This window comes from Streptomyces sp. NPDC019531, from assembly GCF_044903305.1.
Classification (GTDB): Bacteria; Actinomycetota; Actinomycetes; order Streptomycetales; family Streptomycetaceae; genus Streptomyces.
Window position 1 is genome coordinate 175,099 of record NZ_JBJDQL010000001.1, and the last position, 57,671, is coordinate 232,769.

Here is a 57,671-nt window from a genome sequence, read left to right on the forward strand (position 1 = left end):
AACTGGGACATGGCCAAGCAGATCGCCCGCCAGACCGTCTCCCAGGGCACCTCGGACGGCACCAAGGACTCGAGCGTCGGCCCGGCCGAGCGCAGCGCGGTCGAGGAGGCCGTACGCCTGGCCGATCTGTGGCTCGACGACGCGACGTCCCTGCCCTCCGGCGCGGGCTCCGCGGTGGCGTGGTCGCGCGCGGAGTGGGTCGAGGCGACCCTGCCCGCGTGGAAGGAGCTCGTCGACCCGGTCGCCGAGCGCGTCGGCGCCGCGATGGGCGATGTCCTGCCGGAGGAGATGCAGGCCATGGCGGGCCCGCTGATCGGCATGATGCGCTCGATGGGCGGCGCCATGTTCGGCACCCAGATCGGGCAGGCCGTCGGGGTGCTCGCGGGCGAGGTCGTCGGTTCCACCGACATCGGCCTGCCGCTGGGTCCGGCCGGCAAGGCCGCGCTGCTGCCGGTGAACATCGAGGCGTTCGGCAAGGACCTGGGGGTGCCCAAGGACGAGGTGCGGCTGTATCTCGCCCTGCGCGAGGCCGCCCACCAGCGCCTCTTCGCGCACGTGCCCTGGCTGCGCTCGCACCTGTACGGCGCGGTCGACGGCTACGCGCGCGGGATCAAGGTCGACACCGCCAAGCTGGAGGACGTGGTCGGCCAGTTCGACCCGCAGAACCCCGAGCAGCTGCAGGACGCACTCCAGCAGGGCATGTTCCAGCCGGAGGACACCCCGGAGCAGAAGGCGGCTCTGGCCCGTCTGGAGACGGCTCTGGCGCTCGTGGAGGGCTGGGTGGACGCGGTGGTCCACGCGGCCGCGAAGCCGCGTCTCACCTCCGCGGACGCGCTGCGCGAGACCCTGCGTCGCCGGCGCGCCTCGGGTGGCCCGGCCGAGCAGACGTTCGCCACGCTGATCGGCCTGGAGCTGCGCCCGCGCCGCCTGCGCGACGCCTCCCGCCTGTGGGCCTCGCTCACGGACGCGCGCGGTGTCGACGGCCGGGACGGTCTGTGGGCCCACCCGGACATGCTGCCGACCGCCTCCGACCTGGACGACCCGGACGGCTTCGTGCACCGCGAGCAGCTGGACTTCTCCGAGCTGGACAAGATGCTCGGCGAGGCGGCGGACAAGCCCGACCTGAAGAAGAAGGACGACTCCGAGAGCGACGACACCGAGTGAGCCTGTACGACGATGCCGTCCTGGTTCTCAAGGGCTACGAGGACCAGGCGGACCTCCGCCAGGCTTACCTGGACCACCTCGCGGCTCATCCGGACGGCATGTGGAAGTCGTGCGCGGAGGGGCACATCACGGCAAGTGCCCTGGTGATCGACCCCTCGCGCGAACGGGTCCTGCTCACCCTCCACAAGAAGCTGCGCATGTGGCTCCAGATGGGGGGCCACTGCGAACCGGGTGACGCGACCCTCCCCGGGTCCGCCCTGCGCGAGGGGACCGAGGAGTCCGGCATCGCGGGGCTCCACCTGCTCCCCGGAGGCCCGGTGCGTCTGGACCGCCACCACACCCCCTGCGCCTGGCATCTGGACGTCCAGTACGCGGCACTGGCTCCCGAGGGCGCGGTGGAGGCGATCAGCGACGAGTCCCTGGACCTGCGCTGGTTCGCCTACGACGAGGTCCCGACCGTCGCGGACGAATCCGTCGTACGACTGCTGGACGCGACCCGCGCGAGGCTCTGAGCCCATGTGTAAGGGGCGACCGCCCATGGTGGTCGCCCCTTACAGGTACTAGCTGTTGCTGCCGCCGAGGGAGTTGCCGCGCATGCCGAACTGGCCGAGCACTCCGCCGTTGCGCATGCCCTGCGGCGGCAGGAGCTCGCTGGGCTGGACCAGGACGTGGCCGGTGCCGCCGAAATGCATCTCCCAGCCCTCGCCGGTGGTGCCCCTGCGACGCCACACCCCGGAGGTGGAGGTGGGGGCCTGGAGCTGGGTGCGCAGGGACGTGGACCAGGCGATGACGGCGTCGGAGTCGACACAGACGTTCTTGTCCGGTCCCACCTCCAGCACCAGCGGCTCGCCCGAGGTCATCAGGACGACCTGTCCGGAGCCGGACAGCTCCAGGTTGTAGGCGCCCGCGGCTGCCACCTCGACGGCGCTGTCCACCGCGACGATGCCGACGCCGAGGGAGCCGTCGAAGGCGAGCACGTAGGAGCTGTCGACGGTGATGCCGGAGCCGACCTCCATGATGTGCAGGTGCTGGGCGAGGTTGGCCAGATAGACGATGCCGTTGCCCTTGCAGCGCATGAGTTCGAGGCGCTCGCCCGTCATCCGCTCGACGTTGCGCCAACTGCGGTTGCGGTACTGGCTGTCGAACTCGACCTGGCCCTCGAAGGCCACCATGGCGCCCTGCCGGGCGAGGACGGGGCTGCTGCCCTGAGTGACGTCGGTCTTCAGGAGCTGCGGATTCTGCAGGGTGTAGCGCCCGGTCGACTCGACCGGGACGTGTGCGAAGAGTGTGCTGTGCATGATGTGCCTGGTGCTCCCCTCAGCCCCGGATCTTGAATCGGTCGCCGGTGTCCTCGCTCGGCTGGACGACGACGAAGCCCTGTCCCTTGAAGCCGATCTGGAAGGCCTCGCCGCTGCCCCGGCCGATGAGGGCGCTCGCCTTGATGGTGCGGCGGGCCTTCATCTCCATGCCGGTCGTCCAGGCGACGAGCGCGTCCGGGTCGACGTACGTCTCGCGTTCGGCGCAGTCCAGGGCCATGGGGATGCCCCGGCTGACCAGGGCGACCCAGCCGGTGCCCTTGATGACGAGGTTGGTCAGTCCTGAGCCGGACAGCTTGGCGAGGCCCTTGACCGGTTCGATGGCCAGTTCCAGCGAGGCGTCGCAGGCGAGGAGCGTGGCGCCGTTGACCGACAGGGCCTCGCCGTTGAGGTGAAGGACGAGGATGTCGCCGCCGTAGTCGGCCAGATAGAGGTCGCCGTCACCGCGGGCCAGCATCAGCCGGCCGCCCTCCCCGGTGACCATCTCCTCCGCCGAACGACGCACGCTGGCGGGCGCCCCGTCGAACTGCACATAGCCGTCGTAGGCGATCATCGAGCCGGCCTTGGCGATCAGGTCCTGGCCGGTGACCATGGTGACCTTGAGCGTCTTGGAGCTGTGCACACTCATACGGAGGCCGGTCGGGGCGGCCCGGTGCGCAGTCAGAGTCTGGGAGTCCATGGCCTCACACCTCGAAGGGCTGTACGACGACGAAGTTGCCGGGGGCGCCGCGGAACTGGAGGTTCACGGCCTCGGTGGTCTGCCGGGCGTACCCGGAGCGGCGCAGCCTGAGCGAGGTCGTGGTGACCGCCTGCGCACCGGCGGACCACGCGATGACGGCGTTGCCGTCGACATAGGTGGCCGGGCCGACGGGGAGGACGACGGGCACACCGCGTGTCTTGACGACGACCGCTCCGGTGCCGGAGAAGAGCATGCTGAAGAAGCCTCCGCCGGGCAGTCCCGCGCCCTCGATGCGGCGGACCTCGGTCTCCAGGGACTCGTCGAAGGCGAGCACGCCCTGTGCGCTGGTGTAGAGCTGCTCGCCCTGGAGGCGGATCACGAAGACCCGGCTGGCCTCGTCGGCGAGGAACACCTCGCCGTTGCCCGTGCAGCGCATCAGGGACATGCCCTGACCGGTGAGCGCCCCGGTGAGTTTGCCGAGCAGTCCCGAGCCCTTGTGGGCGAAGTCGATGTCGCCCTGGTAGGCGACCATGCTGCCCTGTTTGGCGAGGATGGGCGCGTCCTTGGTGAGGGTGGCCCGCACCAGGTTGGCGTTCTGCTCCGTCCAGCGGTCGCCGACGGGGGCTTCCGCGTACTTCGTCAGGACGACGCGGACGTTCGCCTCCGGCGGCACGGGAGCGAGCTGCGCACCTCCGCCGAAGGGCTGCGCCTGACCGGGGAAGGCTCCGGGAGCGCCGGGGGGCGCGAACTGACCGGCGACCGCGCCCGGGGGCGCGAACTGACCGGCGGGTGCTCCGGGAGGGGCGAACTGGCCCGCCGGAGGTGCTCCGGGAGGTGCGAACTGACCTGCCGGAGGTGCTCCGGGCGGCGTGAACGTCTGCCCCGGAGGGGTGAATGTCTGCGGGCTCGTCGGCGCTGCGGGCGGGGTGGTCCCCGCGGCCGTCGGAGCGGTGTGGGCCGTCGGGGCGGGCCCGGGGGCCGGCGGCGCTCCGAAGGAAGGCGCGGGCGCGGGCGGCGCGGCGGCCTGCGGGGGCGGGGCGAAGGCCGGTGCCTGGGACTGGGCCGGTACGGCGGGCTGGGGCGCGGGCTCGGGCTCCTCCTCGGCGACCTCGCCACCGAAGTTCTTCAGCAGCGCGTCAAGGCCGCCGTCGAAGCCCTGGCCGACCGCGGCGAACCGCCAGACGTCCTTCAGGTACAGGTCCCCCACCATCACTGCACGCTCGGTGGAGAACTCGCTGCCGTCGAACGAGTACCGGGCCACTTCCTCGCCACCGGCGACGATGCGGAGATAACCGGGGGCGATCTGCGACATCTGGCCGTCGCCATCGATCGTCGCCGTGAACGACAACTTCTGGATCTGCGACGGGATCTGATCGAGTGTGACCCGGAAAGACTCCGTGTCTCCCGACTGGGCGCCCAGGAGCTGGACGGAGTCCTCGGGTGACTTCGGCTGGTTGAAGAAGATGAAGTACCGGTCGTCCGACAGCCGTTCGTCGGCGTCGAGGCCGAAGCAGCTGATGTCGAAGGTCAGTCCGGGGGCGGAGATCTGTACGCCTACGTACAGGTCCGTGCCCGCGGTCAGGTCACTGATCTTGGCCTTGTGGCCGCGTTGGAATTCCCTGGCCATGCGTAACGACCGTCCCCCATCCCGAATGCGAGTGCGTCGCGACAGGCTAACGGCAAACTCGGACACCGGTGGAGGTCGGTACAGATCCGGTACAAAAACCCGTTCGAGTCGACGGTCACTCTCCGCGCGTGGGCGGCAGATGCGGCAACCGGTCCGCGGCGACCACGCCTTCGAGATAGCCCTTGGCCCGCTCGGTGCGCGGATAGTCCTCCAGCAACCGCCAGAATCGGGGCCCGTGCCCGGGCACGAGCAGATGCGCAAGCTCGTGGAGGAGGACGTAGTCGACGACGTACTCCGGCATGCCCTGCAGTCGGTGCGAGAGCCTGATGCTGCCCTCGGACGGGGTACACGAACCCCAGCGGGTGTTCTGGTTGGTCACCCAGCGGACCGAGGCGGGCCGCGCCCGCCCGTCGAAGTACTGGGCGGACAGGCGCTGGGCGCGCTCGGAGAGCTCGGCGTCCCCGAGGACCCGTTTGCTCTCCTGGGCGGCCAGCTTGTCGAGCATGACGGTCACCCAGCGCTGCTCCTCTGCCTCGGACATCCGGGCAGGGATGAGCACGACGGTGCGATCGCCCTCGCGGTACGCGGAGACCGTCCGGCGGCGACGGTTGCTCCTGCGCACCTCGATCGCGCTCGCCCCCGAGCCGCTCGGCGGCTGGCTCGTCGTGCTGCGCTGTGGCGTTCCGGCGCTGTGCAGTGGGTCGGCGGGCACGCCCTGACGTTACCCGCTGCACACGGGGGAAGTCCCGACTCCGGGACGGTTCGGTTCCGATCGCCCACCATGCGTCTGATTTGTACGACGAATAGCCCTCACCTGTGGACTACTTTCAGCACGTGACGGCCGGGTCCGGGCATGCTGGCATCGCCGCCGGAACCGCGACCGACCATCGCCCGGTTCCTGGGGCGGACGGGGACGTTCTACGAGGGCTACGGGGGCCTGTCATGCAAACATCGGTTCCGCTCGCGCGGACCATGGTTCCGCTGGTGAAACCCGCGCTTCGGCGTGGCTGGCGCGATCTCAACACCGTGCAGTTCGGGATGACCCCGGCGCACGCGATGACGCTGGGTCCGATGGACACGGCGACGGGCAGCTTCCTCGACCTGATCAACGGCACGCGCGGTCTCGCGCTGCTGCGGGAGGAGGGACACCGGATGGATCTGCCGGAGGGCCACGTCGACACGCTGGTGGGGCGGCTGGCACGGGCCGGGCTCGTCGATGACTCGAGAGGCGGCGGACCGGCCGCGGACGCGCTGCGAGGGAAGAAAGAGGTCCTCGACCGGTTGGCGCCCGACCTGGCGTCCCTCTCCCTGACCACCTCCGAACCGGGCGACGCGATCAGGCTCCTGGCCGCCCGCCGCTCACTGCGCGTGCAGGTCAGGGGCGCGGGCCGGGTGGGCTCGACGCTGGCCGCGCTGCTTTCGGGTGCCGGGGTCGGGGAGGTCGAGGTGCGGGACTGCGGCAGGGTCGAGCCGGGGGACGTGGCCCCGGGCGGGCTGCCCGCGGCCTCCGTGGGCGACCGCAGGGACGCGGCAGCGCACCGGGCGGTGTCCGCGGCGGCTCCGGATCGTCTGCCGCGCCGTACCCCCAGGGCCTCGGCCGGGGCGGACGAACCCGGGTTCTCCCTGGTGATCCTCGCCCCGAGGGACGACGTCGACGTGCACGCGCCCGCCCCGGCCCACGCGGAACCGCTCGTCCGGTCCGGCACGCCTCATCTGTACGCGGGCGTGGTCGAGGCGACGGGAGTGGTCGGCCCCTTCGTCCTGCCGGGCGAGACGGGCTGCGCGGGCTGTCTGCACGAGACGCGGACCGACCGGGACCAGGCCTGGCCCCGACTCGTCGCCCAGTGGCGCTCGGGGAACAGACCGCGTCAGGCGCGGCCCTGTGACCTGGCCCTGGCCACTACGGTCGCGGGACTGGCGGCCGCACACGCGCTCGCCTTCCTGGACGGCCGCGTCCCGTCGAGCGCGGGCGCCCGCTGGGAGGTCTCGCTGCCCGGCCTGAGCTGGCACGCGCGGCCGGTCTGGCCCCATCCCGCATGCCTGTGCGGGGCCGCGGAGAAAGGTAAGGGAGAACACACCTCCAAGGACGAGGATCCGCACGAGACAATGACGGAGCAACGGTCGTCGGAGGAGTTGTGCCGTAAGGCAACCGCGCCGCGACCGGCTGGGACCTGGAGGGCGCATGTCTGATCTTCCCCGGAAAGCGGTCACCCGTACCGCCAAGCTCGCCGCGCTCCCGCTCGGCTTCGCCGGGCGGGCCACGTGGGGGCTCGGCAAGCGGATCGTGGGCGAGTCCGCGGAGATCGTCGGCCGCGAGCTGCAACAGCGCACCGCCGACCAGCTGTTCAAGGTGCTCGGGGAGCTCAAGGGCGGCGCCATGAAGTTCGGCCAGGCCCTGTCCGTCTTCGAGTCGGCGCTCCCCGAGGAGGTCGCCGGCCCCTACCGCGCGGCCCTGACCAAACTGCAGGAGGCCGCGCCTCCGATGCCGACCCGCACCGTGCACACGGTGCTCGTGGAGCGCCTGGGCGAGGACTGGCAGGAGCTGTTCGCCGAGTTCGACGACAAGCCCTCCGCGGCGGCGTCGATCGGCCAGGTGCACCGGGCCGTGTGGCACGACGGTCGCGAGGTGGCCGTCAAGGTTCAGTATCCCGGGGCCGGCGAGGCATTGCTGTCCGACCTCAACCAACTGGGCCGCTTCGCCCGTCTGTTGGGGCCCCTCGTACCCGGCATCGACATCAAGCCCCTCATCGCGGAACTGCGCGACCGGGTCTCGGAGGAACTCGACTACGGCCTGGAGGCGCAGGCCCAGCAGGCCCACGCCGAGGAGTTCGCGGACGATCCGGACGTCGTGGTGCCGGGGGTGGTCCACCAGAGCGACCAGGTCCTGATCACGGAGTGGATCGACGGCGTCCCCCTGTCGGAGGTGATCTCCGAGGGCACGCAGGAGCAGCGCGACCGCGCCGGGCAGCTCCTGGCCCGGTTCCTCTTCTCCGGCCCGGCCCGCACCAGCCTCCTGCACGCGGACCCGCACCCCGGTAACTTCCGTCTCCTGCCCGGCGGTCCCGACGGCGACGAGGACTGGCGCCTGGGCGTCCTGGACTTCGGCACGGTCGACCGGCTCCCGGGCGGGCTGCCGGACACCATCGGCACCTCCCTGCGCATGACGCTGGACGGCGAGGCGGAGGCCGTCTACGAACTCCTCTGCGCGGAGGGTTTCGTCAAGGAGTCCATCGAGCTGGACCCCGACGCCGTCCTCGACTACCTTCTGCCGATCATCGAACCGGCCGAGGTCGACGCGTTCACCTTCACCCGCGGCTGGATGCGCAGCCAGGCCGCCCGGATAGCCGATCCCCGCTCCCCCGCCCACCAGCTGGGCAAGCAGCTCAACCTGCCCCCGGCGTACCTCCTGATACACCGGGTGACCCTGAGCACAATCGGGGTGCTGTGCCAGTTGGGTGCGACGGTCCGGCTGCGTGAGGAACTGGAGGAGTGGCTGCCGGGGTTCGTGCCGGAGGAGGACCTGGAGGCGGAGTGGGACGAGGAGCTCGACGAGGAGGTGCCGGCCGCGGAGGCCTGACCCGGCTGCGTCAGTTCTCGTGGAAGTAGCCGGTCCCCGACCGCCACGGGCCGTGCTCGGTCATCTCCGACTCCGGGCCTACCACCAGGCCGAGTCGAGACGACCCTCGATCGCCCTGAGGTTCTCCCGGGAACAGGTGCCGCAGAAGTACTGGTGGACGCCGCTCTCCACGGAGTAGGTCCAGGTGAGTTGCGGCCCCTCGGACCGCGCGCCGCAGCGGGCGCACACGAGCGGCTGCGGCTCCGTCGTGGAGTCACCGCTGTCATCGTCTCCGGGAAGACTCGTCACCCTGCGGACGATAGCGCCGCACACGGTGGAACACCGCGCACAACGCACCGCGGGGGCCGGTCCGTTCGGACGGACCGGCCCCCGCGAGGAGAGCTGCTGCCTCCCGGTCCGGTCCAGTTCTGCCCGGTTCGGAAGGCCACCGCTTCAGGTGTTTCGGTTACTGCATGACGGCCATGGCGAGCGCGCGGCGGGCGCGCATGGAGGCGCGCTCGGCCCGGCGCTGCATCCGGCGAGCGGTCGCCAAGCGGATGGCCCGGCGTTCCTGCTCGGCCTCATGCAGCCGGTCGCGCATATGCGCGCGAGCCAGGGCTTCTGGGATGAGTTGCATCTCGCGGGTCCTGTTCTGACGCGAGTCGGTCGCGCCGGTGGTGGTGAAGTCTGGGATCGCGGAGCCTGCGGGCTCGCTGGTGGACGGCTTCATCGGGGCCTGCTTCTTGGGGTCGTGCGTGAGGGGGCGGTCGATCGTTCCTGCGATGGTGTTCATGCCGTGACCGGGTTCTTGCGCGGGCGACCACGCGGCCGCTTCCGGGCGACGACAACACCCTGGACGAACAGCTCGCCACCCCAGACGCCCCAGGGCTCACGCCGCTCCTTGGCGCCGGCGAGGCAGGCCTCCATCAGCGGGCAGGTACGGCAGAGGGACTTGGCGTACTCGACGTCGGCCGGCGACTCGGCGAAGAAGACCTCCGGGTCGTAGGAACGGCAGGGGACGGGTACGCCGAGGTTCTCGATGGCGTCGTCGAGCGCGGTGAGCGCGGTGAGCGGGATCAAGGCGGAGTCCTCCGTGGGGCCGGGCGGGGGGATCGTTTCGGAAGGCGGTACGGACGGGGCGTGCGCTTCGAGTTGCACGGTTCGTCTTCCTCGTCTGGTCGGTCCGGCCCTGTTGGACCGGTAGTCGGCTTGGTACCGGGTTCTTTTCTTGTCCCGAGGCCCCTTCGCTCCGCTCTCCCCGTTCGGGGAAAACAGAAGGGCCGCGGATCCCGGATGGGGTTCCGCGGCCCTGAAGGCGCCGGCCTGAGTCGATCAGGCTGGATCACTCCAGGGTTCTGGCCCACGGAAGGCCCACATCAGGTGGTGCTGCGTCGTCTGCTTCCGGAATCCGGCACCGGCCGCCGCAAAGGCATAGGCATGCGCCTGCGCCACTACTGCTTCCAGTGCCTTGGTCGGTCGCTCATTGCGCTCCCGGACGGGAAGACCCGCCAGAGACACGGAGGACGCCGGACGCGCGGCAGGAATGCCGGACACACCGGTGCCCAGGTTCGAAACGCCGAGCATGCACGCGGAGACGACCGAGGGATCGGTCATTTTGGCGGTGCTGACGGCCGTGCTGCTGTTGATGCTGATCACTTCAATCGCCTCCTCTCGGCGTCTCTGGGGACTGCGGCGCGAGCCGCTGTCCGACGGATATGCAAGTAGAACACGGAATCGGGGCCTCCGAGAAGGCCTCCGTACCCCGTGGCTAAGAACCTATGGGGATTGCTGGGGCATGCGCAAACTATTTTTCCGACGAGTTGGAATCAGTCCTTGTCTTCTTCTTCCGCAACCTCCTGGCCTGCGCAGATGGCCAACACTTCGGCCCCGTAGCGGTTGAACTTGCGCATGCCGACGCCCGGGATGCGCGCCAGCTCGTGCTCGTCGTCGGGGACGGCCTCCGCGATCGCCATCAGGGTCTTGTCGGTGAAGACGCAGAAGGCGGGCTGTCCGCTGCGCTGCGCCTGCACCGCACGCCAGTCGCGCAGCCGCTCGTAGAGCCCCTCGTCCATGTCTGAGGGGCAGTCCTCGCAACGCATGAGCTTCATCTCGCCCGCGTCGGTGAGCGTGCGCCCGCAGACCCGGCAGCGCGCCGGGGTGCGCCGGGTGCGTCTGGGTGCGGCGCCCGCGGGGGTCGAGAAGCCGCGCTCGACGCCGCCGGGGCCGCCCCCCGCGGCTCGCCCCACGGTGGCGGTGGAGCCGGGGCGCAGTCCGTCGAGGAAGCGGCTGGGACGGCGGTTGGGACGGCCGCCGGGCGCTCGGGAGAGCGACCAGGAGACATGGAGGCGCTCCCGGGCGCGGGTGACGCCGACATAGAGGAGCCTGCGCTCCTCCTCGATCTGTTCGTCGGTCTTGGCGTAGGAGATCGGCATCATGCCCTCGGCGACACCGACCAGGAAGACGGCGTCCCACTCCAGGCCCTTGGCGGAGTGCAGGGAGGCGAGGGTGACTCCCTCGACGGTCGGGGCGTGCTGGGCACTGGCCCGCTCGTCGAGTTCGGCCACGAGGTCGTTCAGGGTGGCGCCGGGGCGCGCTGCGGCGAAGTCCTGCGCGAGGTTCACCAGGGCGGCCAGCGACTCCCAGCGCTCTCTGACGGCCCCGGACCCGGCCGGCGGCTCGGTGGTCCAGCCCTCGCCCGACAGCACGGCCCGCACCTGGGAGGGCAGGTCCACGACGTCGTCCAGCCGCGAGTCGTTGCCGCCGAAGCGGGCCGCGGCCCGGAGGTTGGCAATGGCCCTGCGGACCTCGGGCCGGTCGAAGAACCGCTCGGCGCCGCGCAGTTGGTAAGGCACTCCGGCGTCGGCGAGGGCCTGTTCGTAGGTCTCGGACTGGGAGTTGGTGCGGAACAGGACGGCGATCTCGCTGGCCCGGACGCCCGCGTCGATGAGGTCACGGATGCGGCGGGCGGCGCCCTCGGCCTCGGCGGGCTCGTCGGTGTACTCGGTGTAGAGGGGCTCGGGGCCCGGCCGGCGCTGGGAGATCAGTTCCAGCCGGTGGTCGGCGGCGCGGCCGCTGGCCTGGGCGAGCAGACCGTTGGCGAGATGGACGACCTGGGGGGTGGAGCGGTAGTCGCGGACGAGCTTGACGACGGTGGCACCGGGGTGGCGGGTGCGGAAGTCGAGCAGGTGGTCGGGAGTTGCGCCTGTGAACGAGTAGATCGTCTGGCTGGCGTCCCCGACGACGCACAGGTTGTCCCGCTGCCCGAGCCAGAGTTCCAGCAGGCGCTGCTGGAGGGGGCTGACGTCCTGGTACTCGTCGACGACGAAGTGCTGGTACTGGGAACGAACCTGTTCGGCGATGTCGTGCCGGTCCTGGAGGATGGCGACGGTCAGCAGCAGCACGTCCTCGAAGTCGATGACGGCACGGTCGCGCTTGAGATCTTCGTAGGCGGCGTAGAGCTGGGCGATCTCGGCCGCGGCGCGAGGGGTCTCGCGGCCGGCCTTCGCGGCTGCGAGGGCGTAGTCGGCGGGCACGGCCTGGGTGACCTTGGACCACTCGATCTCGCCGGTGACGTCCCTCAGCTCACCCCGGTCGAGGCGGATGCGGCAGGCGGCGGCCGCGTCGGCGACGAGCTGGATCTTGCGGTCGACGAGCCGGGGCAGGGAACCGCCGACTGCTTTCGGCCAGAAGTACTGGAGCTGACGCAGGGCGGCCGAGTGGAACGTACGTGCCTGGACGCCCGCCGCGCCGAGCTGGCGCAGTCGCCCACGCATCTCTCCGGCGGCGCGGTTGGTGAAGGTGACGGCGAGCACGCTGGAGGGCTGGAGGATGCCGGCCCGCACCCCGTAGGCGATGCGGTGGGTGATCGCCCGGGTCTTGCCGGTGCCGGCACCGGCCAGCACGCACACCGGCCCGTGCAGGGCGGTGGCCACCTCGCGCTGCTCGGGGTCGAGCCCTTCGAGCACCGCGTCGGCGCCACTCAGCGGAGCCGAATACCGGGAACCGTCGGGGTCGCGCGGGAAGAGCGTGGAGTGCGTTGCTGCTGTCACACGGCCATGCTGCCAGGTCGACGGAGACGGGTGAGCCGGTTGTCCACAGGCAACCAGTCGCGGTCGTACTAATGCGGCAGGCATCACCTGGCCGGGCACCCCGGGTGGGGAATGGCGACCCGGTCGCATACGTTCCCTCATCGGACGACCTCTTCCCCCGAGCCACCAGAGGAGCGCGCGAGACATGCAGGGCACTGTGACGATGTACAGCACCACGTGGTGCGGTTACTGCCAGCGGCTGAAGAAGCAGATGGACCGCGAGGGCATCGCGTACACCGAGATCAACATCGAGCAGGACCCGGCGTCCGCGGCGTTCGTGGAGAAGGCGAACGGCGGGAATCAGACGGTTCCGACCGTGCTCTTCGGAGACGGCTCGACGCTGACGAACCCGTCGCTGGCGCAGGTCAAGCAGAAGATCGGCGCGTAAGCACGGCCGGACATGGGCGGTTCCTGAGGCAGCTCAGGGACCGCCTTCTTGTGGTTTGTCCCAGATCGCCGTGTAGCGCCACAGCAGCCGGCGTCGGTAGCGGCGGCCGGGCAGGAGGCCCCGGGAGGAGCTCCGGGCCTGGGCCCAGTGCATGGCGGAGTCCTTCACGGGCATGCCCGCCGGGCCCCGCTTGCCACCCCGCAGCCATCTGAGGAGCAGGCTCACGGGCAGGCCACAGCCGCTGATCACCCAGTCCACGGCGGTCTTGTTGTAAGCCATCCCCACGATCACCAGGCGCCCGCCAGGGGCCAGCAGTCGGACCAGGCCGGCGACCGCGTCCTCGAAGCGCGCGTGGTGCACCACGGCGACCGCGCTGACGAAGTCGTACTTGCCCTCGGGGAGGGCCTTCGCGTCGAGGTAGTCCGCCTCCAGGAACCTGATGTTCCCGGGGGCGGCCGCGCGTGCCTGCCCGATCATCTCCGGCGAGCGGTCCACACCCGTGACGGAGGCGGCCTTCTGGGCCAGCTTGCGGGCGAGCAGCCCGTCCCCGCACCCCACGTCCAGGGCCTCCCGACAGTCCTCGGGCACCGCGTCGAGCACCAAGCGGTGGTAGTGGACGTTGTGGTTCCAGTACGGGTCGGGCATGCCCGTCCTCTCAGACGAAGCTCCTCGTCGGCAGCGGCTTGCCGTACCAGAGCTCGATCAGACGGGCCGCGATCGAGATGCCGTACGGCGGGAGGACCTCGCCGGACTCGAAGGCGGCTTCCAGCTCGTCGCGGGAGAACCAGCGGGCCTCGTGGATCTCGTCGCCGTCGACGTCGATCTCGGTGGACGTGGCGCGGGCCATGAAGCCGAGCATCAGACTGGAGGGGAACGGCCAGGGCTGGCTGGCGACGTACTCGACCTGACCAACGGTGATGCCGGCCTCCTCGAAGACCTCGCGGCGCACCGACTGCTCGATGGACTCGCCGGGCTCGACGAAGCCGGCGAGGGTCGAGAAGCGGCCCTCCGGCCAGTGCACCTGGCGGCCGAGCAGGATGCGGTCCTCCTCGTCCGTGACGGCCATGATCACGGCCGGGTCGGTGCGCGGGTAGTGCTCGGCGCCGCAGGCCTGGCAGCGACGGATGTGACCGGCCGCGGCGATGACCGTGCGCTCGCCGCAGCGGGAGCAGAAGCGGTGGGTGCGCTGCCAGTTCTCCAAGCCGACCGCGTGCACCATCAGCCCCACATCGCGTGCGGACAGCAGCAGGCCGGCCTCCCGCAGGCCCGCCGGGCGCGCGGACTGGTCGATCCGGCCGGGCAGGGCGTCCTTCTGGAGGGCGAAGTAGCGCACGCCCTCCTCGTCGATGCCGAGGAAGTAGCGGTGCGCCTCGGTGAGCGGGGCCTCGAAGGACGGGGTCATGACGAGTTCGGTACGGCCGTCCGCTGTCTCGTCTATGAGGACCTGTCCGCCGGAGACCACGAAGCAGCGGGTCGTGGGGTGACTCCACGCCGCCGCGAGCCAGGCCTCGTCGAGCCGGTGGTGCGCGGCGCGGTCGATGCCGCCAGGAGCGGTGAGCGAGATGGGACGGTCGGCGGTGTGGTCGGTCCAGGTGGTCACGGGTGCTTCCAACTCCCCCGGTGCAGCGGATTGTTTCGGCGGGCGGTTCGGCGGGACGTACGACGGAGGGTGATCGGGTCCGGCGGTGCTTCGCGAAGCGGGGCAGCCGGTCGAGGGTGCTCCGCGCGCGCTGCCGGTCCGAGCGGCGCGGGTCGGTCAGGGCCCATGGCTCCAGTGCTCGGCGAGATCACCCCACAGGTACGCGGAGGTCTCGACGCCCTTGAGGAGCAGATCGAGCTCGACCTTCTCGTTCGGCGCGTGCCAGCCGTCGGAGGGGACGGAGATGCCGAGGAACAGCACGGGTGCGCCGAGGACTTCCTGGAGGTCGGCGGCCGGGCCGGAGCCGCCTACGCGGGTGAAGCCGACCGGGCTCTCGAAGGCGCGTCCCAGGGCACGGACCACTGACTGGAGCGCGGGGTGGTCGAGGGGGGTCAGACATGGACGCGTGGCGGGCGCGAAGGTGATCTCGTGCCGGATCCCGGCAGGCACCTGCTCGGTGATCCAGGCACGGACGGCCTTCTCGATGTGGTCGGGGTCCTGGCCCGCGACCAGTCGGAAGGACAGCTTCACCATGGCCGACGACGGGATGATCGTCTTGCTGCCGGGGCCCTGATAGCCGCCGCCGATGCCGTTGACCTCAGCGGTCGGGCGGGCCCAGACGCGCTCCAGAGTGGTGTACCCGGCCTCGCCGTGGGTGGCGTGCGAGTGGGCGGTGCGCAGCCACCATTCCTCGTTGAAGGGCAGGTCGGCGAAGAGCTCGCGTTCGCGCGTGGTCAGCTCCACGATGCCGTCGTAGAAGCCGGGGATCGTCACGCGCGCGTGCACGTCGTGCAGCGCGGCGACCAGGCGGGCGACGGCGGTGGCCGGATTGGGCACGGCGCCGCCGAAGGCGCCGGAGTGGATGTCCTGGTCCGGGCCGTGAAGGCGGATCTCGCACTCGGCGAGGCCACGCATGCCGGTGCAGACCGTAGGGGTGTCCTCGGACCACATGCTGGTGTCCGAGACGATCACGGCGTCGGCGGCCAGCCGGGGCGTGTGCTCCTCGACGAGGGCGCGGAAATGTGGAGAACCGGACTCCTCCTCGCCCTCGATCAGCAGCTTCAGGTGCACCGCGGGGGCGGTGCGGCCGGTGGCGGCGAGGTGGGCCCGGACACCGAGGGTGTGGAAGAACACCTGGCCCTTGTCGTCGGCCGCCCCGCGCGCGTAGAGGCGGTTGTCGCGGACGACCGGCTCGAACGGGTCGCTGTCCCAGCCGTCCTCGCGGGCGGCTGGCTGTACGTCGTGGTGGCCGTAGACGAGGACCGTGGGCGCGGCGGGGTCCTCGGCGGGCCACTCGGCGAAGACGGCGGGCGCGCCCGGGGTCTCCCAGACCTCGGCCGTGGGAAAGCCGGTCTCCTTGAGCCTGGCGGCGAGCCAGTCGGCGCTGCGGCGTACATCGGGTCCGTGGTCAGGCTGGGCCGAGACGGACGGGATGCGCAGCCATTCGGCGAGGTCGTCGAGGAAGGCGGCGCGATGCTGCTCGATGTACGTGCGGACGGCGCTGACGGCACTGTCAACGGGATGGCTCATGGTCATGAGCCTATCGGCCCGCACCGACATCCTCGTTGGGCGGTTCCTCACAGTTTGCTTGCTCGGGACTGTCCCATTGTCTGCCTGGTTCCTGTGTGAGCAGCCGCTCCAGGGCCTCCCGGCCGGGCAGGTTCCTCGGTCGTACGACGTCTCCGGTGCGGACGTACAGGAACGTGGCCGTGACCGATTCCACAGGCACACCCTGCCGCTCGGCCCAGGCGAGCCGGTACACGGCGAGCTGGAGGGGGTCGGCGGTGCGGGTGCGGCTGGTCTTCCAGTCGACGATCTCGTACGTCGTCGAGTCCCCGTCGGTCTGCCGGTAGACGGCGTCGATACGGCCGCGGACCACACGCCCCGCGATGGCGAGCTGGAAGGGCGTCTCCAGGACATGGGGGGTGCGGTGGGCGTACTCGGTGCGCTCGAAGGCGTCCTTGAGGGCTTCCAGGTCGCGTTCGTCGGCGATCTCGGCGTCACTGCCAGGCAGGTCGTCCGGTTCCAGCATGGGCAGGGTCAGCGCCTCGAAGCGGGCCTCGACCCAGGCGTGGAATCGGGTGCCCTGGCGTGCGGCGGGTTGCGGGGGGCGCGGCATGGGGCGCGCGAGCTCCTGCGCGAGCCCGTCCGGGTCCGAGGCCAGGCGGATCACCTGGGACGCGGTGAGCGACGCGGGCAGCGGCACGTCGGTGACGGCTTCCCGCGCGCGCAGGAGTTCCCCGGTGAGGGCGTCGAGGTCACGGTCCCAGGAGTCGATGGTGCGGGCTTCCTCAGGGGTGAGGGGTTCCGGTTCCGTGGGGTGGGGGCGGGCCGGAGCGGCGGGGGTTTCCGGGGCCGTTGCCTGGTGCGGGACGGACGGGCGGTCCGTCGTCCAGGTGTCCCAGTCCCCGGCGGGGTCCTCGCCGACCGGCTCGTCCTCGAAGGGGGGCTCTTCGGCGTACGGCGACTCTTCGTCGTCCGGCGGTGGTGGCCACTCCGGGTCGTCGTAGGCATCCGGATCATGGATGGCCGCGGGGTGGGTGTCCGTGTGGGAGGCGAGCCGCTCCAGGTGGGCCAGGACGGTCTCTGCGGCCGCCCGGCGGCGGGCCAGTGCCGTGTCGTCGAGGGGCAGGGGCCAGACCTGGTCGGCGGTCCGATCGTGGAGCGCCGGGTTCTCCTCGTCCTCGGCGGGCTGGTCGGCCCAGGCCTCGATCTCGCCGTGGCCGGACGTGCAGTGGTCGTGCAGGGACTGCAGGAAGTCGGACGGTCCTCGGGGTTTCTTCTGCGTCGGACCCCACCAGTGGCCCGAACCGAGGAGGAGGGAGCGGGGGCGGGTGAAGGTGACGTAGCCGAGGCGGAGTTCCTCGGTGTGCTGGTGGTCCTTCATGGCCTCATGGAAGGCCTTCATGCCGCGCGAGTCCCAGGAGGCGATGTCGGGCAGGGTGTCGGTGTCACCGCGCAGTGTGTGCGGCAGCACTTTGCCCTGGGCGGTCCACTTCTCGCGGCCCTTGGCGCTCGGGAAGGTGTCGGCGACCAGGCCGGGGACGGCGACGACATCCCACTCCAGGCCCTTGGACTTGTGCGCGGTGAGCACCTTGACGGTGTTCTCGCCGCCCGGCAGGGCGTTGTCGAGGCCCTTCTCGTACTGGGCGGCGGTGCGCAGGAAGCCGAGGAAGGCGAGCAGGGTCGCTTCGTTGTCGCCGGCCGCGAACGAGGCCGCGATGTCCAGGAAGTTGGACAGGGTCTCGCGGCGGCGGGCGGCCAACGCGTGCGGGGACGCCGACAGTTCGACCTCCAGGCCGGTGACGGCGAGTACGCGGTGCAGGACGTCCATCAGGGGGTCGGCGAGCGAGCGGCGCAGATCGCGCAGTTCGGCGGCCAGGCGGGCGAATCGCACGCGCGCGTCCGGCGAGAAGGGCAGCCCGTCGTCGTCCTCGCGGTCGCTGAACAGGGGCGTCTCCAGGAATGTCTCCAGGGCGTCCGCGAGCGATATCACCTCGGCCGGGTCGACTCCCTCGACGGCCTCGGCGAGGCGGCGGTCGGGGTCGTCGTCGCCGTCCACGCGCGCGTGGGACACCAGACGCCGGGCACGCCGACCCAGGAGGGCGAGGTCGCGCGGGCCGATGCGCCAGCGCGGGCCGGTCAGCAGACGGACCAGGGAGGCGTTGGCGCCGGGGTCCTGGAGGACCTCGCAGACGGCGACGAGGTCGGCGACTTCGGGCAGGTGCAGCAGGCCCGAGAGGCCCACCACCTCCACCGGGACGTCCCGTTCGACGAGGGCGCCCTGGATCTCGGCGAAGTCGGTGGCCGTACGGCACAGGACGGCGATCTCGCCCGGCGCCTTGCCGGTCCGTACGAGATGGGCGATCGAGTCCGCGAGCCAGTCGATCTCCTCGGCGTGGGTGGACAGGAGGGCGCAGCGCACCATGCCGTCGCGTTCGGCGCCGGGGGCCGGGCGGAGGGCCTCCACGCCCGCGTGCATGGCGCGCAGGGGCTCGGCGAGCCCGTTGGCGAGGTCGAGGAGGCGGCCGCCACTGCGGCGGTTCTCGCTGAGCGCCTGGCGGGTGGCGGGCCGGCCGTCGGGGTGGGCGAAGTGCTCGGGGAAGTCGTCGAGGTTGGCGACGGAGGCGCCGCGCCAGCCGTAGATGGCCTGGCAGGGGTCGCCGACGGCGGTGACCGGGTGGCCGGTGCCGTCGCCGAACAGGCCTGCCAGCAGGACGCGTTGGGCGACGGAGGTGTCCTGGTACTCGTCGAGGAGCACCACCCGGAACTCGTCGCGCAGGACGCGGCCCACCTCGGGGATCCCCGCGAGCCGTGCGGACAGGGCGATCTGGTCGCCGAAGTCGAGCAGATCGCGCTCGCGTTTGGCGGCGCGGTAGCGGACGACCAGCTCGGCGAGTTCACGGCGGGCGGCGGCCGTCTCGGGGACCTTGCGCAGGGCGTCGTTGGTGAGCTTGGCGCCCTGAAGGGTGAACAGCAGCTCGGCGTCGTACGCCCGCAGCGCCTCGGGGCGTACGAGGTGCTCGGAGAGCTCGGCGTCGAGGGTGAGGAGGTCGCTGACCAGGTCGGCGAAGGATCGGGTCAGGGCCGGGTAGGGACCGGGGGCCTCGCGCAGTACGCGCGCCGCGAGTTGGTAACGGGTGGCGTCGGCGAGCAGCCGGGAGGTCGGTTCGAGGCCGATGCGCAGGCCGTGGTCGGTCAGCAGGCGGCCGGCGAAGGCGTGGTAGGTGGAGATCACTGGCTCGCCCGGCGGGTCGTCCGGGTCGATGACGTCGGGGTCGGTGACGCCCGCTTTGATGAGCGCCTTGCGGACGCGCTCGGCGAGTTCACCGGCGGCCTTGTTGGTGAAGGTGAGGCCCAGGACCTGTTCGGGGGCGACCTGGCCGGTGCCGACCAGCCAGACCACGCGGGCCGCCATCACCGTCGTCTTGCCCGAGCCGGCGCCGGCCACGATCACCTGTGGGGCGGGCGGGGCGATGATGCAGGCCGTCTGCTCCGGGGTGAACGGGATGCCGAGGAGCTCCTTGAGCTGATCGGGTTCGGTGATACGGGCGGCCATGTCGGAGAGGCTAGCGGCGCGCACTGACAACGGAGGACGAATCGCCTCTCGGTCCGGAAGAAGCGCTGGTCAGCACCCGAGGTGCGACCGATCACACCGGAGTGCCCGACTTACTCCACCACGTGTCGTCCCTCCGGCTGCGCGCTGCAGGAGGCCCGGAACGCGCAGTGGGAGCAGTGCTGACCGGCGTTCGGCGTGAACCGTTCGTCGAGGACCTTGCCGGCCGCCGTGGCGAGCAGATCGCCGACCCACTCCCCCTCCAGCGGTTCCTGGGCCTGCACCTTGGGGAGGGTCTCGCCACCGTCCCTCTTGGGGGCGCCCTGGCGCAGTTGGACGAGTTCGGCTCCGCCCGGCTCGGGACGTACGCCGTCGAAGGCCTCGTCGACGGCGCCCTCGCGGACGGCGAGTTGATAGACCGCGAGCTGGGGGTGGTGTTCCACCTCGGCGGAACTCACGGGCTGCTTGCCGGTCTTGAAGTCGACGACGTACGCGCGGCCCTCGCCGTCGGCTTCCACACGGTCCATCTGGCCACGGATGCGTACCTCTACCTCGCCCGCCTCCAGGGTGACGTCGAAGTCGTGCTCGCTGGCCACCGGCGTGCGGCCGGTGCGGTCCATGACGTGCCACTTCAGGAAGCGTTCGAGCGCCACGCGCGCGTTCTCCTTCTCCTGCGCCGACTTCCAGGGCGCGTCGAAGGCGAGCGCGTTCCACACGGAGTCGAGGCGCTCCATGAGGACGGCGAGGTCGGCCGGGGTGCGCCCGGAGGCCACCTCGTCGGCGAGGACGTGCACGACGTTGCCGAAGCCCTGGGCGACCGTCGCGGGTGCGTCGGCCTTCACCTCGCGGCCCAGGAACCACTGGAGGGCACAGGTGTTGGCGAGCTGGTCGAGGGCGCTCCCGGAGAGCACGACGGGCTCGTCTCGGTTGCGCAGCGGCACCTTCGACTCGGTCGGCTCGAACATGCCCCACCACCGGTACGGGTGGGCGGAGGGGACGAGCGGGCGGCCGTCGTCGTCGGCGAGCGCGGCGAGCCGGGCCAGTCTGCGGGCGGCGGCCTCCCTGAGGGTGTCGGACACGCGCGGGTCGACCGTGGTGGCGCGAAGTTCCGCGACCAGGGCTGCGACGGACAGGGGGCGGCGTGGGCGGCCGGTGACGTCCTTGGGTTCGACGCCGAGTTCGGTCAGGAAGCGGGAGGGCTGGTCGCCGTCGTCGGCCGGCGCCTTCACCGCTGTGACGATCAGTCGCTCACGCGCACGTGTGGCGGCCACGTAGAACAGGCGGCGCTCCTCGGCCAGCAGGGCGCCCGGGGTGAGCGGTTCGGCGAGTCCGTCGCGGCCGATGCGGTCGGCCTCCAGGAGGGAACCGCGGCGGCGCAGGTCGGGCCACAGACCCTCCTGGACGCCCGCGACGACGACCAGGCTCCACTCCAGGCCCTTGGACCGGTGCGCGGTCATGAGGCGGACGGCGTCCGGGCGTACGGCTCGCCGTGTGAGGGTGTCGGCGGCGATGTCTTCCGCGTCGATCTCCTCCAGGAAGTTCAGGGCGCCCCGGCCTCCGGTGCGCTCCTCCGCGCGTGCGGCGGTCGCGAACAGCGCGCACACGGCGTCGAGATCACGGTCCGCGTTGCGCCCCGCTGCGCCGCCGCGCCGGGCGGACCGCTCCAGACGTCCGGGCCACGGCGTGCCCTCCCACAGATCCCACAGCGCCTCCTCTGCGCTGCCACCACCCGCGAGACGCTCACGCGCCTTGCCGAGCAGCGCGCCGAGCCGCTGGGCCCCGCGCGCGTACACGGGGTCGTGCACGGCCAGCCGCTCGGGCTCGGCCAGGGCCCGCGCGAGCAGCTCGTCCGAGGGCGGCGGCAGGGCGTTCCCGGCGGCCCGCTCCTCGTCACGCAGGGCCCGCCCGAGACGCCGCAGGTCAGCGGCGTCCATACCGGCGAGGGGCGAGGTGAGGAGCGTGAGGGCGGTCTCGGTGTCGAGCCAGGACGTGCCCGACTGCGGCTCTTCGGAGGCCTCCTGTGGCACGTCGGCGTCGGCGTCGGCGCCGACGCCGGCTACAGGCTGCGGTTCGTCGTCGGCAGCAGCGTCTTCTTCAGGCCGTACGACATCCCCCGCCGCCTCCGCCGCGGCCACGGCCCGAAGAGCGGTCAGCAGGGGCGCCACCGCCGGTTCGTGCCGCAGCGGCAAGTCGTCGCCGTCGATGTCGAGCGGTACTCCGGCCGCAGTGAGAGCGCGTCGGACCGTCGGGATCGTGAGCGACCCAGCACGCACCAGAACCGCCATCTCACCCCAGGGAACACCGTCCTCCAGATGTGCCCGGCGCAGGATGTCCGCGATGTTGTCCAGCTCGGTGCCGGACGTCGGGTAGGTGTACACCTCAGCCTGCCCCCCGCCCCGGACCGGAGAGAGCTCGCGGTGGGCGCGGACCTTCTCCGCCGGCAGCCGGGTCAGCGGCATGCGCTGGGTCACCAGCCGGGTGGCGGCCAACAGGGCGGCGCCGGAACGGCGGGAGGTGCGCAGGACCTCGACGGGGGCCGTCCGGCCGTCCGCGCGCGGGAAGGCGTACGGGAAGTCCAGGATGCCGTTCACGTCCGCGCCGCGGAACGCGTAGATCGACTGGTCGGGGTCGCCGAAGGCGACGAGGGTGCGGCCGCCGCCGGCCAGGGCCTGCAGCAGCCGCACCTGGGCCGGGTCGGTGTCCTGGTACTCGTCGACGAACACGGCGTCGTACTGGGCGGCGAGCTGCTCGGCGACCTCGGGGCGACGGGCGAGGAGCACGGCTCGGTGGACCAGTTCGGCGTAGTCGAGGACGCCCTGGAGGTCGAGAACGTCGAGGTACTCGGCGAGGAAGGCGGCCGCGGCCCGCCAGTCGGGGCGGCCGATGCGGCGGGCGAAGGCGTCCAGGGCAGCCGGTCCGAGGCCCAGTTCGCGGCTGCGGGCGAGGACCGCGCGGACCTCGTCGGCGAAGCCTCGGGTGGTCAGACAGGCACGCAGCTCGTCCGGCCAGCGCACATGCGCGAGTCCGAGCCGCTCCAGGTCGGGCTGGCCGGCGAGCAGTTCACGCACCGCGACGTCCTGCTCGGGTCCCGACAGGAGTCTGAGCGGCTCCACGAACAGATCACTGTCCTGGTGGGCCCGGACGAGGGCGTAGCAGAACGAGTGGAAGGTGGTCGCCTGGGGCGCACGAGCGGCTCCTATGCGCAGGGCCATGCGGTCGCGCAGTTCGACGGCCGCCTTGCGGCTGAACGTCAGCACGAGCACGCGCGCGGGGTCCCCTCCGCGGGCGATTCGTGACGCCACCGACTCGACGAGCGTGGTGGTCTTCCCGGTGCCCGGACCTGCGAGAACGAGCAATGGGCCGGTCCGGTGCTCAACCACCGCGCGCTGTGCGGCGTCCAGACGAATGGGATCCACACGGGCCGGCTGGGTACGCACCAGTCGGTAAGCGCCACGGGTCCCCTGTCGCACCTGGGAGTGCGACAGACGCCTGGTGGAGGAAGAGGAGCTCACGTGGTTCGCCGGTCCTGGTGGGTGTGCTGTTGGGCGGCCCCCCGCGCGTGGAGGGCGGTGGGCGGGGGATGAGGGGGACGCGTGCAGCCGACGCTACGCCGACGCAGAGTGCGGAAGCAGGACTTCCTCTTCTTCCCGCGCGGCACACGCGGCGCTCCCGCCCCGTACGTCCCTCACCCCACGAACGTACGGCATGCCACGGACGTGCCCCGTTTCCTCCGTCCGGGCCTCAGGGTGCCCCTGGGGCCCGGCGATGGCGGAAGCTGTCAGGTGTGAGCCTCCCGATCGCCGCCGTCCCAGCGCGCCCGCCTCATGTCGAGGCGCGGCAGATGGCCCTCGGCGGCCCTGCTCGCCTCCTTCAGGGGCGTGCCCTCGGCGCGGTAGTGGTCGAGCGCCCGCAGTTCGTGCCCCGGGAGCAGGGCACCGTCCGCGCGGACGACACGCCACCAGGGGACGGCTCCGCCGTACAGGGCCATGACTCTGCCGACCTGCCGGGGGCCGCCCTCCTCCAGCCAGTCGGCGACGTCCCCGTACGTCATGACACGCCCGGCCGGGATGCGTTCGGCGACGTCGAGGACGCGCTCGGCGTACTCCGGGAGGGTGTCCGCGTACGCCGGGCGGGCGTCCCGAGGAAGGCTCTGCTCGCTCATCCGCCCCATCCTGCCCCACCCCACCGACAATGTGACGGGCCCGCGACCGTGGGTGTCCCTCGCCCAGGGACGGCGCTTCGGGCAGACTGTGCGCCCCCGCATGTGCACCCTGACATCCGTGTGTCTCGGTGGGGCATGCCACCATCATGCGGGCGGTGACTGGTGATACGAGACCAAGAAGAGACGATGAAGCCACAGGGTGTGCACCCGGAGGGCGCCGAGAGCACCTCTGACGCTTCGTCGCGCCCCGGCACCGCCGACGCGGAAGGCAAGGACACCGACGCCGGCGTCGAGGAGGTGCACGTCGACGAGGTCGAGGGCGACGAGCCGCTGCTCCCCGCGCGCGTGCACCGGCCCTCCGACCTGATGCGGCTGCTGGTCGGCGTGCTGGCCGTCGTCATTCTGCTCGCCATCGCCGCGTTCGCGCACGGCACCACCTCCGGCCTCGAACAGGACATCAACAAGGGCACGGGGCAGGCTCCCGACCTGCTCATCAAGATCGCCGGTCTCGCCTCCAGCATCGCGATCCTCCTGGTCCCGGTCGCGTTCGCGATCGAACGGCTGATCAAGCGCGACGGACTGCGGATCGCCGACGGTGTGCTCGCCGCGGTCCTCGCCCACGGTGTGACACTTGCCACCGACCTGTGGGTCGCCAAGGCCGCCCCGGACTCGATCCAGGAGGCGCTCACCCAGCCCTCCCCAGGTGACGTCCACGCTCTCACCGACCCCGTGCACGGCTATCTGGCACCCGTCATCGCCTATATGACGGCCGTCGGCATGTCCCGAAGGCCGCGCTGGCGGGCGGTGCTGTGGATCGTGCTGATGCTCGACGCGTTCTCGATGCTCGTCACCGGCTACACCACGCCGTTCTCGATCATCCTGACGGTGCTGATGGGTTGGACGGTGGCCTACGGGACGCTGTACGCGGTCGGCTCGCCCAATGTCCGGCCCACGGGGCAGACATTGATGGCGGGCCTCAGGACCGTCGGCTTCCACCCGGTCAGCGCGGCCCGCGAGGAGGCCTCGGAGACCACGGACACCGGCGACCGCGGCCGCCGCTACTTCGTCACGCTGGAGGACGGCCCGCCGCTCGACGTGACGGTGGTCGACCGGGAGCAGCAGGCCCAGGGCTTCTTCTACCGCGTGTGGCGCAACCTCACGCTGCGCGGCTTCGCGACCCGCAGCAGTCTCCAGTCGCTGCGGCAGGCGCTGGAGCAGGAGGCCCTGCTCGCCTACGCGGCCATCGCGGCCGGCGCCAACGCGCCCAAGCTGATCGCCACCTCCGAGCTCGGCCCCGACGCCGTGATGCTCGTCTACGAACACACCGGCGGACGCACGCTCGAATCGCTGGCCGAGGACGAGATCACCGACGAACTGCTGCGCAACACCTGGCGCCAGGTGCAGGCGCTCCAGTCGCGGCGCATCGCACACCGCAGGCTCGCGGGTGACGCGATCTTGGTGGATCGTTCCGGCGCGGTGATCCTCACCGACCTGCGCGGCGGCGAGATCGCGGCCAGCACCCTGCTGTTGCGCATGGATGTCGCCCAGCTGGTGACGACCCTGGGGCTGCTGACGGGCGCGGAGCGCGCGGTGGCTTCAGCGGTCAGCGTCCTCGGCCCGGACGCCGTGGCCGACTGTCTGCCGATGCTCCAGCCCATCGTGCTGACGCGCTCCGCGCGCGCGGCGCTGCGCAGACTCGCCCGGGAGCGGGCCCAGCGCGAGCGCGAGGCGGTCCTGGAGGCGTCCCAGCAGGCCAAGCAGGCCCGGCTGGAGGAGGCGCCGGAGGACGTGCGGCCCGTACTCGAGAAGCCCGACAAGAAGGCCGTACGCGCGGAGGCGCGGGCCGAGAAGCGGGCCATCGACGAAGCCCTGGAGGAGGCACGCGAGGAGGACCTGCTGACGCAGATCCGTCACCAGGTGCTGTTGATCAGGCCGCAGGCACCGGTCGAGCCGGCCCGGCTGGAACGGGTGAAGCCGCGCACACTGATCAGCTTCATCGCGGGTGCCATCGGCGCGTACTTCCTGCTGACGCAACTCACCCACATCGAGTTCGGGCCGCTCGTCGCCAACGCCGAGTGGGGCTGGGTCGCCGCGGCCGTGCTGTTCTCGGCGTGCAGCTACTTCGCCGCCGCCATGGCGCTGCTGGGCTTCGTGCCCGAGCGGGTGGGCTTCCTGCGGACGGTCGCGGCCCAGGTCGCCGGGTCGTTCGTGAAGATCGTCGCACCGGCCGCGGTCGGCGGCGTGGCGCTCAACACGCGCTTCCTGCAACGCCAGGGGGTGCGACCGGGACTCGCGGTGGCGAGTGTCGGCGCCTCGCAGTTGTTCGGGCTCGGCTGCCACATCCTGATGCTGCTGTCCTTCGGCTATCTGACCGGTACCGAGAAGACACCGTCGCTGTCGCCGTCCCGGACGGTCATCGCGGGTCTGTTGACGGTGGCGGTGCTCGTGCTCGTGGTCACCTCGGTGCCGTTCCTCAGGAAATTCGTCGTCACGCGCGTGAGGTCGCTGTTCGCGGGTGTCGTGCCGCGCATGCTGGACGTGCTCCAGCGGCCGCAGAAGCTGGTCACCGGTATCGGCGGCATGCTGCTGCTGACGGCGTGCTTCGTGATGTGCCTGGACGCCTCGATCCGCGCCTTCGGCCAGGAGGGCACGTCGCTCAGCATCGCCAGCGTCGCCGTCGTCTTCCTCGCCGGAAACGCGCTCGGTTCGGCCGCCCCGACGCCCGGTGGTGTGGGAGCCGTGGAGGCCACTTTGACGGTAGGTCTGATCGCCGTGGGGCTCCCCAAGGAGGTCGCCGCCCCGGCCGTCCTGCTGTTCCGTCTGCTGACGCTGTGGCTGCCGGTGCTGCCGGGCTGGCTGGCCTTCAACCACCTGTCCCGGAAGGGCGCGCTGTAGGGGGTGCCGCCGGAACCGCGGCACGTACCTCTTACGGCTCGCGCCCCGAGCGCGCCCACGCGCGCGACCGCAGGATGGGATCATGCCGAGCCCCCCTCACCTGCGCGTCGCCGCCCTGACCGCCACCGCCCTTCTGCTGTCCTCCGTGCTGGCGGCCTGCGGCGACGATTCCCAGGACGAGGACCTGTCGGCCCAGAAGCTGAGCTGGAAGGACTGCCCGGCCCCCTCCCGGGCCGAAGGCGGCGGTGACGCCCCTTCGCCGCTGCCGGGCGGCGACGAGTGGCAGTGCGCCACGCTCAAGGCCCCTCTGGACTGGGCGAAGCCGGAGGGCGGCACGATCGGCCTCGCGCTGATCCGGGCGAAGACCAGCGGAGCCGAGGACCGGCGCATCGGCTCGCTCGTCTTCAACTTCGGCGGCCCCGGCGGCTCGGGCGTCACCACGCTGCCCGCCTTCGGCACGGACTACGCCAAACTGCGCACCCGCTACGACCTGGTGAGCTTCGACCCGCGCGGGGTCGGCCGCAGCGCCCCGGTGGAGTGCCTTAACGACCCCCAGCTCGACGTCTACTTCGAGCAGGACTGGACCCCGGACGACTCGGCCGAGCGCACCGCGCTGCTGGCCAACACCAAGGAGTTCAACGCGGCCTGCGAGGAGAACTCCAAGAAGATGCTGGCGCACGTGCGCACCACCGACGCGGCCCGCGACATGGACCTGATGCGCCAGGTACTCGGCGACGACAAGCTGTACTACTTCGGCATCTCGTACGGCACCGAACTCGGCGGCGTCTACGCCCATCTGTTCCCGAAGAACGTGGGGCGCGCGGTCTTCGACGCGGTCGTGGACCCGACACAGAGCAGCGAGCAGGGCTCGCTCGGGCAGGCCGAGGGCTTCCAGCTCGCGCTCGACAACTTCGCCGAGGACTGCACCTCCAAGACCGAGGACTGCCCCGTCGGAGACACCGCGCAGGACGTCAAGGACCGTATCGCCAAGCTGCTCACGGACCTCGACAAGACGCCGATCCCCGGCATCGGCCAGCGTGCGCTGACGCAGACCGCGGCGACCAACGGAATCGCGCAGTCCCTCTATTCGAAGGACTTCTGGGAGTACCTAGTCGAGGGCCTGGAGCAGGCATACAACGGCGACGGCAGGATCCTGATGCTGCTGTCCGACTCGTTGAACGGGCGCAGCGACAACGGTGAGTACAGCAACATCGCCGCGGCCAACATCTCCATCAACTGCGCCGACGACAAGCCCCGGTACACCACCGCCGACGTCGAGCGGAAGCTGCCCGAGTTCCGTGCCGCGTCCCCCCTCTTCGGCGATTTCATGGCCTGGTCCATGGTGAGCTGCACCGACTGGGCCGTGGCGGGTGCCGCAGACCATCCCGACGTGAGCGCCACCGGCTCTGCGCCGATCCTCGTCGTGGGCAACACCGGCGACCCGGCCACCCCGTACGAGGGCTCGCGGAAGATGGTCAAGGCGCTCGGTGCGGGCGTCGGGGTCGAGCTGACGTACAAGGGACAGGGGCACGGGGCGTACGACAGCAAGAACAAGTGCGTGCAGGACGCGGTGAACGGCTATCTCCTGACCGGGAAGGTCCCGGCGGCTGGGACCGTCTGCTCGTAGAACTGGCCCCGGATCCCATGAAAGCTGCTGGTCAGAAGGTTATCCACAGGCCCCGACGGGTGTCTCGTGATCGGCCTACCATGGCCAGACAGCCATCCGCAGCTCGGTGCGGACGGCTTGGGAGGGGGACTGCAATGGGGCGTTTCGTACGGTGGGCGGCCGTGACCGCCGCGGCCGCGCTGCTGGCGGCGGGATGCAGCGGCGGCCCGTCCGGCGGTGCGGGGGACGAGCGGTCCGGCAGCGCCGGGCCCACCACGAGGGACGCGAAGGCGCTGCCCGCCTCCCTGATCTCGCAGAGGCTCGACTGGGCGCGTTGCGACGCCCCTGCGGGCAATTCCCCGCCCGGCCGCGACTGGAAGTGCGCGAAGTTGAAGGTTCCCCTGGACTGGTCCAAGCCCGACGGGGAGACGATCGGCCTCGCACTGATCCGCGCCGAGGCCCGCGGCGGCGACCGCATCGGCTCGCTGCTGTTCAACTTCGGCGGCCCCGGTCTGACGGGGGTGGGCACGATGCCCGCTTACGCCGCCACCGTCTCCCTCCTGCGCGAGCGCTACGACCTGGTGAGCTGGGACCCACGCGGCGTCGGCGCCAGCGAAGGCGTCCGCTGCCGCGGCGACAAGGAGATCCAGGCCGCCGAAGCCGTGGACCCCACCCCGGACACCCCCGCCGAGGAGCAGGCGTACCTGCGGGACGCCGCCGACTTCGCCCAGGGCTGCGAGAAGGACGCGGGCAAGCTGCTGGCGCACGTCTCGACCACCGACACCGCCCGCGACATGGACCTGATCCGGCAGGTACTCGGCGACACCGAGATGCACTATTTCGGCATCTCGTACGGCACCCAGCTCGGCGGTGTCTACGCCCATCTGTTCCCGGAGAAGGTGGGGCGGCTGGTGCTCGACGGGGTCGTCGACCCGAGCGCCGACATGGTGGGCCATCGCGAGAACCAGGCCCGGGGCTTCCAGCGCGCGCTCGACAACTACCTGAAGTCCACCGGCCAGGATCCCGAAGAGGGCACCCGGAAGATCGCGGATCTGCTGGACCGGATCGACGGGGACCCACTGGACACGTTCTCCCGGCGGAAGCTGACCCAGCTGCTCGCGTTCACGGGCATCGTCTGGCCGCTGTACAGCAAGGACAGTTGGCCCTCACTGACCAGTGCTCTGCAGACCGCCGAGCAGGGGGACGGCTCCGAACTGCTGGCGCTCGCCGACGGTTACAACGAGCGTGACGCCTCGGGGCGCTACGGCCTGCTCTCCCACTCGCAACGGGTCATATCGTGCTTGGACGACAAGCAGCGGCCCACGCTCGCGGAGGCGAAGAAGCTGCTGCCGGAGTTCGAGAGGATCTCCCCCGTGTTCGGGCCCTTCCTGGGCTGGGACGCGGCCGGCTGGTGCCACGACTGGCCGGTGCCCGGACAGGTGCTGACGCCGGAAGTGAGCGCGCCCGGTGCGGCGCCGGTGCTGGTGGTCGGCACCACGGGCGACCCTGCGACACCGTACGAAGGTGCCCGGCGGATGGCGGACGAACTGGGCAGAGGGGTCGGTGTGGAGCTCACCTGGCAGGGTCAGGGGCACACGGCGTACGGGAATGGGAGCGACTGCGTGGACTCCACGGTGAACGCGTATCTGCTGAAGGGCACGGTCCCGGAGGACGGCAAGGTCTGCGCCTCCTAGCCGTGCCGGCCGAGGCGTTCATGGCCACGGCAGCGGAAAGGGGCCCGGCACCCGTGGTGCCGAGCCCCTCCCGGGAAGGCGTGCGCCTACAACATCGGCTAGTACACCGGCTTGTGCGGTTCGACCTGGTTGACCCAGCCGATCACACCGCCGCCGACGTGCACGGCGTCGGAGAAGCCCGCGGACTTCAGGACCGCGAGGACTTCCGCACTACGGACACCCGTCTTGCAGTGCAGGACGATCTTCTTGTCCTGCGGGAGGCCCTCCAGGGCGGTGCCCATGAGGAACTCGTTCTTCGGGATCAGCTTGGCGCCCGGAATGGAGACGATCTCGTACTCGTTGACCTCGCGGACGTCGATGATCTCGATGTTCTCCCCGTCGTCGATCCACTCCTTGAGCTGCTTGGGAGTGATCGTCGCGCCGGCGGCCGCCTCCTGGGCCTCCTCGGAGACGACGCCGCAGAAGGCCTCGTAGTCGATGAGCTCGGTGACGGTCGGGTTCTCGCCGCAGACCGCGCAGTTCGGGTCCTTGCGGACCTTGACCTGGCGGTACTGCATCTCCAGCGCGTCGTAGATCATCAGGCGGCCGACGAGGGGCTCGCCGATGCCCGCGAGGAGCTTGATGGCCTCGTTGACCTGGATGGAGCCGATGGACGCGCACAGCACACCCAGGACGCCGCCCTCGGCGCAGGAGGGGACCATGCCCGGCGGCGGGGGCTCGGGGTAGAGGCAGCGGTAGCAGGGGCCGTGCTCGGACCAGAAGACGGAGGCCTGGCCGTCGAAGCGGTAGATCGAACCCCATACGTACGGCTTGTTGAGCAGCACGCACGCGTCGTTGACCAGGTAGCGGGTCGCGAAGTTGTCGGTGCCGTCGACGATCAGGTCGTACTGGCTGAAGATGTCCATCACGTTCTCGGCCTCAAGCCGCTCTTCGTGAAGGATCACGTTCACGTACGGGTTGATGCCCAGGACGGAGTCTCGGGCGGACTCGGCCTTGGAACGGCCGATGTCGGCCTGGCTGTGGATGATCTGGCGCTGCAGGTTCGACTCGTCGACCTCGTCGAACTCCACGATGCCGAGCGTGCCGACGCCCGCCGCGGCCAGGTACATCAGCGCCGGCGAGCCCAGGCCGCCGGCGCCCACACAGAGCACCTTGGCGTTCTTCAGCCGCTTCTGCCCGTCCATCCCCACGTCGGGGATGATCAGGTGGCGGGAGTACCTGCGGACCTCGTCTACGGTGAGCTCGGCGGCCGGCTCGACCAGGGGTGGCAGCGACACGGGGACTCCGTTGGTCGGTCAATCACTACGGTTGTTCTCCTCGTAACACTGCCATGGGCTTCTTCATTCCGAGACACCCGTTCCGATCCGCGAGACGATTTCGTCCCAGTAGCCGGGCATGGTCTCCCAGGGGTCGACGCGGCCACCGCGGTCCGTGCGGTCGGTGAACCAGATCGTGGACGCGCCCTGCCAGCGTGCGATCCGCAGGGCCTCGTCGAGGTGCGGGCGGGGCAGCCCGTGGACGAAGTGGCAGAAACGGTCGGGTGGGTAGTCGGCGGTCCACTCGGCCACCTGCGACCAGCGGTAGTCGCTCCAGGAGCCGGAGAAGGTGACCAGTTGGTCGGCGTTCTCGGCGTACCCAGGACAGGGGTGGGTGCCGTGGCCGAGGACGATGTGGGCGTCGGCACGGATCGTGCGGAGCGTGTCGACGGTGCGCCGGATCTCGGGGAGCGCGGCGCGTCCGGTCGGGCAGCGGTCCAGGAGGAAGCCGTCGACCTGGTACCAGTCGATGTAGCGGTGGGCCTCGGAGATCAGCTCGCCGAAGGTACGGGCCCCGTAGGTGGTGTCGAGGTGGCCGAGGACGCGGACGCCCGCGTTGCGCAGCCGGCCGGACGCTTCGAGGCAGTGCGGGTCGGGGCGGGCGCCGGGACCGTCGGCGATGTTGAGGACGGTCCAGTGCAGAGGCGTGCCCGGGCGGGTGAGCTCGGCCCATTCGGTGGGCGCGACCAGAGGGTGGGCGAAGCCGGGGACACCGAAGCCGGTATGGAGTTCGGTGCTCGGCGTACTGCTCTTCGTGCTGGTCAGATGCGGCATGCCGCCTCCATCCAGATGTCGGCGAGGGACTCTTCGAGGTTGATCCGGGGGCGCCAGCCGAGCCGGTCGCGTGCGGTGCGCACATCGGCCTGCTGCCAGCTGCCGCAGCCGTCGGGGTACGGATATGCGACCGGGGCCGCGTGGTCCGGTTCGGAGCGGGGGTGGCCGATGGACGCCCTCAGCGGGCCGGGCGGGCCGTCGAGTTCGTGGAGGGCGCCGCCGTATCCGGCGACCCGGGCCAGGACGGCGGCGGCGTCGCGGAGGCGGACGGCACGGCCCGAGCCGATGTTGATGACGCCCTGTGCGGCGGAGAGCGAGGCAGCGTGCACGGCGCGGGCCACGTCACGGACGTCGACGAAGTCGCGCTGGGCGCCCAGGCCGCCGAGTTTCAGATCGCCGTCGCCGGACTGCATGGCGCGGCGCATGGCCTCGGCGAGCCGGCCGAGCGGGGAGCCCGCGGGGGTGCCGGGGCCCGCCGGAGAGAAGACGCGCAGGACGACCGCGTCCAGGCCGGAGCCGAGGACCAGTTCGGTGGCGGCGAGTTTGCTGACGCCGTACGGGCCTCCGGGGCGGGGGACGGCGTCCTCGGCCGTGGAGGAGCCGTGCTGGCTGGGGCCGTACTCCGCGCCGCAGCCGATCTGTACCAGTCGGGCGCCGCAGCCGCTGCGGCGCAGGGCCTCGCAGACGGTGGCGACCGCGACCGTGTTGTGGCGGGCGAGCTCACGGGCACCGCCGCGGGTGGCACCCGCGCAGTTGACGACGACACCCGGGTGGACCGCGTCGAGGAACCGGGTGAGGGCTCCGGGGCTGCCGGACGCGAGGTCGAAGCGGACGTCGGCGTCGTCGCCGCGGCCGAGGGCGGTGAGCTGGACGGCGGGGTCGGCGAGCAGACGGTCGGCGACGAAGCGGCCCAGGTAGCCGTTGGCTCCGATCAGCAGGACTCTCATCGGGCTGCTCCCGGGGCCTTGGGGGCGGGTCGGGAGGTGGTCATGCGGGTTCTCCTTCGGGAGGGGCGGTGCGTGTGCCTCCGGCGGTGGGCCGGGGTGCCTGCGGCGGCCTGCGGGGGTTCGGCAGGTAGGGCTTCGGCAGGGCGGCGGATTCGCCCACGACTGGTGGGTGATACGCCCATGGCTGGTGGGTGATAGGCCCATGGCTGGTGGGTGATCCGTCCGCAGCGGGTGCGTGATCTGCCCACGGCAGGTGCGTGATCGCGCCTAAGGCGGGTGGGTGGGGCGGGGCCGGGTCAGCATGGGCCCTCCGCCCGGGCGTGGGCCGACGCCCTCGTCAGCTTGCGGATCGCGTGGATCAGCAGGGCCAGGGCGCCGGTCCCGCAGGTAAGGGTCTGGATGCCGCCCGGGCCCCAGAGTTCCACGAGGGCCTCCACCGGCGCCGCCAGGAAGGCACAGCCCGGCAGACGGGAGGCGAAGGCCGCGGCCAGGGCCGCCCCCTGGGCTGTCGCGGCGGCGGTGAGGACCACCACGGGCGCGTGGGTGAAGCCGTGGACGGTGAGAAGTCGGGCGAGGACGAGGAGGGCGCCCAGGGTGATGACCTGCGCGTAGGCGGCGGGTTCGGTCAGGGCGGTGGCGGACAGGGCCGCGAGGGCTGTCAGCGCGCACAGGTACAGGGCGAACATGCCGAGCAGCAGGGGCCGTACGGAGGCTGCGAAGTCCTCCAGGCCGCGGCTGACCGTCAGCTTTCGGCGGGCGCGGGCCGCGAAAAGGTGGGCGGCCCAGGCGGCCGGGGCGCAGGACAGGGACAGAGCGAGAAGGGGCGCCGTGACCACGGGCCAGGGGGCGTCGGCGGCGTCGGTGGGCAGGGCGTCGGGGCCGCCGGTCATGGCCGCCCCGAGCAGGCCGTCCCCGAGGGCGGCGTAGGCGAGGAGCCAGTAGGTCCAGGTGGAGGTGCCGGTGGTGGGGGCACGGTCGGGGGTGCCGAGGGGGCCGCGGGACAGAGCCGCGCGCATGGCGAAGGAGACGGCCAGGGCGCCCACCAGTGCGGCGACCAGCCGGGACTGGCCGTCGGTGAAGCGGATGCCGGCCACTGTGGTCCCGCACAGGGCGCCTGGGAGGAGGGTGAGCAGGGCCCAGTCGGCCCGGACGACGGGCGCTTTCTCCGCCGGGGGAGGCGGGGGTGTCTCGCCGTCCCTGGGGACACGGGCGTACATCTCCTCGGCGAGCGAGAAGACATCCCGGTGCCGGAATCGGACGGCGGTGCGATCGGTGACACCGTGGGCCTCCAGGCCCGCCGCGATCTCCAGGGGGTCGACGGCCCGTTCGCACAACTCTCGGTGACGGTGCATCAGGGCTTTCACCGGGTCGGCGGCGGTACGGCGGGCAGGGCCGGGAGTGGGCTTGCGGCTGCTTGAGATCTCGGGGGCGCGGGGGGCGGGTGCGGACGGTGGGCAGGCGCCCTCGTCTCCGGAGGCGTCAATCGCGTCAGCGTCTACGGAGGGCTCGGCGACGCGTGGGGCCGGGTCGCCGGAGGAGTCGGCAGCGTGCGTGTCCGCATCCTGGGAGGACTCGGCAGAGCGTGCGCCCCCGTCTGCCGTGGACTCGACAGCACGCACATCCACAGAAGGGGCGTCCCTCTCACCGGAAGGCGCGGCAGCAGGCACATCCCCGCCTCCGGAGGACTCCGGGCCGCCCTCCTCCCACTCGGCCGACGCACCGGCACCGCCCGTCTCCGACCCGTCGGAGTCCTCTGCGTTCCGTGGCCCTGATGGCTTCCGTGCCCCGGCACGGTCCGTACCGTGTCCTCCCCGCCCCCGACCGTCCCGCGCGGCCGTCTCCCCCGTCAGCCACTCCTCCGACTCCGCGCCCCCCGCACCGGGGCTGCCCGGGGTGACGGGGCGGTCGAGTTCCAGGTCGCTCATCCGGCCGCTCCTTCCTTGGCGGCGAAGGGAGGTGTCGCGCTGACCGGGGGTCCCGCGGCCCAGCCGGGACCGCCGCGGGCGACGACACGGGTGCTGCGCTCGGTCCAGCGGCCGGGGACGTGGGCCTCGGCGGGGGCGGCGAACGGCAGGGGTTCGCCGGTGCCGTCGAGGATCACCCGGCGGACCGGGGTACGCGAGACGATCTCCAGGTAAATGCCGTGAAATGCCGTGATGTTCTGTTCCACGGTGAACAGTTCGAGCGCCCGGGCGCGTGCGGCGGCGCCCAGGCGCTCACGGCGCTCGGGGTCGCGCAGCAGCGTCACGCACGCCTCCGCGAGCGCCTTCGGGTTGCGCGGCGGGACGACGAGCCCGGTGCCGCCGATGACCTCCACCACCGCGCCCACGTCGGTGGACACGGTGGCCCGGGCGCAGAACATGGCCTCGACCAGGCTGATGGGGAAGCCCTCGACGACGCTGGACAGGACGGTGACGGCGCCGGAGGCGTACGCGTCGGCGAGGGTCGGCACCTCGGGTCCGCCGATCTCCTCGAAGGAGACGGGGTTGTCACCGACGGCATGCAGTCCTTCCGCCTCGTCGGGGAAGAGCTGCGCGGCCAGCGCCCTGCAGTGCCCCAGATAGGCCGCTCCCTCGGGGCCGGTGGGCGCGCCGATGATCCGCAGGCGCGTCTTGGGCTCCTCCTTGCGGATCTCCGCGAAGGCGTGGAGCAGGGAGATGAGGTCCTTGGCGGGTTCGACACGGCCGACCCAGACCAGGGTGTCCGGATCCACGCACTCCGCCGACTCCCCCACCTCCGAGAAGTGGGTGGCGTCCATGCCCGGGTAGACCGTGCGCAGCTTCTCGCGGTCGGCACCGCACCGCTCCTGCCAGCGGCGGGCGTGGGTGTTGCCCGGCGTGACGACCGCGGCCCGCCGGTAGGTCTCGGTGGCGAGCCGACCGTGGAAGGCGGCGAGCAGGGCCCGTACGGCGGGTGAGGACTCGGTGTCGGCCAGGTAGTGCGTGCGCAGCCGCACGCCGTACTCGGTCACCAGCAGCGGCACCCCGCAGAAGTGGTGCGCGAGGAGCCCGGGCAGGGCGGCCAGGCCTCCGGAGGCCGCGTGGCACAGGTCGACCGCGCCGAGGCCGTCGTCCTCGTACCAGTCGAGCGAGAGGGGGCGCAGGGCGCGCTCCAGGTGGGCGGCAACAGCGAGCAGATCCGGTACGCGCGCCTCGCGCGCCGTCTGCCGGGCGCCGGGCACGCGACAGGCGCGCTCCAGAGCGCGTACGGCGCTCTCGGAGCGGAGCGCGCCCACCAGTCCGCCCTCGTCCCGGGCGAGTTCGGCGAGTCCGTACAGGGCGCTGGCGAAACGGTCCGCCTCACCGGCCGACGACTCCTCGGAGCCCTCCGCCACGGCGCCCTCGCACAGCACGGCCACCAATTCGCCGTAGTACTCGGTGAACCGGCGGCGCGCGCGCCTGCCGTACCCGACCCCGTCGTCCTCGGCGGTCCACAGCGGCGCCGTGATGACCCTGTCGACCTGCGGCGGCAGCTGGATCCAGCCCTCGTCCTCCTGGCGCTCACTGCGACTGAGCGCGTAGATGTCGAACTTGTGCTGCTCGAGCCCGCGCACGAGCCGGTCGCACCAGAGCCTGGCGTCACCGCTCACATACGGATAGCCACCCTCCGTAAGCAGTCCTATGCGCACGAGTGCGCCCCCGATCTCCCGTGTGGAGAGCCGCCGTTGGCCCGGCGGCTCGCAGCGGGACGAACGTATGCGGACAAGGCGGTGGCGCGACGGACGGTTGTCCATCGCGCCACCAAAAGGGGTGAACGGTCGTAACTTTCCCGTGCGGATCGCGTTCGGTCGCGCTAAGAGATCATTTGGACACGGAACGTCAGGTCACGGCCGCTTCCCGGCGTTCCGCCCTGCGCCGGGCCGCGATCCGCGGATCGAGCGCCGGTACGGCTGCCAGGAGCTGCTTGGTGTACGGGTCCCGGGGGCTGTCGTACACCTCGTCGGCCGGCCCGGACTCCACGATCCGGCCGCGGCGCATCACTGCGACCCGGTCGCTGACCTGGCGTACGACGGCGAGGTCGTGCGCGACGAAGACCAGCGCGAGTCCGAGTTCCCGCTGCAACTCGCCGAGCAGGGCGATCACCTGAGCCTGGGTGGTGACGTCGAGCGCGGAGACAGGCTCGTCGCAGACGATCACGCGCGGGTCGGCCGCGAGCGCCCGCGCGATGCCCACGCGCTGGCGCTGGCCACCGCTGAACTCGTGCGGGTAGCGGTCGTAGTGCGCCCCTTCGAGCCCCACGCGCTCCAGGAGTTCCGTCACGCGCCCTCTGATCCGTGTCTCGTCGCGCTCGCCACGCGCGCGGAGCGGGTCGGCGATCGACTCTCCCACGCTGCGGCGGGGGTTGAGGGAGGAGACGGGGTCCTGGAAGACCATCTGCACGGCCGGGTTCACACCCACACGCGCGTGGGCCTCGTGACGGACCTCCCCCGCCGTCGGCTCCAGGAGCCCGACCAGCATCCGTCCCAGGGTCGTCTTGCCGCTGCCGCTCTCTCCGACGACACCGAGGGTCTCGCCCCGACGGACCGTCAGCGAGACGTCGTCGACGGCCGCGAAGGCCCTCTTGCCTCGCCCGAACTCACGCCGGAGTCCCTTCGCCTCCAGGACCACCCCGTCGGACGCCTGGGCGGGTGCCCTGGGCGTCCTGTGCGCGCCCACGCGCGGGACCGCGGCGAGCAGTGTGCGCGTGTACGCCTGCGCGGGCGCGCCGAGCACCGTGCCGACCGGCCCGTGCTCGACCGCCTTCCCGTGCCGCATGACGAGCACGTCGTCGACGCTCTCGGCGGCGACGCCCACGTCGTGCGTGACGAGCAGCAGGCCCATGCCGGTCTCCTGGCGCAGTGCGTGCAGCAGGTCGAGGATCTGGGCCTGCACGGTCACGTCGAGCGCGGTCGTCGGTTCGTCGGCGATCAGCAGGTCGGGCTCGCAGGCCAGCGCCATCGCGATGAGAGCACGCTGGCGCATGCCCCCGCTGAACTCGTGCGGACGGGACCGGGAGCGCCGTACCGCGTCCGGAATTCCAACCCGGTTCAGCACCTCCACCGCACGCGCGCGTGCCGCCCTTCGCGGCACACGCGTGTGCACGCGGTACACCTCGGCGATCTGGTCGCCGATCGCGTAGTACGGGTCCAGGGACGACAAGGGGTCCTGGAAGACCATCGCGGCCTTCGCGCCCCGCAGCCGGCGCAGTTCGTCGTCCGACGCCTGCTGTACGTCCACTCCGGCGACCTCGACCGAGCCTCGCACGCGCGCGCCCGTGCCGCGGTGCAGCCCGAGGAGGGCCGAGGCGACCGTGGACTTGCCGGAGCCGGACTCGCCGACCAGCGCGAGGGCGGCGCCCTGGTCGAGGCGGAAGGTGAGGCCGTCGACGGCGCGCAGGTCGCCGAACTCGACGGTGAGGTCCGTGACGTTCACGAGGCTCATGCGAGCACCACCCGTCGGTCGGCCACCGCGTACAGGACGTCCGCGAAGGCGTTGGCGAGCACCACGAAGAAGCCGATGACCAGGACCATGCCGACGACGACCGGGAGGTCGACGACATTGACGGCGTGGACGAGTTCCTGGCCGATGCCGGGGAGGCCGAAGAGGGTCTCGGTGAGGACCGCGCCACCGATCGCCGAGCCGACGTTGTTGGCGTTCAGGGCGATGACCGGCGCCAGCGCGCCCCTCAGGGCGTGCCGTCCGATCACGGACCGCTCTCCGACGCCGTACGCGCGGAAGGTCCTGATGTGATCCTCGGCGAGCGTCTCCAGCATCGCCGCACGGGTCAGCCGGGCGAACGCGGCGGCCTCGATGAGGGCGAGCGAGAGCCACGGCAGCAGCAGGTTCCACGCCCACTGCTCGGGGTCGTCGGTGAGGGCGACGTACTGCGGGAACGGCAGCAGTTGCAGCTGCCCGCAGACGACGATCATCAGGACGAGGCCGATCACGAAGACCGGCGTGGCCACGCCGGCGAGGGTGATGCCGGTCAGCAGCCGCTCGGTGAGCCGACCGCGCCGCCAGGCGGACAGGATGCCGGTGCCCACTCCCAGGAGCAGCCACAGCACCATCGCGCCGAACACGAGCGACAGGCTGACCGGGAGTTTGGCGAGGATCAGCTGGGTGACCTGCTGATCACTCTGGTACGACAGCCCGAGGCAGGGCGCCGAGCAGTGCTCCACGGAGGTGCCGGTCGAGTAGTCCTGGCCGACGACGAGGCCCTTCAGGAAGTGCCCGTAGCGCAGGTACAGCGGGTCGCTGAGATGCAGTTGCTCGGCGACCTGATGGACCTGGACGGGCGAACAGCGCGGACCGCAGGTGATCTGGGCGACGTTGCCGGGGGTGACGTAGAAGACGACGTAGACGATGACGGAGATCGCGAGCAGGGTGACGACGGCGCCGAGGGCGCGCCGCAGGAGGAAGCCGCTCATGCCTTGGCCTCCCTCTTGCGGCCCGTCCCGACGCTCAGCCGGGAGGCCGCGCGCGGGTCGAGGGCGGTGCGCACGCCGTCGCCGAGGACGGTGAGGGCGAGCACGGTCACGAACAGCGCGCCCGCGGGCAGCAGCAGGTACTGCGGGGCCGCCTGGTACCAGACGTCCGCGGCGGTGAGCATCTGGCCCCAGGAAGGCGTCGGCGGCTTCACACCGACGCCGAGGAACGACAGGGCGGCCTCGACGCTGATGTTGGCCGGCATGAGGATCGCGGCGTACGTGATGACCGGCGCGGCCAGCCCGGGCAGCAGTTCCCTGCGGGCGATGCGCCACGTGCCCCAGCCACTGAGCCGGGCGGCCGAGACGTAGTCGAGCCCCTTCAGGGCCAGCGTCTGGGCCCGCACGATCTTCGCGATGTTGCCCCAGGCGATGAACCCGATGACGAGGGTGACCAGAACCGTGCGCGGGAAGCTCGACGGGACGATCGCGAGCAGAGCCAACGACATGATCATCAACGGCATGGCGACGAAGATGTCGGTGATCCGGCTCAACAGTTGATCAACCCATCCACTGCCCAGCGCGGCGGCCACGCCCATGACCACACCCACGACGACCTGGATCACGGTCGCCGCCAGTGCGACGCCCAGCGAAACCCGGGCTCCGTAGGCCAGGCGCGCGAACAGATCGCGGCCTGTCTGCGGTTCGACGCCTAGCCAGTGGTCCCCGCCGATGCCCCCGAAGGACCCGATGGGCACGCCCCCGCGCGCGGAGTCGACGAGTGACGGGTGGTAGGTGGTGGGGTCCTGGCCCTCGATGGCGGTGAGGAGCGGCGCCGCGAGCGCCACCAGGACAAGCAGCACGACGACGCCGGCCGCGACCATGGCGGCGCGCTGCGCACGCAGCCGCCGCCAGAACTGACGGGCCCCCGAGGCCCCCGGGACGGCTGCCCCAGGGACCTCGGCGGCGACAAGTACCTCGCTCATCGGGTTACTTGACCGCGACCTGCGAGATGTCCAGAACACCGGTCCAGTCGCTGATGACGACGTTCTTGATGTCCTTGCCGTAGAGGCGCTTGTAGACCGGGTGGAACAGCGGCACGGTCAACGCCTGCTCGCCGATCTTCTTGTCCAGTGCACCCCACCTCTTGGCGGCAGCGTCAAGATCGGTCAACTTGTTGATCGCGTCAATCTCGTCATTGACCGACTTGTCATTGAGCAGGCCCGTGTTGAAGTTCGCGCCGTCCTTGACGATCTGACGGCCGTCGAAGATCGGCGCGAGGAAGGGACCGCCGGAGGGCCAGTCGGCACCCCAGTGGGCGAGGAAGAAGCCGGGCTCGGTCTTCACGCTGTGGATCGTGTCCGAGTAGTCGTTGTCCTCCAGGCCCTGGAGTTCGACGGTGATGCCGGCCTTCTTGAGTGCGTCCTGGATCGCGGTCGCGATCTCGGGGCTGGTCTCGAAGTCCTTGGCGTTGGAGTGGGTCAGCGTGACGGTGAGCCCGTTGGGGTAACCGGCCTCCTTCAACAGTTCCTTGGCCTTGGCCGCGTTGCCGGTCGCTCCGGCCGGGAAGAGGTCGTAGGGCTCGTAGCCGAAGGACTTCTGGTTCGGCAGGAAGGTGGTGGCGGACTCGGCGAGCGCGCTTCCACCGGCCGCGTTGACCACGGACGAGCGGTCGATGGCGTACGAGATCGCCTGCCGCACCTTGACGTTGTCGAACGGCTTGACCGTCGGGTTGAACGCTATGTAGTTCGTGTAGCCGAAGTGCCCGGTGCCGACGCGGGCGGCGAGCTCCTTGTCGCCGGTCACCTTGGCGAGCTCGGCCGGGCCGAGGTTGGTGTCCGTGGTGACCGCGGCCGCGTCCGCCCCCTGGGACGCCGACAGCCGCTGGTTGATCACCGACGAATCGAGCCCGGACTTGACGTCGATCCTGTCCGGGTACGCCTTGCGCTCGGCGTCCGTGGAGGCGGACCAGTACGTGTTGCGCTCCAGGACGATGGTCTCGCCGTCGTTCTCGTTGGTGACGACCTTGTACGGGCCGGACGAGACCGGGTGCTCCTCGTACTTCGTACCGGTGTCCTTGGCCTTCGGGACGGGCGTGAACTGCGTCTGCGTGGCCAGGTACGGGAACTCGCCCTCGGGCTTGTTCAGATGGAAGACGATCGTGCGGTCGTCGGGCGTCTCAATGGCGGAGAGACCCTTCTTGTCCTTGTACGGCCCCTGGTAGTCGGCGGCGCCAACCAGCCAGTCCCGCAGGTAGGGGGCGCCGCCGGACAGCTCGGGCGCGAAGGAGCGCTCGATGCCGTACTTGATGTCGGCCGAGGTGATCGCGGTGCCGTCCTCGTACTTGAGACCCTTCTTCAGGGTGTACGTCCACACGGTCGCGTCCTTGTTGGGACGTCCGGTGTCGGTGGCGAGGTCGGGGACGACCTTGGCGCCGGCGGCCCCGTTCTCGCGGTTGCGGGTGGTGAGGGTGCGGAAGACGAGGGAGGGCACGTTGCCGCCGCCGGAGGTGTACAGACGGGCGGGGTCGAAGTCCTGCTGCGGGTTGGAGTTCAGGACCGTGAGGGTGCCGCCCTTGTGGGGCGTGGAGTCGCCACCGGAGCTCTTGGCATCGTTGTCCTCAGGGCCGCAGGCGGCGGCGCCCGCTGCCAGAACCAGGCTTACGGATACCGCGGCCACACGGCGCGCTGTGAGGGACGGTTGACGCATCGGAGACGACCTCTCGAAATGACAAGTCTCGAATGGCGAGACGGGTTGACGAAGAGTGAGACGACAGCGGACGGACGTCTGCCCCGGCGTCGGGTCGTCGAAAGGCCGTGACCTCAGGTCACGGAGAAATGACCACAAGTCACGGAGAAATGCGGGATTCGCGACGCGCGCGCCTCAGGGCGAGCGTCAGCGACAGAGAATGTCGGACACGCAGAGCGTGGTCACGCCGATGAGCGCCAGCTCTATGGCGGCGCTGCTCTCGACGGCATGACTAGACCACATGCGCAGCAATATGTATGACCGGATCAACCCATGTCAATGCGACTTGTGCGCCAACCGTCAACTCCCGGGATACGGCCAGGGGTTGGCCCGGCAGTGGATCCCGTCGTGGTCGAGGAACTTGGTCTGCTGCTGCATCACCGGCGCGAGCTCGCCGTTCTTGTCGCACGTCACGTGGGAGTAGCCGAGACGGTGACCGACTTCATGGTTGATCAACATCTGACGGTACGCATGGATCTGATCACCGTAGGTGGATGATCCCTGCGCCCATCGATATGCATTGATCATCACACGTTCGGTGGCGGCCGAGTCACAGGAGACGTTGTCCTCCGTGGTGTCGAGGCCCGACTTGGCACACCAGTCGGCCGTGGTGCCGGGGCTGGCGAGCGTGATCACGAAGTCGGGTTTGCCGGAGTGGACGCGCTCGAAGGTGCGGGCGCCGTTGTGCGCCCAGCTGCGGTCGTCGTTGAGCGTCTTCTGCACGGCCTCGGCGAAGAGTTCGCCGTCGAGCCCGAGCCCCTGCTCCACGTCCACGCGGTACGTGTACTTCTGCCCCTTGCCCGGCGCCTTGTCGACGCCCTGGATCGCGTCGAACTTCCCCGAGCCGTCGAGCTTGGCGCTGAGCGGGTACTTGGTGTCCATCGCCTGCGCGTACGTCAGCGTCGCCACGCTCGGCGAGGAAGACGGCGTCGGCTCCCCGTCCGTGGCGGAGTCCCGGGCGTCCCGCGCCTGGTCGGTCGCGGACCGGGTGCCCGGGGTGGTGTCACGACTGTCGGTGACCTGCCCGGCCACGACGACGGCGAGCACGGTGACGACGGCGGCGGCCGCGATACCGGTGAACGCCCAGCTCTTGCCGCCCTTGGCCGCGGGCGGAGGGCCGGCGGGCGGCGCGTCGTCCGAGTCGGGACGTGTGTCCGCGCCGGTGCCCTCGGGCCAGTCGGTGACCGAGCCGTACGGACCGGAGGGGTGCGCGGCGGCGGGTGCTCCGGCCCCTCGCATGGAACCGGGCCGCGAAACGGGCCCACGAGGCCCACGGGTGCCGTGAGGATCGCCGGGCGCGAAGATGTCGGCCTCGTCGTCGAAGGCGTCGAGGTAGTCCTGCCGGGGCGCCGAACGCGACGCCGACGGCGCCTGCCGCTGCCGCTGCCGCGGAAGAGCGACGCCCGGCCCGGCGGCGTACCCGCCGGGCCCCTGATCGCTCGACTCCCCCGAGCCGCCCCCGGATTCACGCGGCTCCGGGTGCCCACCACGGACCCGAGGGACCCCATGCGCGGGGGTGCCGTCGGGAAGCCGAGGAAACCCGTGCGCGGGCGTCCCGTCCGGCAACCGCCGGAAACCCTGGCCGGACTGACCGTCCGACACCCGCGAAACCCCACCCGCCACAGAGCCGTCGGGAAGCCGGGGGAAACCGTGCGCAGGCGTGCCATCCGGCAGCCGCGAAACCCCACCCGCCACAGAGCCGTCGGGAAGCCGGGGGAAACCGTGCGCAGGCGTGCCATCCGGCAGGCGCGGCACCCCACGCGCAGGCGTGCCGTCAGGCAGGCGCGGCACCCCACGCGCAGGCATCCCGCCCGGCAGCCGAGGACCCCCACCCGCCGGATCACCATCCGCAAGCCGAGGAACCCCACGCCCAGGCGTCCCCTCCGGCAACCGCCGGAAACCCTGGCCGGACTGACCGTCCGACACCCGCGGAACCCCACGCGACGGACCACCGTCCGGAAGTCTCGGACCGCCCTGTGCAGGCGCCCGGTGCCCGGCAGCCCCGGCCCCGGGGCCAGACGCCCCGTACTCCGACCCCCGGCCCCCCGGCACCCCCTGCCGGGCAGCCCGCGGTGCCGGAGCGGGAGACGCCTGTGGCCGTCCCCGGCCCGGCGCCTCCGTGCCGGGGCCCTCGGCGCCCGACTGGCCCGAACCGCCCTTGCCCGAACTGCCCTTGTCGGGCCCCTTCTTGGGAGCGGACCCGCGTCGACTGTGGCGTCCCACGCCCCGCCTCAGCTCCCCACGGTCGTGGCGTCGGCGCCGTCGCCTGAGGCCGCCTCGGTGTCGCCCACGTCACCCGGGGCGCCCTTGTCCGTCTCGTCAGCCTCGCCAGCCTTGTCCGCCTTATCCGCCTTGTCCGCCGCGAACTCACGGAACGCCCCCGCCACCGTCTCCGGGTACTCCATCATCGCCACATGCCCCGCCTCCGGCAGGGTGAGCAGTCGGGAGTCACGGAAGGCGCGGGCCGCCTTCTGGGCCATGCGGAAGCCTACGAGCTGGTCGCGGCCGCCGTAGACGAGCAGGGTCGGGGCGAGGACGCGCTCGGCCTGGCGCCACAGCGCGTGCTGACCGCCCAGCGTGTACGCGTTCACCAGTCCGCGCGCTGAACGCGTCATCGCGTCCCAGAAGTACGGCAGTTGAAGCCGCCGCTCCATCTCCTCGACTGCGTCCTGGAAGCCGTCCGGAGTGACCCGCCCGGGGTCGCCGTAGCAGAGCGCCAGGACCCCGCGGACGCGCTGCTCGGCCGTCCAGCCCTTGCTGTACCGGGTGAACAGGCCGACCACGCCGGGCAGCGCCAGCAGGACCGTGGGCACGGCCGTGCGCTGGACGCGGATCTCCGGGAGGGCCGGCGAGACCAGGGTGAGGGTGCGAACCAGGTCGGGCCGCACCGCGGCGACGCGCGTGGACACCGCTCCACCGAGGGAGTTCCCGAAGAGATGCACGGGCCCACGGCCGGACGCGTCGAGAAAACGGATCACCGCGCGCGCGTGCCCGGTGATCGAGTAGTTGCCGTCGTCCGGCGGCGGGGAGTCCCCGAAGCCGGGCAGGTCGACGGCCTCACCATCGACCTCCCCCTCCAACTGCTCCATCAGGGCCGACCAGTTCTGCGAGGAACCGCCGAGGCCGTGGACGAACAACGCGGGCGGCAGCCCCTCACGCGCGGGTGGCCTCGAACGCACCGTCAGAGTGATCCCCGGCAGCCCCACCGACCTGAGCCGCTCGCCCTCACCGACCCTGACGGGCGACACCTTCGGAAGCACGTTGGCGGGCGGCACGAAGGGCAGCTCGGTCGAAGACATGCGGCAATGTTACGAGACGATCACGCAGTGGTTCGTGTGTTCGCCGTCACAGGGCACACGTACGAGGCGCATATTACGCGTATTGCGCCAATTGCGAGGCGCCTCCACCGCATGGCGTCCAGATCGCGTGTCTCCTAGGCTCGTACGCAGGGCACCCGCATGTGGCCCCCTGTGCGCATCAGGGACGTTCTAGGAAGGGAGCCCCGCCATGGCCTACGACTCCACCGACCCCGAGGCCTTCGAGAAAGAGGACGACGCCGTCGAGCTCGACGTCGAGGCCCCCGAGGTCGACGCGGCCGAGCAGCACACCGACATCGCGCCGAACGGCGACGACCCGCTGACCGGCGTGGACCCTGACCGGGCCAACGAGGCCGACCTCATCGAACAGGCCAGGGTCGTCTCGATCGACGAGGACGACTATCGGTGACATCTGCGCGGCACCGATCGGCCGACAACGCACTCATCAGGGCATTCCTGAGCAGGAACGGGACGGTCGGTGCCCGTCAGATCACCGTTTGAAACCTTTGCGCCGGTTTCGTCACCGTCCGGTCCGTGAAATTCTGCGCTCGCACCGCGCACAGCACGGTTACCGAAAAGTACGATGGCGGCGCGGCGCACACCGCATGTGGACGACATTGGGAGGCGGCGTGACAGCCATCGAGCAGACAGAGGCGGCGCGCCCGCGAGGGACGCGCCTGCCGCGCCGTGCCCGACGGAACCAGCTGCTGGGCGCCGCGCAGGAAGTCTTCGTGGCACAGGGCTACCACGCGGCCGCGATGGACGACATCGCCGAGCGGGCCGGCGTCAGCAAGCCGGTGCTCTACCAGCACTTCCCGGGCAAGCTCGATCTCTATCTCGCACTGCTCGACCAGCACTGCGAGTCCCTGATCCAGGCCGTACGCGCCGCCCTCGCGTCGACGACCGACAACAAGCAGCGTGTCCGCGCGACCATGGACGCCTATTTCGCGTACGTCGAGGACGACGGCGGCGCCTTCCGGCTGGTCTTCGAGTCGGACCTGACGAACGAGCCCGCCGTGCGCGAGCGCGTCGACAAGGTCACCAACGAGTGCGCCGAGGCGATCTGTGACGTCATCGCGGAGGACACCGGGCTCTCGCGCGCGGAGTCGATGCTGCTCGCCTCGGGCCTCGGCGGGCTCGCCCAGGTGGTGGCCAGGTCCTGGCTGCACAGCGACCGCAGCGTCCCGCGCGACCAGGCGGTCCAGCTGCTGACGTCACTGGCGTGGCGGGGCATCGCCGGGTTCCCGCTGCACGGCATCGAGCACCACTGACAGCACCACCGACAGCACCACGGACGCCACCCCTACGACGGCCACTCGACCCGCACGCCCGCGTGCGGGTCGTTTGTTCCCGTCCGCTGTTCGCTGTTGGCGTTCTTGCCCGGAGCGTGTACGTCCCCTCACCGGGCTAATGTGTGCTGAGTACTGCGCGGCAGGTCGCGCACTTCACCGACCGTCGGAGGGACATACCGTGGAGGTCAAGATCGGCGTGCAGCACGCGCCCCGCGAGATCGTTCTGGAGAGCGGTCAGAGCCCCGAGGATGTCGAGCGGGCGGTGGCGGAGGCGCTGGCCGGCAAGACCCAGCTGCTGAGCCTGGTGGACGAGCACGGCCGCAAGATCCTCGTGCCGGCCGACCGTCTCGCGTACGTCGAGCTCGGTGAGGCGGCTCCGCGCAAGGTGGGCTTCGGCGCGCTCTAGGCAGACCGACGGAGAAGGGCCCGGCGACCGGAAGTCGCCGGGCCCTTCTCCGTGCCGTCGGCAGGATTTTCTCGTCCACGTATGGAGCACGGGTCGCATCCGGAGGATGATTGCATTCCGCAGGTCACGGGTATGACGGGCTACGACCGTGATGCGCAGTGTGGCCGTGTGGGAGGGACCCCATGATGTTGATCGAAGCGCTCGGCTCCGCGCTGCTCGGTCTGGTGCTGGCGGGGGTGGCGGTACACCGCCTCTCACACCGCCTGCCCGCCCGCTCCCTCGTGCTCGCGACAGGCACCGCGGGAGCCCTCTTCGGCGCCTTCGTGACCCACACCGCACTGGACCCGGGCAACATCCTCCTGATCCTGCTGGGCGCGGCGGTGGTCTCGGTGGCGTCGCTGTCCCTGCTCCTCCGCCCGTCAGGGAGACTCCGCCACTCGGCAACCGCCTAGGGGACACCCACCAGAGGCGCGGGGAACTGTGCGACCAGCCACGACGAACCCGCAGCCGCCGGCGAAAGCACAGCCCCCCGAGCGGTCAGGCGCTACGCAGCCAACCCCAGCGCGGCCATCCGCTTCGTGTGCGCCTCGGTGATCCGAGAGAACATCCGCCCCACCTCGGCGAGATCGAACCCGTCGGCCACCCCACCCACCAACATGGTGGACAACGCGTCCCGGTCGGCGACGACCCGCTGCGACTGCGACAACGCCTCCCCCATCAACCGCCGCGCCCACAGGGCCAGTCGCCCACCCACGCGCGGATCCGCGTCGATCGCCGCCCGCACCTTCTCCACGGCGAACCCCGCGTGCCCGGTGTCGTCGAGCACGGCCAGCACCAGCTCGCGCGTGTCCGAGTCGAGCCGCGCCGCGACCTCGCGGTAGAAGTCACTGGCGATCGAGTCGCCGACGTACGCCTTGACGAGCCCCTCCAACCAGTCCGACGGGGCCGTCTGCCGGTGGAACCCGTCCAGTGCCGCGACGAACGGCTCCATCGCGAGCGTCGGCTCCTCGCCGATCCCGGCCAGCCGGTCGCGCAGCTTCTCGTAGTGGTGGAACTCGGCCGACGCCATCTTCGCCAGCTCCGCCTTGTCGGCCAGCGTCGGCGCCAGCTTGGCGTCCTCCGCGAGCCGTTCGAACGCCGCGAGCTCGCCGTAGGCGAGGGCACCGAGGAGATCGACGACCGCGGCCCGGTACTGGGGTTCCGCGGAGGCCCGGGCCCAGTCCTGGGCTGCCACTCCGGTGGGCTCGGCGGGTGCGTCAGAGGTGTTGTCAGGCGTCGTCATGAAGCGCACAATAGTCCGCTCGCCGAGCCGCGGAAGTCCCTGGTCAATCAGTGTGATGACGGCTACGTGACCAAATCGGCCATCGCATGTGCGAGTTTCCGGGGTATGGTGGTAATGCGCCTGGCGACTATTCGACGGGCCGCACGTATGAGGATGCCCGGTCGGTGGCCCGATCGGCTCCGACCCGACAAGCCCTCCTCGCCCGTACGGCACAGTGCGTACGGAGTTCGGAGGGGGACCCTCAGCGGTACGAGCGCTAGAGCGTCGGCAGTGGTCCCGTGCCATTACGGCTTGCCGTAAGGCAGCCGACGTCCCCAGCACGGTTGAAGACGACCCCCGCGCTCGCCTCGCACCGCGCACACAGAAGAGGCAGCACCCTGACTACGACTTTCCGAGACCTCGGAATCCTTCCCGAGACGGCCGAAGCCCTTGAGGCCGTCGGCATCGTCACCCCCTTCCCCATCCAGGAGATGACACTCCCGGTCGCCCTCTCCGGCACCGATGTCATCGGCCAGGCCAAGACCGGCACCGGCAAGACGCTGGGCTTCGGTCTCCCGCTCCTGGAGCGCGTGACCGTTCCCGCCGACGTCGAGGCCGGGCGCGCCAAGCCCGAAGCCCTGACCGACGCCCCGCAGGCGCTCGTCGTCGTCCCCACGCGCGAGCTGTGCACCCAGGTCACCAACGACCTGCTGACCGCGGGCAAGGTCCGCAACGTACGCGTTCTCGCCATCTACGGCGGCCGCGCCTACGAACCCCAGGTCGAGGCCCTCAAGAAGGGTATCGACGTCGTCGTCGGCACCCCGGGCCGGCTCCTGGACCTCGCGGGCCAGAAGAAGCTCAACCTGGGCCACATCAAGGCGCTCGTCCTCGACGAGGCCGACGAGATGCTCGACCTGGGCTTCCTGCCCGACGTCGAGAAGATCATCAACATGCTGCCGGCCCGCCGCCAGACGATGCTGTTCTCGGCGACCATGCCGGGCGCGGTCATCGGTCTCGCGCGCCGCTACATGTCGCAGCCCACACACATCAACGCCACCTCGCCCGACGACGCGGGCAGGACGGTCGCGAACACCAAGCAGCATGTGTACCGCGCGCACAACATGGACAAGCCCGAGATGGTCGCGCGCATACTGCAGGCCGACGGCCGGGGACTGGTGATGGTCTTCTGCCGCACCAAGCGCACCGCGGCCGACCTGGCCGACCAGCTCCAGCAGCGCGGCTTCGCCGCCGGCGCGGTCCACGGCGACCTGGGCCAGGGCGCCCGTGAGCAGGCGCTGCGCGCCTTCCGCAACGGCAAGGTGGACGTCCTCGTCTGCACCGACGTCGCTGCCCGTGGTATCGACGTCGAGGGCGTCACGCACGTCGTCAACTACCAGTCTCCCGAAGAGGAGAAGACGTACCTGCACCGCATCGGCCGTACCGGTCGCGCGGGTGCCAAGGGCATCGCGATCACCCTCGTCGACTGGGACGACATCCCGCGCTGGCAGCTGATCAACAAGGCGCTTGAGCTCAACTTCAACGATCCGCCGGAGACGTACTCCACCTCCCCGCACTTCTACGAGGAGTTGAGCATCCCCGCGGGCACCAAGGGGGTCCTGCCGCGGGCCGAGCGCACGCGCGCGGGGCTCGCCGCGGAGGAGCTGGAGGACCTGGGCGAGCCGGGCGGACGCGGTGCACGCGGCCGCGGTGACCGTGACCGGGACCGGGGTCGCGGGCGTGGTGGCCGGGACGAGTCCCGCTCCGCCGACCGCGAGCGCGGCGACCGTACGCCGCGCCGTCGCCGTCGTACCCGCAACGGCACCCCGCTGGACGCAGCGGCGGCCGCCGAGGCGGTCGCACCTTCGGAGACCGCCTCGGCGGAAACCGTCGCTGTCGAGGACGCCCCCGTGTCGCGCACCCCGCGCCGCCGTCGCCGCAGCCGTGGCGGAGCAGCCGACGCGGCACCGGCCACGGCTTCGGTGCCGGCCGCTTCCGAGGCCGCGGAGACCGCCGTTACGACGGCGGAGGGCCCGTCGCTCGACGCCGAGCCGTCCGAGACCGCGGAGACTCCGGCCAAGCCGCGCCGCCGCCGGACCCGCAAGTCCGCGGAGACGCCGGCCGCGGTGGAGTCGGTCGTCGAGACCGTGCCGGTCACCGAGACCGCTCCAGCTGAGGAGGCTCCGGCCACGAAGCCGCGCCGTACCCGCAAGGCGGCCGCCGCGGCTCCGGCCGCAGAGGTCGCCGTGGACACGGCCGAGGCCACCGAGGCCAAGCCGCGCCGCCGCACCCGCAAGGCCGCCGAGCCCGCCGCAACCGCCGAGATCCCGGTCCAGACGGTCCAGGAGCCGCAGGCCGCGGAGGTCGCTGAGACCAAGCCGCGCCGCACGCGGAAGACCGCGGCTGCGGCCGAGACGGCCGTGGACACCGCGGAGGGCACGGCCACCAAGCCGCGCCGCACCCGCAAGACCACAACCGCCCCGACGGAGACCGCCGCCGACACGGCGGAGGTCGCCGAGACCAAGCCCCGGCGCACCCGCAAGGCCGCCGCTGCGGCTACGACCACCGCCGAGACCGCGGTGGACACGGCCGAGGCCGCCGAGGCCAAGCCGCGCCGCACCCGCAAGGCGGCCGCCGCGGCTCCCGCGGCAGAGGCTGCCGTGGACACGGCCGAGGCCACGGAGGCCAAGCCGCGCCGCCGCACCCGCAAGGCCGCCGAGCCCGCCGCAACCGCCGAGATCCCGGCCCAGACGGTCCAGGAGCCGCAGGCCGCGGCCGAGGTGGTCAAGCCCCGGCGTGCCCGCAAGACGGCAGCGAGCACGGCGAAGGCCGCTGACACGGCCGCCGAGACGGCCGTGGACACCGCGGAGGGCACGGCCACCAAGCCGCGCCGCACCCGCAAGACCACGACCGCCCCGGCAGAGACGGCCGCCGACACGGCGGAGGTCGCCGAGACCAAGCCCCGGCGCACCCGCAAGACCGCGGCTCCCGCTGCCGAGGCCGCCGAGACAACCGAGGTCAAGCCCCGTCGTCGTACCACCCGCAAGGCCGCCGAGCCCGCGGTGATCGCCGACATCCCGGCCCAGGCCGACCAGGAGCCCAAGGCTGCTGCCCCGCGCCGCCGGACCCGCAAGACGGCCGCCGCGGAGGCCACGGAGAGCTGATCCCACATCTGACGGCCCGGCCCACCTCAACAGGGGCCGGGCCGTCGGTGTTTCCGGCACCGCATCGCAGCGCACGCCGACTGCCCCGCCCAGGGGCGCCGGGAACCGCGCACCAAGCCACAACGCACCCGCAGCCGCAGCCGCTCCACAACGCCCCGCCCCACCCCCTTCCGCGCCGGCCCGTCCCACCGCAGATACCCTCACCCCGTGAGCACCCGAGCCGTCTTCACCCCGCCCCCCGGCGCCCGCGCCTACCCTCTCCGCACCACTCGCGGTGACTTCGCGGCGGTGGACTCGGCCGTAGCCCCCGGTGTCGCCGAGAAGGGCACCGCCCTGCTGCTGCCCGGCTTCACCGGCAGCAAGGAGGACTTCACCCTGCTGCACGAGCCGCTGTCGGCGCGCGGATACCGGGTCGTCGCCCTGGACGGGCGGGGACAGTTCGAGTCGGACGGACCGGAGACCGACGAATCCGCCTACGAACGAACCGAGTTGGCGCGGGACGTGCTCGCCCAGGCCGCCGCCCTCGACGCACCCGTACACCTCGTCGGGCACTCCCTGGGCGGCCAGATCGCGCGCGCGGCCGTACTGCTCGACCACTCCCCCTTTCTGTCCTTCACGCTCGTCTCCTCGGGCCCCGCACAGATCTCCGACTCCCAGCAGCAGCGCGTGAAACTGCTGCGGGACGCGCTCGGAGTGATGACGATGGCCGAGGTGTGGGACGCGATCCTGGCCATGGGCCCGCCGGAGGAAGTCGGCGGCCCCGCCAAGGGCATCGGGGACATCGAGCAGCTGCGCCGCCGCTGGCTCGGCAACAAGCCCGCCCAACTCCTCGCGACGGGGCGCCAGTTGTGCACGGAGCCGGACCGGGTCGCCGAACTGGCCACCGTCCCGCTGCCGTTCCACGTCCTGTCCGGCTCCCAGGACGACACCTGGCCGGTGAGCCTCCTCGACGACATGGCCCTACGGCTGCGCGCCCGCCGTACGGTGATCCCGGGAGCGGACCACTCCCCCAACGCCGACCGGCCCGAGCCCACGGCCCACGCCCTGGCCGACTTCTGGGACAGCACCGCCGATAGCACCACCGACAGCAACTCCGACAGCAACGGCCGTCCACTCTAGGGGAGTTCGGCCACCCCGACGAAGAAGTTCCCGCGCAACCGGATGTCCGCGGACCAGCGCAGCGCGGCGAGGCCGTGTCTCCCGTATGACGCGTCGAGTTCGATGCCCAAGCCGGCCCGTCCCGGCTCGCGAGCATTCGCGTCCACTGGCCCGTTCCGGGGGGTTCCGCAGGCCGGTTCCAGGGTGTCCCCGACGATCAAGAGGCCGTCCATGACGGTCAGCGGTTCCCGCAGGTCCTCGCGCTCGGGGCAGACCCCGTCGTACTCGCCCGCACGGGCCCGGCGGTGCCTGATCCGACCCGTCACCGGCCCGTCGTCGGCCGTCGCACGTCAGTACTGTCCCTGCAGGTGCTCCCAGAACCCGTCCCGCAGCGCCCGCCGCAGATCCGCCTGCCCCCGCAGCGAGTACTGGAGAAGCCCCTCCGCCTCCACCAGCAGGTCCTGGTCCACCGAGCCCGGCAGATACGGATGCCCGGGCAGCAGCTCCTGCAGCGCCGCCCGGCCCCGCTCCGCCAGCCACTTCGCGGCGATCTGCGCGCCCACGAAACGTACGTCCTCGCGGGTGGGCCGGGCCGCCGAGGGCTCGTAGGCCTGGGCGGCGCGGCGGGAGACGTACGGCTTGAAGAAGTCGAGGTCGAGGGTGCGCTGGCTGTCGACCTCCCACAGCAGGGGTTCCGCCTGGTTACGTCCCTCCGGCGCCTCGATGCCCCAGAGGTGGACGCGGGCGCCGTACCCCTGGGCCGCCTCGACCGCCGAGACCAGGTCCTCGTCGCCGCCGAGAAGGGCCGCGTCGCTGATGGCGCGGTGGCGTGCCAGGGACTCCAGATCGGTGCGGATCAGCGAATCGACGCCCTTCTGCTGGTTGTTGGCGTTGAGGTTGCCCAACCGGACCTTCACGTCCGGGAGTTCGGCGATGGACTGCTGCTCCGCGGTGTGGATACGGCGTCTCGCGCCGTCGTACCAGTAGACGCGCAGGAGTCTGCTGTCCGCGAAGATGGTGCGGGCCCGGTCGATGAGAGCCTCGATCAGGCCCTCGGCGTCGAGGTCGAAGGCGCGACGATCCTCGGTGCCGGCGACGAGACGTCCCGCGGCCGCGTAGAGGTATCCCGCGTCGACGAAGATCGCATGCGTCGAGGGTGTCTTCGCCACCTCGGCGAGCATGCGCTGGAGCAGCTCGTTCGTGCGGTCGATGCGGGCGCTCAGAGGCGCGAGGTCGTCGTTCATTGCCTCCATTGTCCCGGCGGTCACGCTGCGAACACAACCGGTCCCAATGAGTCTCCGAAGACTCACTTACCTGTCAGTAGTTAGCCGTTCGAAAAATTTCTTTAGCGTAGGGAATGTTTGTAACACGCAACCCGTTGACTACCTACGTACGCAGCAATTCTCCGCAGGAGGATGACCAGACGAAGGGAGAAGCCTGTGCGCTTCGAAATCATGCGACTCGACGACGTCGACGGTACGCCCGTGGACAGCACCGTCGTGGACGCCGCCTCCGTCAACCGGATCGTTCAGCAGGCCGCCGCCATAGGGCAGCGGCTGTGGATCCGTCCGGCCGACACCACGGCCTCGTAACAGACGACTCAGACGCGGATCACCGTAGAAGCTTCAGGGCCCCGGTCACCGACCGGGGCCCTTTCAGCTTGCCCGGACCACCTGGGTCACCCCGTTGATGATCTGCTGCACGGCGATCGCGGAGAGCATCATGCCCGCGAGCCGCGTCACCAGCACGACACCACCGTCCTTGATGACCCGGATGATCAGCAACGAGTACCGCATCACGAACCACAGCACGACATGGATGGCGAGGATCGCGCACCAGACCGACACCTGCATGGCCACGCCGTCGGCCTTCTGCACGGCGAGGATGACCGACACGATGGCCCCGGGGCCGGCCAGCAGAGGCATGCCCAGCGGCACCAGAGCCACATTCACGTCTTTCGTCTGCTTCGGCTCGTCCGTCTTGCCGGTCAGCAGGTCCAGCGCGATCAGCAGGAGCAGCAGCCCGCCCGCGATCATCAGCGCGGGCACGGAGACATGCAGGTAGTCCAGGATCTGGTGGCCCAGGAGCCCGAACACGGTGATGACGCCGCCCGCCACGCAGACGGCCTGGAAGGCCATCCGCTTCTGCACCTTGCCGGGCCGGCCGGCGGTGAGGGCGAGGAAGATCGGGGTGATCCCGGGGGGATCCATGATGACGAACAGGGTGAGGAAGAGGGAGCCGAAAACGGCGACGTCGAACATGACGGAACTGGCCTTACAGGGAGAAGAGAAGAAGACGGACCGGGGCGGTTCAGGCCCCGCCGGTCCCCGGCACCGGGAACGCGCCCGTCGCCCTGCGCGTGATCTCGCCGTACACCTCGGGATCCGTCGTGTACTCGCCGAGCGCGACCGTCTTGCGACTGCCGTGGTAGTCGCTGGACCCGGTGGTCAGCAGCCCCAGTTCCCCTGCCAGCCCGCGCAGTCGTTCCCGTGTGTCGGCGTCGTGGTCCATGTGGTCGACCTCGATGCCGTCGAGCCCGGCGGCGGCCATCTCGGCGATCGCGGACTCCGGGACCGTGTGGCCGCGCTTGCTGGCGCCCGGGTGCGCGAACACGGTGACCCCGCCGGCCGCCTTGACCAGCCGGATCGCCTCGAAGGGATCGGTCTCGTGCTTCTCCACGTGGGCCCGTCCCCCGTCGGCCAGCCAGTCGAGCGTGAAGGCGTCGTTCACGGTCGGCACGACGCCGAGCTCGACGAGCGCGGTGGCGACGTGCGGCCGCCCGACGGAACCGTCCCCGGCGATCCGCATCACCTGCTCCCAGGTGACCGGCACGCCCAGCCCCTGGAGCTTGGCGACCATCGCGCGCGCCCGGGGCACCCGGTCGTCCCGCACCAGCTCCCGCTCGGCGAGCAGCTCGGGCTCCTCCGGGTCGAAGAGGTAGGCCAGCATGTGCATGGACACCCCGTCGATCCGACAGGATAGCTCGGCCCCGGTGACGAGGGTCAGCCCCGCGGGCAGCGCGGCCAGTGCCTCGCCGTACCCACGGGTCGTGTCGTGATCGGTGAGCGCGACGACGTCCAGCCCGGCAGCAGCGGCATTGCGCACCAGCTCGGCAGGCGTGTCGGTCCCGTCGGAAGCCGTGGAGTGACAGTGCAGATCAATACGCACGACGAAGAACTCCACGGGGCCGAGTACAGAAAAGGACACCCAAGAGTAACCCCCAAGGGGTGCGGGGCCGTGCTCGATCTGCGGCTACCGCCGCGCGGGCGCGACCAGCCACAACAAGCCCGCAGCCGCCGGGTGACAGAAGCCCCCACCCCGATAGGCGCTACGGCTTCAGCAAGCGCGGCGACAACGCCCCGCAGGGAACCAGCTCCACCTCGGCCCCCGCATCCCGCAGATCCGTCAGCACCAGCTCGTCGTACATCAGCAGCCCGGACTGCTCGGGCCACACCACGGCCCACAACCACAGCCCCAGCGCCTCCCCCGCGAACACCGCCCGATCGTCCGGCGCCCCGGAGACATGCCACAACGGCGTAGGCCGCCCCGCCGCCAGCACCTTCGCCTGCGGCGGCTTCTCCACGCTCATGTACGGCCCCGGATCCGGCCCGTCGATGCCCGCGTACCGCGCCCCGAGCCCGACCCCGAGCTCCTCGGCCACGAGGATCAGCTCGCCGACACCCCCGAGCGGACCGGGTCCCGTGCAGGCCACCGCCGTAGCGCGACCGCCGCTGCGGTCGTCACCCGCGCAGACCACGCCCGTGAACAGCCAGCCGACCGGCAGCGGCCACGGCATCCACACGGGCACCTGCGTGCGATGCACCACGACATCGAGGGCCTCGACGCTGGGCGGGATCACGGGCTGCAGCGGATGCACGGTCCCGTGCACATCGCACTGCCAGGAATCGGCGAAGAGTCCGGGAGCCCTGACCCGGCCACCACACTTCGGGCAACTGGGTTCGCCCCTCATAGGGCCCCACGGTCCTACCCTCGCTCCGCCACGTCAAGGACGATCACCCGTCCGGGCGGAACCACTCCCCACAAGGAACTAGATGTAGCTTGCATTAGTTAGCTGATCTAACTTACTGTGTGCATATACCAACTATCTCCGATGGAGGAACGACCATGGACCCCTTCGATGCGGGAGCCGGCGGCATCCTGCGCCAGCCGAAGGCCGTGTGGGCAACGGCGGGTGCGTCCGTCGTCGCCTTCATGGGCATCGGACTCGTGGACCCGATCCTGCCGTCGATCGCCGAGGGTCTGGACGCGACGGCGAGCCAGGTCTCCCTCCTGTTCACCTCGTACTTCCTGATCACCGCGATCGCGATGCTGGTCACCGGCTTCGTCTCCAGCCGCATCGGCGGCAAGAAGACGCTGCTGCTCGGCCTCGCCCTCGTCGTGGTCTTCGCGGGGCTCGCGGGCACCTCGGGCTCGGTCGGGGAACTCGTCGGCTTCCGGGCCGGCTGGGGCCTCGGCAACGCCCTGTTCGTGTCCACCGCCCTCGCCGTCATCGTCGGCGCGGCGGCGGGCGGCAGCGCGGCGGCGATCCTGCTGTACGAGTCCGCCCTCGGTCTCGGCATGGCGTGCGGCCCGCTCCTGGGCGCGCTGCTCGGCGACGCCAGCTGGCGCTACCCGTTCCTCGGTACGGCCTTCCTGATGGCCGTCGGCTTCCTGTGCATCACGGTGTTCCTGAAGGAGCAACCGAGGCCGGTCCGGAAGACGTCCCTGCTGGACCCGATCAAGGCGCTCGGTCACGGCGGCCTGGCCTCGGCGGCGGCCTCGTCCTTCTTCTACAACTACACGTTCTTCACCGTGCTGGCCTTCACCCCGTTCGTGCTGGACATGACGCCGTACGAGTCGGGCGCCGTGTTCTTCGCCTGGGGCGTCCTGCTCGCCGTCTTCTCGGTGTTCGCGGCGCCACGCCTGCAGGAGCGGTTCGGTTCGCTGAAGGTGCTCGGCGGCTCGCTGGTGCTGCTCGCGGCCGACGTGCTCGTCCTCGGCTACGGCGGCCACACCGCGGCCATCGGCTGCACGGTCCTGTCCGGTGCCTTCATCGGCGTGAACAACACGGTGTACAC

Annotated in this window: 49 protein-coding genes (2 of these 49 only partly in view); 16 read left to right on the forward strand and 33 right to left on the reverse strand. The window is 71.1% G+C overall.

Annotated features, from left to right (window positions below; genetic code table 11):
* Positions 1-1,164, forward strand: the 3' portion of a protein-coding gene (locus tag ACI2L1_RS00905; protein WP_404737165.1) for a zinc-dependent metalloprotease. 264 nt of this gene lie to the left of the window's left edge; the window shows 1,164 of its 1,428 coding nt (coding positions 265-1,428); its start codon lies off the left edge, out of view; the stop codon is at positions 1,162-1,164.
* Entirely contained in the window at positions 1,161-1,676 is a 516-nt protein-coding gene (locus tag ACI2L1_RS00910) for an NUDIX hydrolase (protein ID WP_404737166.1), read from the forward strand. Before ACI2L1_RS00905 ends, ACI2L1_RS00910 begins: the two co-directional genes overlap by 4 nt.
* 48 nt (positions 1,677-1,724) lie before the next feature.
* Here ACI2L1_RS00910 and ACI2L1_RS00915 read toward each other — a convergent pair whose 3' ends face one another.
* The 4 genes from ACI2L1_RS00915 to ACI2L1_RS00930 all read right to left on the reverse strand — a co-directional run bounded on the left by ACI2L1_RS00915 (position 1,725) and on the right by ACI2L1_RS00930 (position 5,498).
* Positions 1,725-2,462, reverse strand: coding sequence for an AIM24 family protein (locus ACI2L1_RS00915; protein WP_062024050.1), 738 nt, complete (start codon positions 2,460-2,462; stop codon positions 1,725-1,727).
* Between the two features lie 19 nt (positions 2,463-2,481).
* Positions 2,482-3,159, reverse strand: coding sequence for an AIM24 family protein (locus ACI2L1_RS00920; RefSeq protein WP_404737167.1), 678 nt, complete (start codon positions 3,157-3,159; stop codon positions 2,482-2,484).
* A gap of 4 nt (positions 3,160-3,163) precedes the next feature.
* Positions 3,164-4,786: a TerD family protein gene (locus ACI2L1_RS00925; protein WP_404737168.1), complete on the reverse strand. Its 1,623-nt coding sequence runs from the start codon at positions 4,784-4,786 to the stop codon at positions 3,164-3,166.
* Positions 4,787-4,901: 115 nt separating this feature from the next.
* Complete coding sequence (locus ACI2L1_RS00930; RefSeq protein ID WP_404737169.1) at positions 4,902-5,498, reverse strand: M48 family metallopeptidase; 597 nt, start codon at positions 5,496-5,498, stop codon at positions 4,902-4,904.
* A gap of 260 nt (positions 5,499-5,758) precedes the next feature.
* Here ACI2L1_RS00930 and ACI2L1_RS00935 point away from each other — a divergent pair, with 260 nt between their 5' ends.
* Both ACI2L1_RS00935 and ACI2L1_RS00940 read left to right on the forward strand, forming a co-directional pair.
* On the forward strand, positions 5,759-6,976 hold the full coding sequence (locus ACI2L1_RS00935) for a TOMM precursor leader peptide-binding protein (protein WP_404737405.1): 1,218 nt from the start codon (positions 5,759-5,761) through the stop codon (positions 6,974-6,976).
* The gene (locus ACI2L1_RS00940; protein ID WP_404737170.1) at positions 6,969-8,363 is read left to right on the forward strand and encodes an ABC1 kinase family protein; all 1,395 of its coding nucleotides are present in this window, start codon (positions 6,969-6,971) and stop codon (positions 8,361-8,363) included. The genes ACI2L1_RS00935 and ACI2L1_RS00940 overlap by 8 nt, the downstream gene beginning before the upstream one ends.
* Positions 8,364-8,441: 78 nt before the next feature.
* On the opposite strand, the gene ACI2L1_RS00945 is transcribed toward ACI2L1_RS00940, so the two are convergent.
* From ACI2L1_RS00945 to ACI2L1_RS00965, 5 genes are all read right to left on the reverse strand, one after another.
* On the reverse strand, positions 8,442-8,651 hold the full coding sequence (locus ACI2L1_RS00945) for a hypothetical protein (protein ID WP_404737171.1): 210 nt from the start codon (positions 8,649-8,651) through the stop codon (positions 8,442-8,444).
* A gap of 157 nt (positions 8,652-8,808) precedes the next feature.
* Positions 8,809-9,135 (reverse strand): hypothetical protein, encoded by a 327-nt coding sequence (locus ACI2L1_RS00950; protein WP_404737172.1) that lies wholly within the window; start codon positions 9,133-9,135, stop codon positions 8,809-8,811.
* Positions 9,132-9,500, reverse strand: a complete 369-nt coding sequence (locus ACI2L1_RS00955) for a WhiB family transcriptional regulator (RefSeq protein WP_356020746.1) — start codon at positions 9,498-9,500, stop codon at positions 9,132-9,134. The genes ACI2L1_RS00950 and ACI2L1_RS00955 overlap by 4 nt, the downstream gene beginning before the upstream one ends.
* A 174-nt stretch (positions 9,501-9,674) precedes the next feature.
* Positions 9,675-9,998, reverse strand: coding sequence for a hypothetical protein (locus ACI2L1_RS00960; protein WP_404737173.1), 324 nt, complete (start codon positions 9,996-9,998; stop codon positions 9,675-9,677).
* A gap of 170 nt (positions 9,999-10,168) precedes the next feature.
* Positions 10,169-12,391, reverse strand: coding sequence for an ATP-dependent DNA helicase UvrD2 (locus ACI2L1_RS00965; protein WP_404737174.1), 2,223 nt, complete (start codon positions 12,389-12,391; stop codon positions 10,169-10,171).
* 184 nt (positions 12,392-12,575) lie between these two features.
* Here ACI2L1_RS00965 and ACI2L1_RS00970 point away from each other — a divergent pair, with 184 nt between their 5' ends.
* Positions 12,576-12,818, forward strand: coding sequence for a mycoredoxin (locus ACI2L1_RS00970; RefSeq protein ID WP_020136719.1), 243 nt, complete (start codon positions 12,576-12,578; stop codon positions 12,816-12,818).
* Between the two features lie 33 nt (positions 12,819-12,851).
* Here ACI2L1_RS00970 and ACI2L1_RS00975 read toward each other — a convergent pair whose 3' ends face one another.
* The 6 genes from ACI2L1_RS00975 to ACI2L1_RS01000 form a co-directional block, all read right to left on the reverse strand.
* A complete protein-coding gene (locus ACI2L1_RS00975) occupies positions 12,852-13,463 on the reverse strand; it encodes a class I SAM-dependent methyltransferase (RefSeq protein ID WP_404737175.1) in 612 nt (203 codons plus the stop codon).
* A 10-nt stretch (positions 13,464-13,473) separates the two neighbouring features.
* Positions 13,474-14,418 carry an NAD(+) diphosphatase gene (gene nudC / locus ACI2L1_RS00980; protein WP_404737176.1) on the reverse strand — a complete coding sequence of 315 codons (945 nt, stop codon included), beginning with the start codon at positions 14,416-14,418 and terminating at the stop codon, positions 13,474-13,476.
* A gap of 156 nt (positions 14,419-14,574) precedes the next feature.
* Positions 14,575-15,987, reverse strand: a complete 1,413-nt coding sequence (locus ACI2L1_RS00985) for a dipeptidase (protein WP_404737177.1) — start codon at positions 15,985-15,987, stop codon at positions 14,575-14,577.
* Positions 15,988-15,997: 10 nt separating this feature from the next.
* On the reverse strand, positions 15,998-19,516 hold the full coding sequence (locus tag ACI2L1_RS00990) for a UvrD-helicase domain-containing protein (RefSeq protein ID WP_404737178.1): 3,519 nt from the start codon (positions 19,514-19,516) through the stop codon (positions 15,998-16,000).
* A 110-nt stretch (positions 19,517-19,626) separates the two neighbouring features.
* A complete protein-coding gene (locus ACI2L1_RS00995) occupies positions 19,627-23,025 on the reverse strand; it encodes an ATP-dependent helicase (RefSeq protein WP_404737179.1) in 3,399 nt (1,132 codons plus the stop codon).
* Between the two features lie 266 nt (positions 23,026-23,291).
* Positions 23,292-23,675, reverse strand: a complete 384-nt coding sequence (locus tag ACI2L1_RS01000; RefSeq protein WP_404737180.1) for an MGMT family protein — start codon at positions 23,673-23,675, stop codon at positions 23,292-23,294.
* A 186-nt stretch (positions 23,676-23,861) separates the two neighbouring features.
* On the opposite strand from ACI2L1_RS01000, the gene ACI2L1_RS01005 reads away from it, so the two are divergent.
* The 3 genes from ACI2L1_RS01005 to ACI2L1_RS01015 all read left to right on the forward strand — a co-directional run bounded on the left by ACI2L1_RS01005 (position 23,862) and on the right by ACI2L1_RS01015 (position 29,870).
* Positions 23,862-26,570 carry a lysylphosphatidylglycerol synthase domain-containing protein gene (locus tag ACI2L1_RS01005; RefSeq protein WP_404737181.1) on the forward strand — a complete coding sequence of 903 codons (2,709 nt, stop codon included), beginning with the start codon at positions 23,862-23,864 and terminating at the stop codon, positions 26,568-26,570.
* An 82-nt stretch (positions 26,571-26,652) separates the two neighbouring features.
* Positions 26,653-28,197: an alpha/beta hydrolase gene (locus ACI2L1_RS01010; RefSeq protein WP_404737182.1), complete on the forward strand. Its 1,545-nt coding sequence runs from the start codon at positions 26,653-26,655 to the stop codon at positions 28,195-28,197.
* Positions 28,198-28,331: 134 nt separating this feature from the next.
* Positions 28,332-29,870 carry an alpha/beta hydrolase gene (locus ACI2L1_RS01015; protein ID WP_404737183.1) on the forward strand — a complete coding sequence of 513 codons (1,539 nt, stop codon included), beginning with the start codon at positions 28,332-28,334 and terminating at the stop codon, positions 29,868-29,870.
* A 98-nt stretch (positions 29,871-29,968) separates the two neighbouring features.
* Here the strand turns inward: ACI2L1_RS01015 and moeZ are convergent, their stop codons facing one another.
* The 12 genes from moeZ to ACI2L1_RS01075 form a co-directional block, all read right to left on the reverse strand.
* Positions 29,969-31,147: an adenylyltransferase/sulfurtransferase MoeZ gene (gene moeZ / locus ACI2L1_RS01020; protein ID WP_404737184.1), complete on the reverse strand. Its 1,179-nt coding sequence runs from the start codon at positions 31,145-31,147 to the stop codon at positions 29,969-29,971.
* A 63-nt stretch (positions 31,148-31,210) separates the two neighbouring features.
* Positions 31,211-31,960 carry a spherulation-specific family 4 protein gene (locus ACI2L1_RS01025; RefSeq protein ID WP_404737185.1) on the reverse strand — a complete coding sequence of 250 codons (750 nt, stop codon included), beginning with the start codon at positions 31,958-31,960 and terminating at the stop codon, positions 31,211-31,213.
* Positions 31,948-32,907, reverse strand: coding sequence for an NAD-dependent epimerase/dehydratase family protein (locus ACI2L1_RS01030; protein WP_404737186.1), 960 nt, complete (start codon positions 32,905-32,907; stop codon positions 31,948-31,950). The genes ACI2L1_RS01025 and ACI2L1_RS01030 overlap by 13 nt, the downstream gene beginning before the upstream one ends.
* Positions 32,908-33,203: 296 nt before the next feature.
* Positions 33,204-34,328 (reverse strand): hypothetical protein, encoded by a 1,125-nt coding sequence (locus tag ACI2L1_RS01035; RefSeq protein ID WP_404737406.1) that lies wholly within the window; start codon positions 34,326-34,328, stop codon positions 33,204-33,206.
* 500 nt (positions 34,329-34,828) lie between these two features.
* On the reverse strand, positions 34,829-36,535 hold the full coding sequence (locus tag ACI2L1_RS01040) for a DUF3492 domain-containing protein (protein WP_404737187.1): 1,707 nt from the start codon (positions 36,533-36,535) through the stop codon (positions 34,829-34,831).
* A gap of 190 nt (positions 36,536-36,725) precedes the next feature.
* Positions 36,726-38,327 carry a dipeptide ABC transporter ATP-binding protein gene (locus ACI2L1_RS01045; RefSeq protein WP_404737188.1) on the reverse strand — a complete coding sequence of 534 codons (1,602 nt, stop codon included), beginning with the start codon at positions 38,325-38,327 and terminating at the stop codon, positions 36,726-36,728.
* Positions 38,324-39,313: an ABC transporter permease gene (locus ACI2L1_RS01050; protein WP_404737189.1), complete on the reverse strand. Its 990-nt coding sequence runs from the start codon at positions 39,311-39,313 to the stop codon at positions 38,324-38,326. The genes ACI2L1_RS01045 and ACI2L1_RS01050 overlap by 4 nt, the downstream gene beginning before the upstream one ends.
* Positions 39,310-40,296, reverse strand: a complete 987-nt coding sequence (locus tag ACI2L1_RS01055; protein WP_404737190.1) for an ABC transporter permease — start codon at positions 40,294-40,296, stop codon at positions 39,310-39,312. Before ACI2L1_RS01055 ends, ACI2L1_RS01050 begins: the two co-directional genes overlap by 4 nt.
* Before the next feature lie 4 nt (positions 40,297-40,300).
* Positions 40,301-42,019: an ABC transporter substrate-binding protein gene (locus ACI2L1_RS01060; protein WP_404737191.1), complete on the reverse strand. Its 1,719-nt coding sequence runs from the start codon at positions 42,017-42,019 to the stop codon at positions 40,301-40,303.
* 186 nt (positions 42,020-42,205) lie between these two features.
* Complete coding sequence (locus tag ACI2L1_RS01065; RefSeq protein WP_404737192.1) at positions 42,206-42,301, reverse strand: Ms4533A family Cys-rich leader peptide; 96 nt, start codon at positions 42,299-42,301, stop codon at positions 42,206-42,208.
* 57 nt (positions 42,302-42,358) lie between these two features.
* The gene (locus tag ACI2L1_RS01070) at positions 42,359-43,864 is read right to left on the reverse strand and encodes a DUF3152 domain-containing protein (RefSeq protein WP_404737193.1); all 1,506 of its coding nucleotides are present in this window, start codon (positions 43,862-43,864) and stop codon (positions 42,359-42,361) included.
* Between the two features lie 425 nt (positions 43,865-44,289).
* Complete coding sequence (locus tag ACI2L1_RS01075) at positions 44,290-45,357, reverse strand: alpha/beta fold hydrolase (protein WP_404737194.1); 1,068 nt, start codon at positions 45,355-45,357, stop codon at positions 44,290-44,292.
* Positions 45,358-45,565: 208 nt separating this feature from the next.
* Here ACI2L1_RS01075 and ACI2L1_RS01080 point away from each other — a divergent pair, with 208 nt between their 5' ends.
* From ACI2L1_RS01080 to ACI2L1_RS01095, 4 genes are all read left to right on the forward strand, one after another.
* On the forward strand, positions 45,566-45,784 hold the full coding sequence (locus ACI2L1_RS01080) for a hypothetical protein (RefSeq protein WP_404737195.1): 219 nt from the start codon (positions 45,566-45,568) through the stop codon (positions 45,782-45,784).
* 220 nt (positions 45,785-46,004) lie between these two features.
* Positions 46,005-46,646: a TetR/AcrR family transcriptional regulator gene (locus ACI2L1_RS01085; protein ID WP_404737196.1), complete on the forward strand. Its 642-nt coding sequence runs from the start codon at positions 46,005-46,007 to the stop codon at positions 46,644-46,646.
* 199 nt (positions 46,647-46,845) lie between these two features.
* Positions 46,846-47,073 (forward strand): DUF3107 domain-containing protein, encoded by a 228-nt coding sequence (locus ACI2L1_RS01090; protein WP_404737197.1) that lies wholly within the window; start codon positions 46,846-46,848, stop codon positions 47,071-47,073.
* Between the two features lie 185 nt (positions 47,074-47,258).
* Positions 47,259-47,525 carry a hypothetical protein gene (locus ACI2L1_RS01095; protein WP_404737407.1) on the forward strand — a complete coding sequence of 89 codons (267 nt, stop codon included), beginning with the start codon at positions 47,259-47,261 and terminating at the stop codon, positions 47,523-47,525.
* A 92-nt stretch (positions 47,526-47,617) separates the two neighbouring features.
* Here the strand turns inward: ACI2L1_RS01095 and ACI2L1_RS01100 are convergent, their stop codons facing one another.
* Positions 47,618-48,355 carry a ferritin-like fold-containing protein gene (locus ACI2L1_RS01100; protein ID WP_404737198.1) on the reverse strand — a complete coding sequence of 246 codons (738 nt, stop codon included), beginning with the start codon at positions 48,353-48,355 and terminating at the stop codon, positions 47,618-47,620.
* A gap of 470 nt (positions 48,356-48,825) precedes the next feature.
* Here ACI2L1_RS01100 and ACI2L1_RS01105 point away from each other — a divergent pair, with 470 nt between their 5' ends.
* Both ACI2L1_RS01105 and ACI2L1_RS01110 read left to right on the forward strand, forming a co-directional pair.
* Positions 48,826-51,495 carry a DEAD/DEAH box helicase gene (locus ACI2L1_RS01105; RefSeq protein WP_404737408.1) on the forward strand — a complete coding sequence of 890 codons (2,670 nt, stop codon included), beginning with the start codon at positions 48,826-48,828 and terminating at the stop codon, positions 51,493-51,495.
* A gap of 207 nt (positions 51,496-51,702) precedes the next feature.
* The gene (locus tag ACI2L1_RS01110) at positions 51,703-52,614 is read left to right on the forward strand and encodes an alpha/beta fold hydrolase (protein WP_404737199.1); all 912 of its coding nucleotides are present in this window, start codon (positions 51,703-51,705) and stop codon (positions 52,612-52,614) included.
* Here ACI2L1_RS01110 and ACI2L1_RS01115 read toward each other — a convergent pair.
* On the reverse strand, positions 52,611-52,919 hold the full coding sequence (locus ACI2L1_RS01115; RefSeq protein WP_404737200.1) for a hypothetical protein: 309 nt from the start codon (positions 52,917-52,919) through the stop codon (positions 52,611-52,613). The genes ACI2L1_RS01110 and ACI2L1_RS01115 overlap by 4 nt on opposite strands.
* A 24-nt stretch (positions 52,920-52,943) precedes the next feature.
* Positions 52,944-53,837: an NYN domain-containing protein gene (locus tag ACI2L1_RS01120; RefSeq protein ID WP_404737201.1), complete on the reverse strand. Its 894-nt coding sequence runs from the start codon at positions 53,835-53,837 to the stop codon at positions 52,944-52,946.
* A 195-nt stretch (positions 53,838-54,032) separates the two neighbouring features.
* Between ACI2L1_RS01120 and ACI2L1_RS01125 the strand changes: the two genes are divergently transcribed.
* Entirely contained in the window at positions 54,033-54,185 is a 153-nt protein-coding gene (locus ACI2L1_RS01125; RefSeq protein ID WP_020136747.1) for a hypothetical protein, read from the forward strand.
* A 63-nt stretch (positions 54,186-54,248) separates the two neighbouring features.
* Here the strand turns inward: ACI2L1_RS01125 and ACI2L1_RS01130 are convergent, their stop codons facing one another.
* The 3 genes from ACI2L1_RS01130 to ACI2L1_RS01140 all read right to left on the reverse strand — a co-directional run bounded on the left by ACI2L1_RS01130 (position 54,249) and on the right by ACI2L1_RS01140 (position 56,563).
* On the reverse strand, positions 54,249-54,854 hold the full coding sequence (locus ACI2L1_RS01130) for a MarC family protein (protein WP_404737202.1): 606 nt from the start codon (positions 54,852-54,854) through the stop codon (positions 54,249-54,251).
* Positions 54,855-54,903: 49 nt separating this feature from the next.
* Positions 54,904-55,761: a PHP domain-containing protein gene (locus tag ACI2L1_RS01135; RefSeq protein ID WP_404737409.1), complete on the reverse strand. Its 858-nt coding sequence runs from the start codon at positions 55,759-55,761 to the stop codon at positions 54,904-54,906.
* Positions 55,762-55,921: 160 nt separating this feature from the next.
* Positions 55,922-56,563 (reverse strand): DUF6758 family protein, encoded by a 642-nt coding sequence (locus tag ACI2L1_RS01140; protein WP_404737203.1) that lies wholly within the window; start codon positions 56,561-56,563, stop codon positions 55,922-55,924.
* Between the two features lie 155 nt (positions 56,564-56,718).
* On the opposite strand from ACI2L1_RS01140, the gene ACI2L1_RS01145 reads away from it, so the two are divergent.
* Positions 56,719-57,671: the 5' portion of an MFS transporter gene (locus tag ACI2L1_RS01145; RefSeq protein ID WP_404737204.1), read on the forward strand. 271 nt of this gene lie beyond the right edge of the window; 953 of the gene's 1,224 nt are visible here — the first part of the coding sequence; it begins with the start codon at positions 56,719-56,721; its stop codon lies off the right edge, out of view.

Coding starts and splice junctions, on each gene's coding strand:
- ACI2L1_RS01070 (WP_404737193.1), bottom strand. CDS start 43,864: ATGCCTGCGCGTGGGGTGCCGCGCCTGCCTGACGGCACGCCTGCGCGT.
- ACI2L1_RS00990 (WP_404737178.1), bottom strand. CDS start 19,516: ATGGCCGCCCGTATCACCGAACCCGATCAGCTCAAGGAGCTCCTCGGC.
- ACI2L1_RS01000 (WP_404737180.1), bottom strand. CDS start 23,675: ATGAGCGAGCAGAGCCTTCCTCGGGACGCCCGCCCGGCGTACGCGGAC.
- ACI2L1_RS00925 (WP_404737168.1), bottom strand. CDS start 4,786: ATGGCCAGGGAATTCCAACGCGGCCACAAGGCCAAGATCAGTGACCTG.
- ACI2L1_RS01030 (WP_404737186.1), bottom strand. CDS start 32,907: ATGAGAGTCCTGCTGATCGGAGCCAACGGCTACCTGGGCCGCTTCGTC.
- ACI2L1_RS00985 (WP_404737177.1), bottom strand. CDS start 15,987: ATGAGCCATCCCGTTGACAGTGCCGTCAGCGCCGTCCGCACGTACATC.
- ACI2L1_RS01120 (WP_404737201.1), bottom strand. CDS start 53,837: ATGAACGACGACCTCGCGCCTCTGAGCGCCCGCATCGACCGCACGAAC.
- ACI2L1_RS00940 (WP_404737170.1), top strand. CDS start 6,969: ATGTCTGATCTTCCCCGGAAAGCGGTCACCCGTACCGCCAAGCTCGCC.
- ACI2L1_RS01060 (WP_404737191.1), bottom strand. CDS start 42,019: ATGCGTCAACCGTCCCTCACAGCGCGCCGTGTGGCCGCGGTATCCGTA.
- ACI2L1_RS01095 (WP_404737407.1), top strand. CDS start 47,259: ATGTTGATCGAAGCGCTCGGCTCCGCGCTGCTCGGTCTGGTGCTGGCG.
- ACI2L1_RS01105 (WP_404737408.1), top strand. CDS start 48,826: ATGACACTCCCGGTCGCCCTCTCCGGCACCGATGTCATCGGCCAGGCC.
- ACI2L1_RS01010 (WP_404737182.1), top strand. CDS start 26,653: ATGCCGAGCCCCCCTCACCTGCGCGTCGCCGCCCTGACCGCCACCGCC.
- ACI2L1_RS01055 (WP_404737190.1), bottom strand. CDS start 40,296: ATGAGCGAGGTACTTGTCGCCGCCGAGGTCCCTGGGGCAGCCGTCCCG.
- ACI2L1_RS00970 (WP_020136719.1), top strand. CDS start 12,576: ATGCAGGGCACTGTGACGATGTACAGCACCACGTGGTGCGGTTACTGC.
- ACI2L1_RS01045 (WP_404737188.1), bottom strand. CDS start 38,327: ATGAGCCTCGTGAACGTCACGGACCTCACCGTCGAGTTCGGCGACCTG.
- ACI2L1_RS01100 (WP_404737198.1), bottom strand. CDS start 48,355: ATGACGACGCCTGACAACACCTCTGACGCACCCGCCGAGCCCACCGGA.
- ACI2L1_RS01130 (WP_404737202.1), bottom strand. CDS start 54,854: ATGTTCGACGTCGCCGTTTTCGGCTCCCTCTTCCTCACCCTGTTCGTC.
- ACI2L1_RS01050 (WP_404737189.1), bottom strand. CDS start 39,313: ATGAGCGGCTTCCTCCTGCGGCGCGCCCTCGGCGCCGTCGTCACCCTG.
- ACI2L1_RS01025 (WP_404737185.1), bottom strand. CDS start 31,960: ATGCCGCATCTGACCAGCACGAAGAGCAGTACGCCGAGCACCGAACTC.
- ACI2L1_RS00950 (WP_404737172.1), bottom strand. CDS start 9,135: ATGAACACCATCGCAGGAACGATCGACCGCCCCCTCACGCACGACCCC.
- ACI2L1_RS00935 (WP_404737405.1), top strand. CDS start 5,759: ATGGTTCCGCTGGTGAAACCCGCGCTTCGGCGTGGCTGGCGCGATCTC.
- ACI2L1_RS00975 (WP_404737175.1), bottom strand. CDS start 13,463: ATGCCCGACCCGTACTGGAACCACAACGTCCACTACCACCGCTTGGTG.
- ACI2L1_RS00915 (WP_062024050.1), bottom strand. CDS start 2,462: ATGCACAGCACACTCTTCGCACACGTCCCGGTCGAGTCGACCGGGCGC.
- ACI2L1_RS01015 (WP_404737183.1), top strand. CDS start 28,332: ATGGGGCGTTTCGTACGGTGGGCGGCCGTGACCGCCGCGGCCGCGCTG.
- ACI2L1_RS01065 (WP_404737192.1), bottom strand. CDS start 42,301: ATGTGGTCTAGTCATGCCGTCGAGAGCAGCGCCGCCATAGAGCTGGCG.
- ACI2L1_RS00920 (WP_404737167.1), bottom strand. CDS start 3,159: ATGGACTCCCAGACTCTGACTGCGCACCGGGCCGCCCCGACCGGCCTC.
- ACI2L1_RS01075 (WP_404737194.1), bottom strand. CDS start 45,357: ATGTCTTCGACCGAGCTGCCCTTCGTGCCGCCCGCCAACGTGCTTCCG.
- ACI2L1_RS01005 (WP_404737181.1), top strand. CDS start 23,862: ATGAAGCCACAGGGTGTGCACCCGGAGGGCGCCGAGAGCACCTCTGAC.
- ACI2L1_RS01140 (WP_404737203.1), bottom strand. CDS start 56,563: ATGAGGGGCGAACCCAGTTGCCCGAAGTGTGGTGGCCGGGTCAGGGCT.
- ACI2L1_RS01080 (WP_404737195.1), top strand. CDS start 45,566: ATGGCCTACGACTCCACCGACCCCGAGGCCTTCGAGAAAGAGGACGAC.